The sequence below is a fragment of the Brevundimonas sp. BR2-1 genome (assembly GCF_037626195.1).
In the GTDB taxonomy this organism is placed as follows: Bacteria; Pseudomonadota; Alphaproteobacteria; order Caulobacterales; family Caulobacteraceae; genus Brevundimonas.
Genome location: NZ_JARKMV010000003.1, coordinates 159398 through 214433 on the forward strand (window position 1 = coordinate 159398; position 55036 = coordinate 214433).

Consider the following 55036-nt stretch of genomic DNA (forward strand, 5'->3'; position numbering starts at 1 on the left):
CGGCGAGACGGCGTTGTGGACGTAGGAGGCGACGACGCCCTCATCGACGGACAGACGGGCGGCGCGGCGCAGCTGCATGTTCTCGCCGATGGTGGCGATCATCTGGGTCACTTCGTCCTGGACCGTCTTGCCGTTCTCCAGCTCGGCGCCGTGCAGACCTTCGAGCGTGGCGTGCTCGAGGCCCAGCTGGGCGAATTGCTTGGCGGCGTTCTGGAACAGGTCGTTGCGGGCGACGAAATCGGTCTCGGCGTTGAACTCGATGGCGGCGCCGACTTCACCGGCTCCGACTTCCTTCGAGGCGACGGCGACGAGGCCTTCGGCGGCGACGCGGTCGGCCTTCTTGGCGGCCTTGGACAGGCCCTTGGCGCGCAGCCAGTCGATCGCGGCGTTGATGTCGCCGTCGGTTTCCTGGAGCGCCTTCTTGCAGTCCATCATGCCGACGCCGGACTTGGCGCGCAGTTCCATCACGAGGGCGGCTGTGATCTCGGCCATGGGGTATCTCCTTGGGTATGCGTATGCGGGAACGGCCGGGCTGCTCTAGCCCGGCCGTATGTCAGTTTCGCCGTCGATAGAAAGCGGGGTCGTTTAGACCGCGGCTTCCTCGGTTTCGACGGCGTCGTTGGCTTCCGAGGTCGCGGCCTGGGCGGCTTCGTCGGCGACAGCCGGTTCGGCGGCCGGTTCAGCGGCGGCGATCATTTCCTCGGCGACGGCTTCAGCCTCCGCGGGCGCGACGGGAGCTTCAACGGCCTTGGCGGCCTTCGGAGCCTTGGCTTCGCGCAGCATCGGCTCGTCCGGGTTCACGGCGGCGCCGAGGTCGACGCCGGCCGAAGCCTGACCAGCGGCCAGACCGTCCAGGACGGCGTCGGCGATCAGGTCGCAGTAGGTCTGGATGGCGCGGGCGGCGTCGTCGTTGCCGGGGATCGGATAGGTGATGCCGTCCGGGTCAGAGTTGGTGTCCAGGATGGCGATGATCGGGATGTTCAGCTTGCGGGCTTCAAGGATGGCGATGGCCTCCTTGTTGGTGTCGATCACGAACATGATGTCCGGGATGGAGCCCATGTCCTTGATGCCGCCCAGCGACAGCTCCAGCTTGTCCTTCTCGCGCTGCAGGTTCAGCAGCTCTTTCTTGACACGGCCTTCGCCGCCCGACTCCAGCAGGCCTTCCAGCTCGCGCAGGCGGGCGATCGAGCCCGACACGGTGCGCCAGTTGGTCAGGGTGCCGCCGAGCCAGCGGTTGTTCATATAGTACTGTGCGCAGCGCTTGGCGGCCTCGGCCACCGGATCGGCGGCCTGGCGCTTGGTGCCGACGAACAGGACGCGTCCGCCCTTGGCGGCGACGTCGCGAACGGCAACCAGCGCCTGGTGCAGCAGCGGGATCGACTGCGACAGGTCGATGATGTGGATGTTCGAGCGCGAGCCGAAGATGTAGCGCTCCATCTTCGGGTTCCAGCGGTGCGTCTGGTGACCGAAGTGGGCGCCGGCTTCGAGCAGCGAACGCATGGAGAATTCAGGCAGAGCCATGAGGGGTAGTCCTTTATCCGATTGATCCGCCGCGGGCGCTGTAAAGGCCGGAGCCCTCGGAACGGAGCGACCAGGATTTCTCCCTGACCGCGCCACGCCTGCGTGTGAAGTGGGCGGGCATGTAGGCGGGATGGCCGCAAAAGGCAAGCGCTGTCGGCATCCAGCCACTCGCAACCTTCGCATAACGGCGCTATGGTCCGTATCCGGGAGGGACAGTCACATGAACATCCGCGCCGGAGCCTTCGCCGGAGGCGTCATTCTGGCCGCCGCCATAGCCGGCGTCGCCACCTCGCAGCAACAGCCGCCATCGCCGGTCGCCGCCAGCCAGGTCGACCTGCCCCGCTCGCGCGCCGACAACGCCGCCATCGCCGCAGCGCAGAAGGAGCCGCTGACGGCCCGGCTGCGCGGGGTGCTGAGCCAGGACCCGGCCTCGCAGCGCGTCCTGTCCGTGGCCGATGCATCGCCGGTTCCGGTCCTGGTCCCCGCCGACCCCGCGCTGCTGCGCACGGCCCGCATCTTCACCGGCGACCGTCACTATATGCTGGTGGTCCAGCGCGGCGAGCAGATCATCGAGATCTATGGGGCCACCAAGGCCTTCCAGTCGCCGATCGCGCCGGCTGCACAGCCGGCGCCGATACGGCCTCCGACCGCAGGAACGCTCACCGCCGCCCGGCCGGCCGCCCCGGCCTCGACGATCGCGCGAGCCGGTCCTCGCATCACGGCCGCCCGCGTCCCGCCCGTCGCCGCACGCGCCGCGACCCAGGCCCGCGCCGAAGGCCTGACCAACGTCCGGACCGAGCGCACCGAATACGGTGTGGACGTCACCTTCAGCCGCTTCGGCGCCGCCTATAATGTCAGCTTCATCTGCGGAGGCCCCGCCGCGGCAGGCTGCACCGAGGCGGAAGCCGTCGCTTTCGCCTCGTCCCTGCAACTGATCGGCGGAGGCGCATCGTGAAGCGCCTGACCCTGGCGGCCCTGCTGCTGCTCACCGCCTGTTCTCCCAATGGCTGCGTCCAGGAGCCGGCCGCCCCGCCCGTGAAAGTCGACCCGCCCGCGCCCGCCGCGACGCCGACCGAACCGGCCCCGGCGCCGGGCGAAACCGAGCCGGCTCCAATACCCGAACCCGAGCCGGTCCCCGAGACGCCGCCCGCGCCCGAACCGGTCACCTGGCCGCACGACCCGGGCGGCGCCCTGCCCTCCGGTTCCGGAACGGGAGCGACCGACGCCACCCTGTGGGCCGCCGGCATGCGGTTCCCGATGGAGGCCGGACCGGCCTACGCCAACTCACAGGTCTATGGGTACGGAGGGTTCGCCGCGCCGGGACCGGGGGGCCAGTGTGATCCGCGCAACTACGCCTATCCTTGGCGCGACAATTTCTGCGAGACCCGGTCGTGGACCAACGGCATGTGCCCCGCCGGCCGCGGCCATCAGGGCCAGGATATCCGCCCCGCCACCTGCGTGAAGAAGGTCCACTGGGTCGTGGCGGCCGAAAGCGGGCGGATCACCTCGATCGGCAGCTACACAGTCACCCTGCTGGGCGATTCCGGGCGCATCTACCGCTATCTGCACATGGATATGGCGGGGGTGAACGCCCTGTTCCCGACCATGGCCTCGCGCAATGTCGAGCGGGGCCAGCATATCGGTCAGGTGTCGGCGGACTTCGGCGGCAACGCCACCACCATCCATCTGCATTTCGAGATCAAGGCCCCGGTGGCGATCGCCGGCAATCCGCCCAGCGTCAATTTCGTGCCGACCTACACCAGCCTGGTCGACAGCTACGGCCGGATGCTGAACGGGGCGGCCTGAGGTCAGGTCCCGCGCGGCTTGGCGCGGCTGGTGGCCTCGGCCTTCGTCGGGTCCTCGGGCCAGGGGTGACGCGGATAGCGGCCGCGCATCTCGGCGCGGACGGCGGCCCAGCTGCCGGCCCAGAAGCCGGGCAGATCCTTCGTCACCTGCACCGGCCGCCGCGCGGGCGACAGCAGGGCCAGGGTCAGGGGGACGCGTCCGCCGCCGACGGACGGATGGGTGGTGACGCCGAAAAGTTCCTGCACCCTGATGTCCACGCGCGGGCCGCCATGGGCCGCATAGTCGATCGCCGCCGAGCCCAGCGGCGTCTGAAGCCGCGCCGGGGCCAGTTCATCCAGCGCGCGCTGCCGGTCCCACGGAACCAGCGCCTTCAGGCCGGCCTCGAGCGCGGCGTCGGGGATGGCGTCCAGCGCCTGCACGCTCTCAAGCAGCGGCCACAGCCACGTCTCTCGCGTTTCGGTCAGGCCCGCGTCGGAAACGTCCGGCCAGCCGGCTTCCAGTGCACCCAGAAAAGCCAGCCGGGCCCGCAGGCCGCCGGCGCACTCGCCCCATTTCAGATCGGCCAGCCCGTCGCGCTCGATCTCGGCCTTCAGCGCCGCCGTGATCGCGGCCCGATCCGGGGCGCCGACGACCTTCTCGTCCACGACGATCGCGCCGATGCGGCGGACGCGGCGCAAGGTCATCCGTCCGGACGGTTCGCGGGTGAGTCGGTCCGCGGTTTCGACCCGTCGTTCCAGCGCCGCCGGATCGACCGGAACCGCCAGCCGAATACGATCGCGGGCGTCTCCGCCGCCCAGTTCGGCCACGGCCAGCCAGGGCTCGCGGGCCAACAGATCCGTCGGTTCAACGAACGCGCCCCGCCCCGAGGCCAGCAACACCTCGCCCGGCTTCCCTCGCGCCTTCGCAACCCGTTCCGGGAAGGCTTCGGCCAGCAGGGCGCCGGGGTCGGCCTCGCCGCCCTGCCCGCCTCCCGCGGCGCGCGCCCAGCGGTCGGCCAGTTTTATCGCGTCGCGCGCCCGCCCGGACCGGTCGCGATCCAGGGCGCGCAGCCGCTCGCGCAGGTCGACGTCGGTTCCGCCCAGACCGGGTTCACTGAGCACGGCCGCCATCCGCGCGCCCAGGGCCGCATCGCCGGCGTCGCTGGCGGCGGCGACCATATGCGCCAACCGGGGCGGCAGCGGGATGCGCGTCAGGCGGTTCCCGTGGGCGGTCAGGGCGCCGGCGGCGTCCAGCGCGTCCAGCCGTTGCAGCACCTTGCGCGCCTCGGCGAAGGCGCCGGCCGGCGGCTGGTCCAGCAGGGCCAGTCCTTCCGTCGTCCGTGCGCCCCAGCGCGCCAGATCCAGTGCGAAGGCCGTCAGGTCGGCTTCCAGAATCTCGGGCCGCTGGTGCGGTACAAGGCCGCGCGTCGCCGCCTCGTCCCACAGGCGGTAGCAGACGCCCGGCTCAACCCGCCCGGCGCGTCCCCGACGCTGCTCCGCCGACGACCGGCTGACCCGCACGGTCGCCAGCCGGGTCAGGCCGCTGGACGCCTCGAACCGGGGCACGCGCGACAGGCCGCCGTCGATGACCACGCGCACGCCCTCGATGGTCAGGCTGGTCTCGGCCACCGAGGTGGCCAGCACCACCTTGCGGCGGCCGGGCTCGGCGGGGCGGATCGCCCGGTCCTGCTCCTTCGCATCGAGCGCCCCGTACAGGGGGGCGATATCGACAGACGGATCGCGCCCCGCCTCCCTGAGCCGCTGCGCCGTGCGGTGGATTTCGCCCTGCCCCGGCAGGAAGACCAGAACCGAGCCCGTCTGCTCGCCCAGGGCCAGCCGGACCGCCCGGGCGGCGGCGTCCTCGATCCGTTCGGCGGCGTTGCGGCCCAGGTAGAGGGTCTCGACCGGGAACATCCGGCCCTCGGCCTCGATCACGGGCGCGCCGCCAAGCAGGCCCGACACGCCCGCGATATCCAGCGTCGCCGACATGACCAGCAGCCGCAGATCCTCGCGCAGCAGGACCTGCGTCTCCCGCGCCAGCGCCAGTCCGAGGTCCGCGTCCAGCGACCGTTCGTGAAACTCGTCGAACAGGACGGCTCCGACGCCCTCCAGCCCGGGATCGTCCAGGATCATGCGGGTGAAGACACCCTCGGTGATCACCTCGATCCGGGTGCGCGGCCCGATCCGGCTCTGCAGGCGGGTGCGGTAGCCGACCCTGTCGCCGGCCTGTTCGCCGAGGGACGCGGCCATTCGCTCGGCCGCCGCCCGCGCCGCCAGCCGCCGGGGCTCCAGCACCAGCAGCTTGCCGTCGCCCAGCCACGGTTGATCCAGCAGGGCCAGGGGTACGACCGTGGTCTTGCCCGCGCCCGGAGGCGCCGCCAGCACGGCGACATTGCCCGCCGACAGGGCGGCCTTGAGCGGCTCGAGAACGGCGTGAATGGGCAACATCTGAGCCCGGTCTAGACGCTCTGCACCTGTTCACGAAAGCGTCTCCGGTCATTCATCAATCGGAAACCGCGTTGCCAGCGCGGTCATGCGCCGCTAGCGTCCGCGCCATTGAAGGCGGTCCGGGGAGGATTTGCCGTGTATCAGGGGGCGAGACTCGATGTCCGCAGAAGGCCTTAGGCCCAAGGGGAACCGCCTGTTCCTCAAGAAATCCGTAGCCCAGATTCAGAAGGAAGCGGCCAGGAGCGAACTGAAGCGTTCGCTGGGCCCCATCAATCTGATGAGCCTGGGCATCGGCGCCATCATCGGCGCCGGCATCTTCGTTCTGACCGGTCAGGTCGCCGCCGCCCATGCGGGTCCGGCGATCATGCTCAGTTTCATCGTCGCCGGCATCGCCTGCGGTCTGGCGGGTCTGTGCTACGCCGAACTGGCCTCGACCATGCCGGTGTCCGGCTCGGCCTACACCTATGCCTACGGCACCCTGGGCGAGATCTTCGCCTGGATCATGGGCTGGCTTCTGGTGCTCGAGTACGGCGTCGCCGCCTCGACCGTCGCGGTCGGCTGGTCGGGCTATGTCGTCTCGATCCTGCGTGACTTCGGCGTCGCGGACGGTCTGTTCCCGATGATCCAGTACGCGGGCGGCGAGGGTCCCTCCTGGGCCACGCCGTTGATCCAGGCCGTCACCTCCGACGGCGGCGTCGCCAGCTTCCCGCTGACCGGCACCTTCAACCTGGTGGCCGCCATCGGCATCGCCGCGGTTTGCAGCCTGCTGGTCCTCGGCGTCAGCGAGTCGGCCTCGATCAACAACATCATCGTGATGATCAAGATCGTCGTCCTGCTGACCTTCATCGCGGTGGGCGTCCAGTACATCAACCCCGCCAACTGGGTGCCCTTCATCCCGGAAAACACGACGGGCAAGTTCGGCGAATACGGAGCCACCGGCATCCTGCGCGGCGCCTCGATCATCTTCTTCGCCTACGTCGGCTTCGAGGCGGTCTCGACCGCCGCGGCCGAGGCCAAGAACCCGTCCAAGGACGTCCCCGTCGGCATCCTGGGCGCCCTGATCGTCTGCACCCTGATCTACATGGCCGTCGCGGCGGTCATGACGGGCGTGGTGCCCTACCTCGAGCTGGCCAGCCCGGCGCCGGTGGCCGTCGCCATCGACCGCATGGGTCTGGAATGGGCCGACACGCCGTTCATCACGCCGGACGGCAGCCCGCTGAACCTCATCAGCTTCCTGATCAAGGTCGGCGCCATCACCGGCCTGTCCTCGGTCATGCTGGTGCTGTGCTACGGCCAGACGCGGATCTTCTACACCATGGCCCGCGACGGCCTGCTGCCGCGCGCCTTCGCCGTCATCCATCCCAAGTTCCGCACGCCCTGGATCGGCACCATCCTGCTGGGCATCGTGATCGCCATCGCGGCGTCCTTCCTGCCCATCTCGATCCTCGGCGACCTGGTGTCGCTGGGCACGGCCGTGGCCTTCTCGATCGTGTGCCTGAGCGTGATCTTCCTGCGCATCAAACACCCGGAGATGGAGCGTCCGTTCAAGGTGCCGGGCGGCATCTTCACCGCCGTGCTGGGCATCCTGTCCTGCCTGGCGCTGGCCGGCTTCAACTTCTGGCCGATGATCCAGCACGCCATGGACGGCAATCCGCTGCCGCTGACCATCCTGGCCGGCTATGCGGCGGTCGGCGCGGTGATCTACATCCTCTACGGCTTCTGGCACTCCAAGCTGGCCAAGGGGATCGACATCACCGAGGACTCCAGGCTGGAAAGCGCGACGGACGCCTTCGTCCGCGGCGTGGATCCCAAGCGGGACGAGTGATCCTCGGATCAGTTCGAAAACAGAAGGCCCGGGAGCGATCCCGGGCCTTTTCCTTTTCCGCCGTCTCCCCTAGACGCTGTTCCCCTACCTGAGCGGATGTGGCGGAACTGGTAGACGCACCAGATTTAGGTTCTGGCGCCGCGAGGCGTGGAGGTTCGAGTCCTCTCATCCGCACCATTCCCTTGGGGCCTATGCTCGCGACGCGGTCGCTCGCGGCTTGAGGCCCGGAGGTTCTGGGGCCCGTCTGATGTGCGGGCCTTTTCATTGTCGATAATGTTCTTGCTTTGTTCCGATTGTCCGTTATCCTTCCCTCATGGCTGAAGCGGCGAAAGGACGAGGGGCCCGGTCGAATGCGACGGGCCGGTTCGAGCCGGAAACCGTGCAGGCCTTCGATGACGGCTGGACGACCGACGACGCCGAGGCGGCGCCCCTGCGCACGACCCTGACGCCCGAGCACGCCCGGACGATCATCGCCAGAAACACCAGTCCGGACATCGGTTTCGACCGGTCCATCAACCCCTACAAGGGCTGCGAACATGGCTGTATCTACTGCTACGCCCGTCCGTCCCATGCCTTCATGGGCCTATCCCCGGGCCTGGATTTCGAGAGCCGCCTCTTCTTCAAGCCCGAGGCCGCGCGTCTGCTGGAGCAGGAGCTCTCAAAACCCCGCTACGTCTGCAAGCGCATCCACATAGGCGGCAACACCGACCCCTATCAGCCGGTCGAGCGCGAGCTGAAGTCGACGCGCGCGATCCTGGAGGTGCTGCAGCGCTTCCGGCATCCTTTCAGCATCATCACCAAGTCGGTGCTGATCACGCGCGACGCCGATATTCTCGGGGCGATGGCGGCCGAGGGGCTGGCCTCGGCCTGCGTCTCGATCACCACCCTGGACCGCGGTCTGGCCCGGGCGATGGAGCCGCGGGCCTCGACCCCGGCGAAACGGCTGGAGGCGATCCGCCGGCTGGCCGACGCGGGCGTGCCGGTGACCGTGGGGTTCGCGCCGGTCATTCCCGGTCTCAATGACCATGAGCTGGAATCTGTGCTGGAGGCGGCGGCCGGGGCGGGGGCGGTTTCGGCCATGTACGTCACCCTGCGCCTGCCGCTGGAGATCAAGGATCTGTTCCGCGAATGGCTGGCCGACGCACGGCCCGACCGCGCCGCCCGGGTCATGTCCCTGATCCGCCAGACGCGAGGCGGCCGCGACTACGACCCCGACTGGTCGCAGCGGATGAAAGGAACCGGCCCCGTGGCCGAACTGATCGGAGCCCGTTTCCGCGCCGCCGTGAAACGCTACGGCCTCGACGCGCCCCGGCGGCCGGTGGACGAGACGAAATTCCGCGTGCCTCCCGACATGAAGAAACAACTCGACCTGTTCGACCTCGCGTCCTGAAAACCCGACCGGACAAGGTTTCGCGACGGATCGTGTCATGGCATGCTCGCGGCTGTCCCTGGGCGCCTCCCCCGTCGTCCTGACTCCAGTACCTTTCAAGTTGCGTCTCAATCCGTCGCTTACGTCGCGCATGGACCCTTGAAACAGGAGGCTGACATGGCCCGAACCATCGTGCTGATCCATGGAGCCTGGCTCAATTCCCGCGCCTGGGAGGGGTTCAGGGCGCGGTACGAGGCCCGGGGCTTCAACGTCCTGACCCCCGACTGGCCCTATGACGACCGCCCGCCCGAGCAGCTGCGCGCCTCACCGCATCCGGAACTGGCCCGCACGGGACAGAAGGCGATCGTCGACCATCACGACCGTCTGGTCCGCGCATTGCCGGAACCGCCAATCCTGATCGGCCACTCCTTCGGCGGGGTGATCGTCCAGCATCTGGCCAACCGCGGCCTGGGCGCCGCCGCCGTGGCCATCGACCCGGCCCCCACGCCCGGCGTGCCGCTGGGGCCGCATGCGATCGTGTCCGCCCTGCCCGTGCTCTGGAATCCGTTCACCGGCGGGCGGCTGAAGGTGATGTCGCGCAAGCATTTCGCCACCCGTTTCGCCCAGACGGCGCCGCGCGATCAGGTCGACGCCCTGTACGATCGCTACGTCGTGCCGACCGCGGGCAAGGTCTACTGGGACGGCATACTGAAGCCGGAGCCGATCACCTGGCGCAACCCGAAGCGGCCCCCGCTGCTGCTGATCGGGGGTGGCGTCGATCTGATCGCCGACGCCAGCATGACCCGCGCCATTTACGAAAGGCAGAAGCAGGCGCCCTCGGCGACCGAGCTGAAGATCTATCCGGACCGATCGCACTGGACCGGCATCGACGCCGGCTGGGAAGAGGTCGCCGACTACGCGCTCGACTGGGCCCTCGCCCACGACACGGGAAGGTCCGCCTAGTCGTCGTCGGCGGCTGACGGGTCGATGGCGCTGGTGACCAGATCGCGCCAGGTCGGGTCGGAGGCGTCGACCAGATCGACATCCTCCATCAGGGCCACCGCCCCGCCGCCGTCCGGCAGGATCAGGCCCAGGACCTCCATCTCCTCGCCGTCGGGGCCCAGATGGGTCTCGGCCTGCACCGCCACCGCCGCCTGTTCGCCGTCGTCTTCCCACCAGATCACCGGCTGCGGCAGATCCATGATGATCGGACGCGGATCGTCGGTGTCGCCCAAGGCGAAGACCGCCCGCCGCGCCTGCACGTCCTCCAGCGTCGCCACGGTCCCGGTGAAGGGTTTCAGCCGGGTCCAGTCCTCGGTGTCGAAACCCCCGCCGTCCTCGTCAGACAGGTCATCGGTCATGGTCATCGCCTATCGTCTGAAAACGCCCACCAGTTCGACATGGGCCGACCACAGGAACTGGTCCACCGGGGTGACCCGCTCCAGGCGAAAGCCGGCGTCGATCAGGATGCGCGCGTCGCGCGCGAAGGTCACCGGATTGCACGATACATAGACGACCACGCCGGCCTTCGTCCCCGGCAGCTGTTTCGTCTGTTCGATCGCCCCGGCGCGCGGCGGGTCCATCACGACGGCGTCGCAGCCGCGCAGATCGTAGGGGGCCAAGGGCCGCCGGAACAGGTCGCGCGCCTCGGCGGTGATCTGCTTCAAGCCCTTGGCCGAGCCCATGCCGGCCTTCAGCGCCGCGATGCCCGGCGCCGATCCGTCGGCCGCCAGCACGGGCGCGACCGCCGCCAGCGGGAAGGTGAAGGTTCCGGCGCCGCAGAACAGGTCGGCGATCTTTCTCGCGCCCCGTACGGCCCCGACCGCACGCTCGACCATGGCCGCCTCGGCCTCGGGCACGGCCTGCAGGAAGCCGCCGGCCGGCAGCGGCACGGTCGCGGCGCCGAACATGACCATCGGCTGGCGCTCCATCATCAGGGTCTCGCCGGCGAGACTCAGCCGGGCCAGGTCCGCCGACGCGGCCGCCTGGATCGCGCGCATCTGCGCATCGCCTGACAGCCCGCCCGAACGCCGCTCCACCCCGGTTACGTCGACGTCCAGCCCGGTCAGGGTCCAGGTCGCGTGCAGAGTGGGCGCGGATTTCGGATGCTCCAGAAAGGCCGCGGCGATGCGGGTCAGCGCCGGAAAGGCCGCGACAAGCCGGGGATCAGCCACCGGACAGACGGTCACCTCCACCAGCCGCCAGCTCCTTCGCGCCTTGAAACCGAGCTTGACGCCTCCGTCCTCGCCGCGCCGCGCGTGCAGGGCCAGCCGCCGCCGGGTGCCGGGGGGCACGGCGACGGTCGCCTCGATCTCCGTTTCAATACCCTCGCGGGCCAGCGCCAGACGTACCTGCTCGCGCTTCCAGTCCAGATACGGCCCCGCCGCCCAGTGCTGCAGCGAACAGCCGCCGCAGTCGCCGTAGTGGGGCGAAACCGGCGCCACCCGGTCCGCGCTGGCGGTCAGGATCTCCACCGCCTCCAGACGACCGTCGCGCACCTCGCCGCGCACCGTCTCGCCGGGCAGGGTCAGGGGCGCGAACACGGGGCCATCGGGCGTTTCGGCGATCCCGTCGCCCTGCCCGCCCACGCGCGCGATCGTCAGCGTTTCCGTCATGGAGCGTTCCTAGAGGCTGAAGCCCGCCGGGGAAACCTGAACGAAGATGAACGGCGCGCTCAAAAGCCGTTCAGCTTCACCCGCCTATCTGTGGCGGACAGAAGCCCCCAAGGATCGACGCCCATGTTCGCCCGCCTGCCCCTGAAGACCGCGACAGCCGCCACCGCCCTTGCGGCCGCGGCCGCCTTGCTGGCCCCCGCGTCGGCTTCGGCCCAGGCCTACAGCTATCAAGGCCCGCAAAACTACGGCTCGGGCGCCTATGACCGCGGCTACGACTACGATCAATCGCGCTACGGCTATCAGGACCAGACCTACCGCGGCGACTACGACTATCAGTGCCGCAGCGACCGCAGCACACGTCAGGGCACGGGCCTGGCCGTCGGCGCCACGCTGGGCGCGGTAGCCGGTTCGCAGCTGGCCGCCCGCGGACGCCGGACGGAAGGCAGCATCCTGGGCGGCGTGATCGGCGCCGTGGTCGGCGCCGGCGTGGGCGGCAGCTCGGCCCGCGACTGCGGCGACAGCTACGGGCGGTACGACTACCGGTACGATCAGTCGCGTTACGACCAGTCGCAATACGGCTACCAGTCCTATGACCGGGGCTACGACAATTACGACCGTTCGTATCAATCCGGCTACGGCCAGTCGGGGTACGGCCAGTCCTATGACCCGTACGGCTACGGCCGGTCCGACTCGCGGGACGGTTGCCGCACGGTCGAGGTCCGCAGCCGCGATTACAACGGCCGCTATGTCACCCGCTACGAGCAGTCCTGCCCGAGCCGCTACTGAATCACGGAATTGCGTCGCCGGTTATTTTTCAGCCCCCCTGTCGATCGGCGACGTAACGGAGACCCCCGGTGGAGCAATCCATCGGGGGTTTTTCCTTTTGGGCGCTAACGCGAGCGACGCGGTCGCACGCTGCCTGAGCGCGGGTTGGGCGCTAACGCGAGCGACGCGGTCGCACGCTGCTTGAGCGCGGGTTGGGCGCTAACGCGAGCGACGCGGTCTCACGCTGCTTGAGCGCGGGTTGGGCGCTAACGCGAGCGATGCGGTCGCATGCTGCCTGAGCGCGGGTTGGGCGCTAGCGCCGCTTCGCCCGGAGCAGGAACTCGACATTGCCGTCCCCGCCCGTGATCGGGCTTTCGGCGATCGCCTGTACGGACCAGCCCCGGGCGTCCAGCCATTCGGAGACTCCGGCCAGCGCCGCCTGACGGGCCCCGGGATCCTTGACCACGCCCTTCTTCGACTGGCCCGGACCGGACGCCTCGAACTGGGGCTTGACCAGGGTGACGAGGTCGGCTCCCGGCGCGGCCAGGTCGAGGACGGCAGGCAGCACCTTGGCGAGGCCGATGAAGCTGGCGTCGCACACGATCAGTTCCGGGCGTTGCGGAATCAGCTCGGGCGTCAGGTCGCGGGCGTCAGTCTGCTCCATATTGACGACGCGCGGGTCGGCCGCGACCCGCGCATGCATCTGGCCCGAGCCGACGTCGACGGCGAAGACCCGCGCGGCGCCACGCGCCAGGCAGACCTCGGTGAAGCCGCCGGTCGAGGCGCCGACGTCCAGCACCACCCGCCCCTCGACCGCGATGGGCCAGAGGGTCAGGGCGTGATCCAGCTTCAGCGCGCCGCGCCCGACCCAGCCATGGGCGTCGGCGTAGGTGACGACGGCGCCTGCGGCCACCGCCTGCGATGCGGCCCTTGCGGGTTCCCCGTCCACGGTCACCCCGCCCGCCTCGATCGCCGCCTTCGCCCGCGACCGGCTCTCCGCCAGACCGCGCGCGACCAGCAGCTGGTCGAGCCGCGTTTTCACCCCACCGCGTCCAGCCGGGCCAGCGCAGCCTGCAGTTTCGCCTTGCCGGCCTCGGCCTCGGCGAGTTTCTGGCGCTGTTCGTCGACCACCTCGGGCGCGGCGCGGTCCACGAAATTGGGATTGCCCAGCTTCTTGTTCACATGGCCGATGTCGCTGTCGAAGGCGGCGATTTCCTTGGTCAGTCGGGTGCGTTCGGCCGTGACGTCGATGATTCCGGCCAGCGACAGGGCCGCCGTCGCGCCGCCGGAGACGAAGGTCACCGCGCCGTTCGGCGCCGCATCCACCGTCGTCAGGACGCCGGCCCGACCCAGCGTCAGGATCAGGTCGCGGTGCCGCGCCACCCGCTCCGCCGTCACGACGTCCGGGGCTACGAAGGCCAGCGGCGGCTTGGCTGACGGCGGCACGTTCATCTCGGCCCGCAACTGGCGTATCTCGGTGACCAGGTCGACCAGCCAGCCGATCTCGGCCCCGGCGCCCGAATCGATGAAGGCGTCCGGCAGATCGGGCCAGGCCGCGCCGATCAGCGCGGCCTCGGCGCGGGGCGCGCCCTCGCCGGCCAGCTTGTCCCAGAGCTCCTCGGTGATGAAGGGCATGACGGGATGCATCAGCTTCAGGGTCTGGTCCAGGGTCCAGGCCGTCATGGCGCGGGTTTCAGTCCTTGCGACCTCGTCCGAGCCCATGAACACCGGCTTGGCCAGCTCAAGATACCAGTCGCAGAACACGTTCCAGACGAAGCGGTACAGGGCCGAGGCCGCGTCGTCGAACCGGCCGCCCTCGATGGCTTCGCTGACACCGCGCTCGGCCTTCGTCAGCTCGCCGCGAATCCAGCGGTTGATGGTCTGTTCGACATTCGCCGGATCAAAGCCCTCGACGCGCCGGGCCTCGTTCATCTGGGCGAAGCGCGCGGCGTTCCACAGCTTGGTGCCGAAGTTGCGATACCCTTCAATGCGTTGGCGCGACAACTTGATGTCGCGCGTGCCCGACAGAATGGCCATGGTGAAGCGCAGAGGGTCGGCGCCCAGCTCGTCGATGATGCCGAGGGGATCGATGACATTCCCCTTGGACTTGCTCATCTTCTGGCCCTTCTCGTCGCGGACGAGGCCGTTGATGATGACGCGTCTGAACGGGACCTCGTCCATGAAATGCAGGCCCATCATCATCATCCGGGCGACCCAGAAGAAAATGATGTCCGCCGCCGTGACCAGATCGCTTGTCGGATAGAAGCGGCGCAGGTCCTCCGTGTCGTCCGGCCAGCCCATGGTCGAGAACGGCCACAGGGCCGAGCTGAACCAGGTGTCGAGCACGTCCTCGTCCTGGTTCAGGGGCGTCTCGGCGCCATAGTGGTGGCGCGCGGCGGCGCGGGCGTCGTCCTCGTTCTCCTCGACGAAGATGGTCCCGTCGGGCCCGTACCAGGCCGGAATGCGGTGGCCCCACCAGAGCTGGCGCGAGATGCACCAGGGCTCGATGTTGCGCAGCCACTCGAAATAGATCTTCTCGTAGCTCTTCGGCTCGAAGACCGTGTCGCCCTGCTCCACCGCCCTGATGGCCGGCTGGGCCATGGTGTGGGCGTCGACGTACCACTGGTCCGTCAGCCACGGTTCGATAACCACGCCCGAGCGATCGCCATGCGGGATGACGTGGCGGGTCTTCTCGATCTCCTTCAGCCAGCCCTCGGCCTCGGCGCGGGCGACGATGGCCTTGCGCGCGGCGAAGCGGTCCATGCCCTCGTATTCGGCCGGCACGTCGGGCGCGTCGGCGGCGGTGATCCGGCCGAAGGCGTCCATGACGTTCAGCGCCGCCAGCCCGGCCCGCTTGCCGACCTGGAAGTCGTTGAAGTCGTGCGCCGGGGTGATCTTCACCGCGCCCGAGCCCTTGGCCGGATCGGCGTAGTCGTCGGCGACGATCGGGATGCGGCGGCCGACGATCGGCAGGGTCACGAACTTGCCGACCAGCCCTGCATAGCGCGCGTCGTCCGGATGCACGGCCACGCCGGTGTCGCCCAGCATGGTCTCGGGACGCGTGGTCGCGACCACGATGTAGTCGCGGGTCTCGTACCCGGTCGGCTGCCCGTCGCCGTCGTAAGCGACCGGGTGCTCATAGGTGACGCCGTCGGCCAGCGGATAGGCGAAATGCCAGTAGTGGCCGTCCATCTCGCGCTGCTCGACCTCGAGGTCCGAGATGGCGGTCTGGAAATGCGGGTCCCAGTTCACCAGCCGCTTGTCGCGATAGATCAGCCCGTCCCGATGCAGCTGGACGAAGACCTTGCGCACGGCCGCGTTCAGCCCCTCGTCGAGGGTGAAGCGTTCTCGGCTCCAGTCGCAGGACGCGCCCAGCCGGCGCAGCTGCCGGACGATGGTCCCGCCGCTCTCGGCCTTCCACTCCCAGACCTTGGCCACGAAGGCGTCGCGGCCCATGTCGCGGCGTCCGACATTGCCGGCGGCGGCCAGCTGGCGCTCGACCACCATCTGGGTGGCGATGCCGGCGTGGTCCGTGCCCGGCAGCCACAACACCGCCTTGCCCTTCATCCGGTGATAGCGGGCCAGAATGTCCTGCAGGGTGTTGTTGAGCGCATGGCCGATGTGCAGCGACCCCGTCACGTTCGGCGGCGGAATGACGATCGAATAGGCCTCGGCGGCGCCATCCGTTTTCGGAGCAAACAGGCCGCTCTCCTCCCATCGGGCGTAGATGCGCGGTTCGGCGGCGGTCGGGTCGAAGGTCTTGTCGAGCATGGGGAGGGTCATTCTTTTGCCCTACCGCGACACGCGCCGCGTGTCGCTACATGAGGGCGTCGGACATCAAAGAGAAAGGGCGGCCCCGACTGGAGCCGCCCCGGAATGATCTAGCCTTGATCAGGTCGCAGGTGAAGTCAGCCGGCCGTGCGGGCGATGCGTTCGACTTCCTTGCGTACCTGGGCCTCGACGATGGCCGGCAGATTGGCGTCCAGCCATTCCTTCAGCATCGGGCGCAGCAGGCCCCGGACCATTTCGTCGATGGTCGGGCCCGAGGGGAAGTCGACGTCGGCCGGTTCGGGCTTCTTGAGGGCCGAGGCGAAGCCGGCGAAGGCCGAGGCGGCGCTGGCCGCGGCGCTGTCGCCGACCAGGCTGTCGTAATTCGTCGTCGGCACGGACGGATGCTCCGGCGTGTGCGCCTCGACCGGCTCGGCGGCGAAGACCGACTCGCTGACGGGGGCGCTGGGGAAGGGTTCGGGTTCGGCGGCCGAGACGTCCAGATCCCCGATGCTTTCGGCGGCGGGCGGCTCATAGGCCTCGGTCAGCTCCAGCACGTCCTCTTCGGCGGCCTCGGGCTCCTGCATGGACGGGGTCTCGTCCATCAGGGCGGGTGAAGGCGCTTCAGGTTCGGCGTCCGGCTCGGAAGGCGGCGCAGCGGCGGTCGCCGTCTCGGCCGGGGCGTCGTCCTCGGAAATGATCCGGCGGATCGAGGCCAGGATTTCCTCCATCGTCGGTTCCTGGGCGGCGGTCTGGTCGGTCATGTCGAAACCCCGGGGGCGAATGCAGGCAGGGTCGGCGAACCGTCCCTGTGCGGTTGTCGTCGCATCTCAGCCCGCTGGAATCAACGGGCGTTTTTCGCCTGGCCGGTTAACCGGCCCGACGACAAGTCGCGCGACAGGCGATCAGTCGCGCGGCGCGGTCTGGACGACCTCGGACTTCAGCTGCGTATCGATCGGAGCGTCGGCGGCGTCGTTGGCGGGCATGATTGAAGGCGCGGCGATCCGGTCGATCGACTCGATCAGGCCGTCCCAGGGCAGGCTGCCGCGGTTGCGGACGCGGTTGTAGTTGTCCGCCGGATCATAGGCCTGGATCGAGGCGTCCAGATCCGGGCCTTCCAGCCGGCCCATGGCGGCCAGCAGATTGGCCTGGGCGACGTATTCGTTACGGCGCGCGCTGGCCAGGGTGACCTCGGCGTTGCGCAGCTCCAGCTCCTGGTTCAGCACGTCCAGGGTGGTGCGCAGGCCGACCTGGGCCTCCTGACGCACGCCCTCGGCGGCGACCGTGGCGGCGCGAACCGCCTCCTCGCCCGCCGTCAGCGTCGAACGCGCCGACAGGGACTGGGCGTAGGCCGAGCTGACCGACTGCAGGGTGTTGCGCCGTTCGCCCTCGACATTGATCTGGGCGACATTGGCGCGCTCGCGGGCCTGGGCCACGCGCGAGCTGTTCAGGCCGCCGGTGAACAGCGGCACCGAAACGGTGGCGCCGGCCCGGAAGCTGGTGTTGTCGGTGATATCGCCAAGGCTGCCGAGATCACCGGTCTCGCCGCCATAGGAGGCGGTCAGTCGGGCCGACGGCAGATATTCCGCCTTCGCCGCGGCGACATTGGCTTCGGCGGCCTGCAGGGTGTAGCCGGCGGCGCGGATGCTGGGATTGTCCTGCATCGCGACGTCCAGCGCTGCGTCGAAATCGGCCGGCAGGTTGGGCAGCGCCGGCATCGGGGCCAGATCGCCGGGCGCCTGACCGACGACGGCCGCATAGACGGCGCGCGACACGGACAGCTGGGCCTGGGCGTTGGCGAGGTCGGCCTCGGACTGCGCCAGCCGGGCTTCGGACTGGGCCACGTCGGTGCGGGTGATCTCGCCGACCTCGAACCGGGCCGAGGACTCGTCCAGCTGCCGGCGCAGGACGCCGAGGTTGGACTGGCGGATGCGCAGGATCTCGGCGTCGCGGATGACGTCGGCATAGGCCTGGATCACCGAGGCCAGCACGGTCTGCTCGATCTCGCGCAGGTTCTCGCGACCGGCCAGGATGTTGGCCTCTGCTGCGGTGATGCCGTGGCCGATGCGGCCGCCCGACCAGATGGTCTGGGACAGGCCGACCGACGCCCCTCCGGTATCACTTTCAACGACGCCAAGAGGCGTGTCCGAACGGCTGTAGTTGGCGCTGGCGGTCACATCGAGCTGGGGCCGCAGGCCGGCGCGCGCCTGGACGATCGATTCGTCGAGCGCCCGCTGGCTGGCGCGCTGGGCCAGAAGCGAGGGGTTGGTCTGGTAGGCCAGGGCCAGCGCTTCCCTCAGCGTCTCGGCCCACGCCGGGGCGGCGATGCCGGAGAGGATGGCGATGGCGGCCACCGAGGCGAGCGCGCGCGAACGTTTCAGCATGTTGGTCCTGGCCCCAGGGCGCCGGGGAAGCACGCCCTTTGTATAGATAGGTCTGATGCGGGACGGTTTACCCCCGCGCCAGTTAAGTTTTTTTCACGCGAAGGTTCTGCGGATTCCGTCGCTCTGGCGCTACAGGGCGAAGGCGGGCTCCGGAGCCAGATCCGACAGGACCGGCGGGGTGGAATTGAACAGCTCGCGGCGCGACACGCCCTGCTCGCCGCGGACATACAGCACCGCCTTGCCCACCGGGCCGCCGCGCTCGACGACCGCCATCCGGCCGCCGATCTTGAGCGCGTTCAGCCATGCCTCGGGCCTGCCGGGAACGGCGGCTTCGGAGATGATCAGGTCATAGTCCTGACCCGACGGCGCCGACAGCGGGGCGACGACGGTCTGGACGCCTTCCTCCGCGAGGACCGGGCCGGTCACGCCGAACACCGCCTCATCGGCTTCCTGTGCCGTCACGGCCAGGCCCAGACGCGCCAGCACGGCGCCGGCGTAGGGGGCGGCGATGGCCAGGGCGGTTTCCCCCGCCTTCGCGTCCAGCGCCATCAACAGTTTGGACAGGTCGCGCGCCATCATCAGCCGGCGCCCGCCGGCGATCTCGGGTTCGATCTCGGCATAGGCCGACCAGGCGCGGTCCTGCGGCAGGAACCGTTCGCGCGGCACGGCCAGAAGCGCCGCCTGCAACGACCGGTCGGTGACGTCGTTCACGCGGACCTGGCTGTCGACCATGACCTTGCGGGCGGCGGCGAAATCCATGGGGCGACGATCCTGCGACTGTGGGCGCCCGGCGACACGCCGGGAAATCTGGCGCGCTTATAGGTCTGTGCGTTGCGGGCGACAATCCGATCTGATAGCGAACGCCCCTCGCGATGGCGAGGTCGTCCCCGGATCGTTTCCGGGACGGCCCAGGGCCTGATGGCGGAGTGGTTACGCAGAGGACTGCAAATCCTTGCACCCGAGTTCGATTCTCGGTCAGGCCTCCATCGCGATTTTCTTCAGGACGCTCAGACCGGCGCGGTGATCCACCCGATCACTGTGGCCGCGCTGACGCCGGCCGTGACGATGGCCACCGCCAGCGCGAGACGCGCATTGCGATGGATGAAGACGAAAACGCCGCCAAACATGATGAAACCCTCCCCGGACGCCGCTACAGCGACACAAGCGTGGCCGTTCATCAAGGTGTACAAAGCGTTAATCGCAATTCCGTGATCGTTTCACGCCTGTCGGGTGAAATGATGCAGCGCGATTCCACTGGCGACCGAAACGTTCAGGGAATCGAAGCCGCCGGACATCGGAATTCCCACGGGCCGGCAGCGGGCGATGACGTCCGGCGACAGGCCGGGGCCTTCCGGACCCAGAATCAGCGCCACCCGCCCGCCACCAGGCATGCGGTGCAGCGGCGTCTCGGCGCCGGGCGTCAGGGCGATGACGTTGAAGCCCGCCCGTTCAAGGCCGTCGATCATCGCCGGCGCCTCCAGCCCTCGGGCCATGGGCGTACGCAGCACGGCTCCGACCGAGACGCGAATGGCCTTGCGGTAGAAGGGGTCGCAGCAGGTCTGGTCCAGCAGCACCGCGCCGGCGCCGAAGGCGGCGGCGTTGCGGAACAGGCCGCCCATGTTGTCATGGTTGCCGATCCCGCAGGCCGCGACCACGACGGCTTCGGACCCCAGCGGCGCCAGCAGCGCGTCCAGCGTCGCCGGTTCGGGCTTTCGTCCCAGCGCCAGGATGCCGCGATGCAGATGGAAGCCGGCTATGGCGTCGAGAATCGGCTGGTCGGCGACATAGACCGGCGCGTCATCCGGCGCCCGGCCGACCACCTCGGCCAGGCCTTCGACCCGTTTCCTGTCCAGCAAAAGCGCGACCGGGCGGCACAGCGATTGCGGCGACGTCAGCACGTTCAGCACCACCTCGCCCTCGGCCACGAACAGGCCCTGCCTGCCCGTCAGGTCGCGTTCGCGAATGTCGCGGAAGCCCGCGATGCGCGGATCGTCGGGTTCGTCGATGCGGATCACGGCCAAGATCGGATATTTCCCGTTGCGTCACTCTGACTCGCGCTGCTATAGCGCCCGCCTTCCCGAGAGGAAGTGTTCCGCGGTAGCTCAGTGGTAGAGCAGCCGACTGTTAATCGGCTGGTCGTAGGTTCGAATCCTACCCGCGGAGCCACTCTTTCCCCACCACAGCGTCAGACCGAAAAAAAGCCCGACGCGAGCGCCGGGCTGAAGAAGTTCGGTGATGGTGGGTGTCCTCGAAGAAGGAAGACATCCTTCCGTTGAAGCGAATTGGTTAACCGGACGTAAACCGCTTCAGACAGCGTCGGGCAGCCAGGTCGACTGCCGCGCGCCGCCCGAACCCGTCCAGACCACGCGCCAGCCCTGCCCGGCCCGCTCGACCCGGGGGGTCCCGCCGCCCGCCTCGCCGGGCCAGGCGAAACGCCTCGCGCCCGCCTGGATTTCATCGGGACCGTCGGCGGGTCTCAGCATCAGGCTCCAGCGACCCCCGGCGTCAGGCGCGACCCGGACGGATTCGCCAGCCGCCTGCACCACGACCGGCGTGCCGACCGCGGCCCGTCCCGACGCCAGCCGCATGCGACCGTCGCTGTCGACCGCGCCAAGGGCCGGCGCCTGGTCCAGGCGCCGGGTCGGACCGCCGGTTCTCAGAATGGCGATGGGGCCCCGCCCCCCGGCCACGATCAACAACCGGTCGGGAGACGGCGCGGAGTCCTGACCGATCTGGATCTCGGGCCGCAGCCACAGATGCCCCGCCGGCGCCGCCATGCGAATCTCGAACCGGCCGCGCCCGTCCGCCGCCGCCGCATAGGCCGCGCCCGAATCGCTGCGCAGAACGACGCGGGCGCCCGGTTCGGCCGCGCCGGTAAAGATCAGGCTGGCCGAGGCCCGCTGCACAGCCTGGATCTCGGGGGGACGGTTCCAGCCCGCCGTTGCGCCCTCTACCTCAGCGACGCGCTCCGGCGCCGTGGGAGGGGCGCAGGCGGCGGCCAGCGCGGCCAGGAGCGCCGCCATTCCCACCTTGCCGAACATGGCCCGTTTCATCACGTCGATCCGACCGCTAGGAGTATTCCCCCAGATAGCGCGCCCGGGGGGCCGCTGTCTCCCACCGGTTCCGAGGCCCCATGTCTTCGCCTGTCATCCAGCCCTTCCACGGAAAATCCGTCTGCCTGTTCTGCGGTTCGTCCGATGCGTCCGATCCCGCATACACCGAGGCGGCGCGCGCGTTCGGCGAACAGACCGCCCGGGCCGGCTGGCGGCTGGTCTACGGCGGCGGCGGCGTCGGCCTGATGGGCGCCTCTGCGCGCGGGGCCCATGCGGCCGGAGGACGGGTCCTGGGCGTCATGCCGGGCTTTCTGCGCAGCCGCGAGCGGCTGTTCGACGAGGTCGAGACCATCGTTGTGCCTTCGATGCATGAGCGAAAGACGATCATGTACGACCAGTCGGACGCCTTCGTGGTCGCTCCGGGCGGCGTCGGCACCCTCGAGGAAGTGATCGAGGTGTTGTCGTGGAAGCGGCTGGACCTTCATTCCAAGCCGGTCATCTTCTTGAATCTGAACGGCTTCTGGGAGCCGCTCCTGGCGGTGATGGACCATAGTATCGCGTCCGGCATGACGCCCGAGAGCTTCCGTCAGGCCTGGGTCGTCTGCGACACGGTCGAGGCTGCGATCGAGGCGATGAAGGGCGCGGACGCCATGCCGCACTTGAAACATGATCAGCGGTAAGTAATCACTGGTTAGTCAGCCAGGGTCCGTGCGTCTCTTTTGGAAACGCGCCTTGACAGTTTCATATAAAAACGGACACTGGCGTTGCGGGAACGATGGTCGTTTCCGCCTGTCCGGAGACCTCCCCATGCGTGCTCTGCTTATCGCCGCGGCCCTGTTCGTCGCCGCTCCCGCCGTCGCCCAGGCTCCGGCCTCGAGCGCTGTTCTGGCCGACGCTTCCAAGGCGCCCGCCACCGCCACCATCATTGACGGCGCCTCGTGGCGCTGCACCGGCGGCTCCTGCACCGCCACCGGCGGCGCGAACCAGCCCGCCCCGCGCGCCTGCCGGCGCGTCGTGGCCCGTTTCGGCGCAGTGTCGTCGTTCAGCTACAAGGGCGTCGCCCTGTCGGCAGAGCAGGTCGCCGCCTGCAACGCCTGATCCGACGGATCCCTGAACGAAAAGGCCGCCCTGCGAGGGGCGGCCTTTTTGCTGTGCGGCGTCCTGTTTGAGTGCCTAGGCGGTTTCGCCGTTCAGCCGTTTCACGATCCGCTCGCGGCCGATCATGGGCGCCAGCGTCGCCATGTCCGGGCCGTGCGACTGGCCCGTGATCATCAGGCGCAGCGGCATGAACAGCGTCTTGCCCTTGGCCCCCGTGGCCTCCTTCACCGCCGCTGTCCACACGGGCCACAGGGTCTCGTCGATGATTTCCGGCAGGACCGCCAGCGCGGCCCGGGCGAAAGCCGGGTCCTCGATAGTCGGCGTAACCGGGCCCCGCACCATCTTCGCCATTTCAATGACATCGGCGAACTTCTGAAGGTTGCCCCGCACCCCGTTCCAGAAGGCTTCGCCCAGATCGGCGTCCAGTTCCGCCAGCCTCGGCCGCGCCACGGCGTACGGCATGGCGTGCAGGGCCTGGGCGTTCAGACGATCCAGATCGGCGGTGTCGTACCGCGCCGGCGACCGGCCCATTTTGGAGAAGGCGAAGCTGGCGCCGAGGGCGTCGATGGACTCCCCCACCTCCAGCGGATCGCTGGTGCCGATCCGACCCAGATGGCTGGTGATGGCGATCGGCTCATAGCCCTTGTCGCGCATTTCGGCGATCGACAGCGAGCCCAGACGCTTGGACAGCGCCTGCCCGTCCTCGCCGACCAGCAGGGGCATGTGGGCGAACTCGGGCACGGGCCCGCCCAGCGCCTCGAAGATCTCGATCTGGGCGCCAGTGTTGGTGACATGGTCCTCGCCGCGGATCACATGGGTGATGGCCATGTCGATGTCGTCCACGACCGACGGCAGGGTGTAGAGGAACAGGCCGTCCTCGCGGATCAGCACCGGATCCGACATCGAGGCCGTGTCCACCTCGGCGTGGCCGCGCGACAGGTCTTCCCAGGCGACGCGGCGGCCGTCCAGCTTGAAGCGCCAGTGGGGCTTGCGGCCCTCGGCCTCATAGGCCGCCTTCTCCGCCTCGGTCAGCGCCAGACCGGCGCGGTCGTAGATCGGCGGCAGGCCGCGGGACAGCTGCACCTTGCGCCGGCGGTCCAGTTCCTCGGAGGTGTCGTAGCAGGCATACAGCCGCCCCGCCGCCTTCAGACGCGCCGCGGCCTCCTCATAGCGGTCGAACCGCTTCGACTGGTTGTGGCGTTCGTCCCAGACCAGGCCCAGCCAGGTCAGGTCATCCTCGATGCCCCGTTCAAACTCGGGCGTCGAGCGCGCCAGATCAGTGTCGTCGATCCGCAGAACGAACCTGCCGCCCTGCCCTTTCGCGAACATCCAGTTCACCAGGGCGGTGCGGACATTGCCGACGTGCAGCTTACCCGTCGGCGACGGGGCGAAACGGACCTTGACGGACATTCTTCAGACCTTGGAAACGCGGGGCGCACAGGTCGCCCCCGCGGCCCCTCAAGTCAAGGCTCGCGGGCGATCAGTCGTCGCGGTGGACGCGTTCGCGGCGCTCGTGACGCTCCTGGGCCTCGACGGACAGCGTCGCCGTGGGGCGGGCTTCCAGACGGCCGAGGCTGATCGGCTCGCCGGTCTCCTCGCAATAGCCGTAGGAACCATCCTCGATGCGGCGCAGCGCCTCGTCGATCTTGGAGATCAGCTTGCGCTGGCGATCGCGGGTGCGAAGTTCCAGCGCCCGGTCGGATTCCGACGACGCCCGGTCGACCAGATCCGGATGATTTTCCGTTTCCGCCTTCAGGTTGACGACAGTCCCCTTGGACTCACGAAGGATGTCGTCCTTCCAGTCCATCAGCTTGGCCTTGAAATAGGCCAGCTGCCGCTCGTTCATGAACGGCTCGTCGTCAGTCGGCCTGTACGCGGCCGGCACGACAGGCACGGAGGCCAATGCGGTCATAGTCGCACTCACGCTCTCAACCAGCGCCCCCCTATGGCGCAGCCCTGCCTATAGGGATGCCGGAGAGTCGCGGCAACAACGCTCGCAAGAGCGTGACCCGTACAGCTTACGGTCCTGACGCGAGCGTGACATTTCTTCATCACCCGGCGCTCGGTGACCACGCTTTTGCGAGCGTTTACGGCGACTTATGCTGCAGTGCGGCGTAGCTCGGCCTTCGCCAGCTCGACCGCGGCGCGCAGATCGATCTGGTCCAGGAGGCCGTTCAGGCCTGGATCAGCGTCGACCGGCCGCTCTTCGCGCAAGGTCCGCGACAGGCGATCCAGCGCCCCCTCGCCCGCTTCGCCCTGCAAGAGGGCCAGTTTCAGCTCTTCCAGCCGGTCCAGCAGGCCGCCGCCCCGCCGGATGGCCCGGCGGCGGCGCTCGGTCACGTCCTCGACCCCCTGGAGCGCCATCAGCGCCGAGACGCCGCCCACCCCTGACACGCCTGCCGCAGCCGCCGTGGGCGGGGCGGCGGACCCGGCCGCTGTGGAAGGCACCGAGAAGCCGCCGCTGGCGCGGGTGGGACGGCTGCCTTGCGGGGACGACGGTCCGGTCGGGCCTGTGACCTTCATGCGATGCGACTCCAGCACATGCCGGACCATCGTCGGCGCCGCGTCACCGTTTGGTTAACGCCCCGGCAGATTCTGCCGCTCGCGGTCGCGTTCGCAGATCGCCCCTGACTGTTTTCATTGCGGTTTTCGGTTGGCACGCCGCTCGCATGAGGTGAACCGCAACAGTTCTTTGGATGCCCCGCCTATGCAGAAACTGCTCGCCTCCGTCCTGACAGCCGCCGCGCTGGCCGGATTCGCCGCGCCGGCGTTCGCCCAGTCGCGGATCAAGGACATCGCGGCCATCGAGGGCGTCCGCACCAACCAGCTGGTCGGCTACGGCCTGGTGGTCGGGCTGAACGGCACCGGCGACAGCCTGCGCAACTGCCCCTTCACCCGCCAGTCGCTGGAAGGCATGACCGAGCGGCTGGGCGTCAACATCCGCGGCTCCAACGCCAACTCCAAGAACATGGCCGCCATCATGGTGACGGCCGAACTGCCGCCCTTCGCCACGCCCGGCGCCCGGGTCGACGTCAATGTCGCCAGCATGTGCGACGCCAAGAGCCTGCTGGGCGGCACGCTTCTGGTCACCAGCCTGCAGGGCGCGGACGGTCAGGTCTATGCGGTGGCCCAGGGCTCGATCCAGACCGGCGCCGTCTCGGGCGGCGGGGCCTCGGGCTCCTCGGTCACCCGCGGCGTGCCCACCGCGGGCCGCATCGCCTCGGGAGCGACGGTCGAGCGCGAGACCGGCTTCCAGCTGGCCAATATGAACGAGGTGCGGCTGACGCTGCGCAATCCCGACTTCACCACGGCCCAGCGCGTCGCCGCCGCCATCAACCAGACCTATCCCGGCACGGCCCTGGCCGAGAACGGCACCGTCATCGCCCTGCGCGCGCCCGGCCAGATGGGCATGGCCGGCTTCATTAGCATGGTCGAGAACATGCCGGTCCAGGTCGACGCCCCCGCCAAGGTCATCATCGACGAGGTCAATGGCGTCATCGTCATGGGCGAGGCCGTCCGCGTCTCCACCGTTGCCATCGCCCAGGGAAATCTGACCATCTCGGTGCAGGAGAGCCCGCAGGTCAGCCAGCCCGAGCCCTTCAGCCGCGGCGGCCAGACCGTCGTCGTCCCCCAGTCCACCGTCGCGGTCGAGGAGGAACTGGGCCGCGAGATGCGCATCGTCGGCGGCGGGACCTCCCTGTCCACCCTCGTCAACGGCCTGAACGCCCTCGGCGTCAGCCCGCGCGACATGATCAGCATCCTGCAGGCCATCAAGGCCGCCGGCGCCTTGCAGGCCGACATCGAGGTGATGTGAGCATGAACGAACTGTCCATCGCCGCCGGAGCCGCCGGCCTGCTTCAGCCGGTCGTCGGGGCCGGCGCCCGCGTTGTCACCGACAAGATGCGCGCGACCGCGGAGGCCTTCGAGGCGTCATTCCTGTCGCAGATGATGAAACCCATGTTCGAGGGCCTCTCGACCGACGGCATGTTCGGCGGGGGCGAGGCCGAGGGGACGTGGCGCGGCTTCCTCGTCGACGCCATGGCCAGACAGACCGTCAAGGCCGGCGGCGTCGGCCTGGCCGATCAGGTCGTCGCGCAGATGCTGAAGATGCAGGAAGCCCAGGAACCCGCCGCATGACCGAGTCCGCCATCGTCAACGCCCGCGCCCGCGTCCGTCAGCTGACCGACCTGACCGCCCGCCTGACCGCCCGTCTGGTCGAGGAGTCGAAGGCCTTTGAATCCCGCCGGCCGCACGACGCCGCCGCGACCCTGGCCGAGACCCAGCAACTGGCCAATGTCTATCGCCGCGAGTCCGCCCAGGTGAAGGCCGATCCGGCCGTGTTGTCCGCCGCCCCGGCCGCCGACAGGATGGCGCTGGTCAAGGCGACCGAGGCGTTCGAGGCCGTGCTGTCGCGCCACGCCCGCGCCGTCGAGGCCGCCCGCATCGTCTCCGAAGGACTGGTCAGGACCATCGTCGCCGAAGTCGCCAGCCAGCGCGGATCCCCCTCCGCCTACGGCGCCTCGGGTCACGCCAACGCCGGCGACGGCCGCGCCGTGGCCTTCAATCGCATGGCCTGAGGACGATCGTCCGTCCGACGTCGGCCGAACGTCAGGCCCGAATTGTAAGAGGGTGAAACCGTCAGGCGTGCGGGCCGCGACGCGATCGAGCGTCACGAGTGCGGATGCGGACGGGTTTGGGCCTGGGGGCGAGGGCATGGGCGAGCACGAGCAGCAGGGGAGCGGAAAGGGCGATACCGATTTCCAGCGTGCTGATCATGTTCGTCGGGCCTCCAGTGAACTCACTCGAAGCACGGAAGATGAGGTCGAAGTCGCCTGCGTGCAAGCCATTTCGGCGTTGACGGGCCGACGGGGGCCCGTGCCCGTGGCCGGATGGCGGATCATGCCGTGGTCCCGGACGGCGATTGGCCGCAATGGCGGAGCGGCCGGCGACCGCCTAGGTAGACGTCGTGACCTTGTCTGATGATCCCGAAACCCGCCGCCAGGCCATCGTCCGGCGCATCGAAGCCGAGACCGGCATTGACGCGGCGATGATTTCCCGGCTGGTCGACGCCTTCTACGAACGGGTGCGCCTTGATCCGCTGATCGGGCCGGTGTTCGACCAGCGGATTGCGGACTGGGGCCCGCATCTGGAACAGATGAAGCTGTTCTGGTCATCCGTGGCCCTGATGAGCGGCGCCTATCACGGTCGCCCCATGCCCAAACACCTGCCTCTGCCCGTCGACGCCCGCCATTTCGACCGCTGGCTGGAGCTGTTCGAGGCCACGGCGGCGGACATCTGCCCGCCCGCGGCGGCCGCCCATTTCATCGAGCGCGCCCGCCGCATCGCCGAAAGTCTGGAACTGGGCATCGCCGGCGCCCATGGTGTGATGCTGGGCAAGGGCGAGAGGTATCTTCGGCCGCCGGAGCCCTGGGCGCCGCCAGCCTGACGCCAGCCTGCTGACAGGTTGTGTCAGCAGGCTGGCGCGCGCTCCTCGATGTTCCCACATTGTTCTTGCTGAATTTCGCGAATTGGTCCCCATATAGCGACGTCGCGCCGGACCTTCCGCGGCCCCGCCGCGTTCCCGAATTCCCAAGCCTTCAGGCCTCATGACCGAAAAGCACAACTTCATCCGCGTGCGCGGCGCGCGCGAGCACAATCTCAAGGGCGTCGACCTCGACATCCCGCGCGAGCAGCTGGTGGTCATGACCGGCCTGTCGGGCTCGGGCAAAAGCTCGCTCGCCTTCGACACCATCTACGCCGAGGGCCAGCGCCGCTATGTCGAGAGCCTGAGCGCCTACGCCCGCCAGTTCCTCGAACTGATGGGCAAGCCGGACGTCGACCTGATCGAGGGCCTGTCGCCGGCCATCTCGATCGAGCAGAAGACGACCTCGAAGAATCCGCGCTCGACCGTCGGCACGGTGACCGAGATCCACGACTATATGCGCCTGCTCTGGGCCCGCGTCGGGGTGCCCTATTCGCCCGCCACCGGCCTTCCGATCGAAAGCCAGACCATCTCCATGATGGTCGACAAGCTGACCGCCCTGCCCGACGGGGAGCGGCTGATGCTGCTGGCGCCGGTCGTCCGCGGCCGCAAGGGCGAATACCGCAAGGAGATGGCCGAGTGGCAGCGCGCCGGCTTCCAGCGCGTCAAGATCGACGGCGAGTACTACGCCATCGAGGACGCGCCGACGCTCGACAAGAAGTTCAAGCACGACATCGACATCGTCGTGGACCGGATCGTCACCAAGGAAGGGCTTGAGGGCCGCTATGCCGACAGCCTGCAGACCGCCCTGGGTCTGGCGGACGGCATCGCCGTGGCGGAATGGGCCAATGTCGCCGAGGGCGAGAAGGAGCCGCGCCGGCTGACCTTCTCCGAGAAATTCGCCTGCCCGGTCTCCGGCTTCACCATCAGCGAGATCGAGCCGCGGCTGTTCTCGTTCAACAATCCGTTCGGCGCCTGCCCGGTCTGCGACGGCCTGGGCGTCAAACTGGCCTTCGACGCCGATCTGGTCATCCCCGATCGCGACAAGACCCTGCACAAGGGCGCCGTCGCGCCGTGGTCGCGCGGCCCCTCGCCCCTCTACACCCAGACGCTGCAGTCGCTGAGCCGCCACTACGGCTTCTCGATGGATGTGCCGTGGCGTGACCTGCCCGAGAAGGCGCAGGACGTGATCCTGCGCGGCTCGGGCGGTGACAAGATCAAATTTACCTATGACGACAACGCCCGCAAATATGAGGTCTCCAAGGCCTTCGAAGGGGTGCTGCCCAACCTCGAACGCCGCTGGCGCGAGACCGATTCCTCCTGGGTGCGCGAGGAGCTGGGCCGCTTCCAGTCCGAGACCCCGTGCGAGGTCTGCCACGGCAAACGCCTCAAGCCCGAGGCCCTGGCGGTCAAGGTCGCCGGCACGGACATCGCCGAGGTGTCCTGGCTGTCGATCAAACACGCCCACGAATGGTTCACGGCCCTGAACGACAAGCTCACCGACAAGCAGATGGAGATCGGCCGCCGTGTCCTGAAGGAGATTACCGACCGGCTGCGCTTCCTCAACAACGTCGGCCTCGACTACCTCAGCCTGTCGCGCGCCTCGGGCACCCTGTCCGGGGGCGAGAGCCAGCGCATCCGTCTCGCCTCCCAGATCGGCTCGGGCCTGACCGGCGTGCTCTATGTGCTGGACGAGCCGTCCATCGGCCTGCACCAGCGCGACAACTCCCGCCTGCTGGAAAGCCTGCGCGGCCTGCGCGACCTCGGCAACTCCGTCCTCGTCGTCGAGCATGACGAGGAAGCGATCCTGACCGCCGACTATGTCATCGACATGGGCCCGGCCGCCGGGATCCACGGCGGCGAGGTCTGCGCCCAGGGCACGCCGGCCGAGGTCATGGCCAATCCCAACTCCCTGACCGCCAAATATCTGACCGGCGAGCGCGAGATCGAACTGCCGCCCGAGGGCCGCCGTCCGGTCGACCGCAAGAAGATGCTCCGGATCAGCGGCGCCACCGGCAACAATCTGAAGACCGTCACCGGCGAGATCCCCGCCGGCCTGTTCACCTGCGTCACCGGCGTGTCAGGCGGCGGCAAGTCGACCTTCACCATCGAGACCCTCTACAAGGCCGCCGCCCGCCGGCTGCACAACGCCTCGGACGCCCCCGCCCCCTTCGACCGCATCGAGGGGCTGGAGATGTTCGACAAGGTCATCGACATCGACCAGTCGCCCATCGGCCGGACGCCGCGCTCGAACCCCGCCACCTACACCGGCGCCTTCGGCCCGATCCGCGACTGGTACGCCGGCCTGCCCGAGTCCAAGGCCCGCGGCTACGGCCCCGGCCGGTTCAGCTTCAACGTCAAGGGCGGCCGCTGCGAGGCCTGCCAGGGCGATGGCCTGATCAAGATCGAGATGCATTTCCTGCCCGACGTCTACGTCACCTGCGACGTCTGCAAGGGCAAGCGCTACAATCGCGAGACGCTGGAAATCGTCTTCAAGGGCAAGAGCATATCCGACGTTCTGGACATGACGGTTGAGGAAGCCGCGTCCTTCTTCAAGGCCGTGCCCTCGATCCGCGACAAGATGCTGACCCTCAACCGGGTCGGCCTCGGCTACGTCAAGGTCGGCCAGTCCGCGACCACCCTGTCCGGAGGGGAGGCCCAGCGGGTCAAGCTGTCGAAGGAGCTGTCGAAGCGCGCCACGGGCAAGACCCTCTACATCCTCGACGAGCCCACCACGGGCCTGCATTTCGAGGATACGAGGAAGCTGCTCGAGGTGCTTCAGGAGCTGGTCGAGAACGGCAACACCATCGTGGTGATCGAGCACAATCTCGACGTCATCAAGGTGGCCGACTGGCTGCTCGACTTCGGCCCCGAGGGCGGCGACGGCGGCGGCGAGATCGTCGCGGTCGGCACCCCCGAACAGGTCGCCGCCAATCCGAAGAGCTGGACCGGCAAATACCTCAAGGAGGTCCTCGACCGCCACGAGACACGCCGCAAGGCGCGCGTCGCGGCCCTGTCCGGTCGCGCCGCGGCTCCCGCCGACGACAAGCCGGCGCGGGCGAGGAAGCGGGCCTAGTCGGCCGGCGCGGCGGCGCTGGTGATGTCGCGATAGGCGGCGGCGAACGGCGCGTACAGGATTCCGACCGTCAGGGCGGACACGATCGCCTCGGCCACGGCGTGGGCGATCACCCACGGGTTGGTCACGTCCAGGGCCGCCCGGACGTCTTCCGCGTCCTGACCGCTTCCGAACGACCAGCTTTCCATGCCGGAGGCGAATGCGATCGGCATGGTGACGATGGACGACAGCAGCTGGACCACCATGACCATCACGAAGGCCAGAACCGCCATGCCCAGCAGGGGCCAGAAACGCCCCTTGGTCAGGTTGAAGGAGTCGAAGAAGGCGAAGCGCTTCTCGGCCACGGTGATCGGCACCGCGAGGCTGAGCCGGACGCCCAGCCAGATGAAGAGGCAGATCAGGGCGAGGACGCCGACAACACCCGCGATCGCGGCGGCGCCGCCTCCGCCCGCGGCCTTGGCGCCGCCGATCAGCACGCCCAGCGCCACGAAGGCGACCACGGCGACAAAGGTCATGATCACACCCAGCACGAAGGTCACCACCAGCACCCGCACCTCGTCCATGCCGAGGCGCAGATAGCCGAAACGGTCGCGGGACGGGTTCAGGACCCCGCGGGCCACGGCCGCGCCCAGCATGGCGCCGACGACCAGACTGACCGGCAGCAGCCAGGCGACCTGGGCCATGATCGCGCCGAACCCGCTCATCAGGGCCATGACCTGATCGAGGCTCGGCTGGTCCACGGACTCCATCGCCTCGGCCTGGACGCTCCACGCCTCCAGCGAGCCCACCATCGTCGACAGGGAGAACAGGGCGGTCAGCGTCAGAACGGCGTAGAGCAACGTCCAGGCGACGAGCGCCAGCGGATTGCGCCGGACGAGGCGAAAGCCCTCGAACGCCGCGTCGGTGGCCGAAAACGCCATGATGCTCTCCTGTCTCTGACCTGATCCTGGCTTAGGCGACGGACGCGGGCTCGTCCACGTTCGACGGCGTTCCGCTCTCCGCCAGTTGCTGGCAGGCTGAGGCGTAGGGCGCGATATGCAGCGTCATCAGCAGACCGTAGACCATGGCCACGACGACGGCGCCGACCGCAAACCAGGGCCAGTTGGCCGCGAGCATGACGTCCAGACCCTCGAACGGGTTGGCCCCCGTACGGTCCGACTGAAGGGCGGCCCAGTCGACGCCGCCCGAAATCCCGACCGCGACCGCGATGGCCAGACCGATGCCGACCACCACAACCTCGATCACGACAAGCAGCAGGATGAGCAGCAGCATCATGCCGAACAGACGGCCAGTCTGGCCGCGCCCCAGCCGCCAGCCCTCGGCGAAGGCGAAGGTGCGGTACAGCACGCTGGCGGGCATGATCAGGCTGACCCGCGCCATGGCGACGAAGATCGCCACGACAAAGGCGACGATCAAACCCATTATGACCAGCCAGTTCATTGGCGAGCCCGCGCCCCAGACGGCGAAGCCGATCGCGCCCCCGATGAGCATCATCACGATCATGGCGGCGTACAGGCCGACGATCAGCGCCAGGCCCACGACCGCGACCCTCAGTTCGTCCATGCCGAGACGCAACGAGAAATAGCTGTCTTCCTGCGGCCGCAGGACGGCCCGCATGATCGCCGTATAGACGACCACCATCAGCAGCATCTGGACGATGTTCAACAGCCCGGACAGGGCCTGGAACTGCATCATCTGCCCGAAGGCGGTGTCACGAACGTCCCCGTCGCCGGTCTCGAGCGCCATGGCGGCGAACACGTCGCCCATCATCGGCCAGACAAGCCCGAAGGTCGCCGCCGACGGCGCGACCAGGATCAGGCCCCAGACGAACACCGACAACGGCCGCCGGCGCATCACGCCGAACGCATCGCTGATCGCTGTCCCGATTGAAAATCGCGCCATTTCATCCCCCTGTCCCGGCACGCAGCCTAGCCCACGACGGCCGCCCCCGCTAGAAGCCGCGCATGACGGAAATCCTCAAGCCCATCCACGTCGTCGGCGGCGGCCTCGCCGGCTCGGAAGCCGCCTGGCAGATCGCCAATGCCGGCGTCCCCGTGGTCCTGCACGAGATGCGCGGCGTGCCCGGGGTCAAGACCGACGCCCACCACACCGACGGCCTGGCCGAGCTGGTCTGCTCCAACTCCTTCCGCTCGGACGACTGGGAGTTCAATGCCGTGGGCCTGCTGCACGCCGAGATGCGGGCGCTGGATTCCGTCATCATGGCCTGCGGCGACGCCCATCAGGTTCCCGCGGGCGGCGCCCTGGCCGTCGACCGCGACGGCTTCTCGCAGGCGGTGACGGCGAAGCTCGAAGCCCACCCCCTGATCACCATCGTCCGCGAGGAGATCGCCGGCCTGCCGCCGGAAGACTGGGACAATGTCATCGTCGCCACCGGCCCGCTCACCTCCCCGGCCCTGGCCGCCGCCATCCTCGAGACGACCGGCGAGGAAAGCCTGAGCTTCTTCGACGCCATCGCCCCCATCGTCCATGCCGACTCGATCGACTTCGACATCGCCTGGCGCCAGTCGCGCTACGACAAGGAAGGCCCGGGCGGCGACGCCGCCGCCTACGTCAACTGTCCCATGAACAAGGAACAGTACGAGGCCTTCATCGACGCCCTGCTGGACGGGCCCAAGGCCGAGTTCAAGGATTGGGAGAACGTCCCCTATTTCGACGGCTGCCTGCCGATCGAGGTTATGGCCGAGCGTGGCCGCGAAACCCTGCGCCACGGCCCGATGAAGCCCGTCGGCCTGACCAATCCGCGCGACCCGCAGGTCAAGTCATACGCCATCGTCCAGCTGCGTCAGGACAATGCGCTGGGCACCCTGTTCAACATGGTCGGCTTCCAGACCAAGCTGAAGCACGGGGCCCAGGCGGAGGTGTTCCGCATGATCCCGGGCCTGCAGGACGCCCAGTTCGCCCGTCTCGGCGGCCTGCATCGCAACACCTTCCTGAACAGCCCCAAGCTGCTGGACCGCCAGCTGCGCCTCAAGGCCATGCCGCGCCTGCGTTTCGCGGGCCAGGTCACCGGGGTCGAGGGCTATGTCGAGAGCGCCGCCATGGGGCTGCTGACCGGTCGCCTCGCCGCCGCCGAACGGCTGGCCCAGTCAGGTCGGGGCCGCCCGCTGGAAGCCCCGCCGGTCCACACCGCCATGGGCGCCCTGGTCGAACACATTACCGGCGGCCACCTTGAAGGCCCCGGCGGCATCTCCAAATTCCAGCCGATGAACATCAACTACGGCCTGCTGCCTCCACTGGAAGCGCCGAAGGTCGACGAGGTCGGGGTGAAGATTCCGATGAAGGAACGCGGCCGGGCGAAGAAGCGGCTGATGAGCATCCGGGCGCTGGAAGCGCTCAAGGCATGGCGGGACGCCCAGTGACCGAGAGCGACCTCGACCGCCTGAAGGCCCGACGCGTCACCGCCCTGTACCGGCTCGACCTGATCGCGCGCGGCGCCCAGCTGTCATACGAGGACGGCGCGCCGATCGATATGGTCTCCGAGAAGGACCGTCTGGAGGCCGTCGTCGCCGATCTGGACCGCCGCATCGAAATCCTTGAGCGGCCCCTGAACTGATGGGGCGGAACGGCGGAACCAGCCCTCGCCTGTTCGAATCCGCAAGGGCCGCCATCCGCCGCCGGATCACCGACCTGTTCAACGACGCCTCAAAGGGCGAGCGCCCCATCCTGCGCCGCGCCGACGCCCTGTTCGCCCCGGATTCCGTCGCCTGGCGCGTCAACGGCGATATCGTCACCATGATGATCGGGGGCGTTTCGGGCTTGCTGCTGCAGATGCTGCATCCGGCTGTGCTGGCGGGGGTCTGGGACCATTCGGATTTCCGCAGCGACATGCACGGCCGGTTGAGACGCACGGCCAAATTCATCGCCGTCACCACCTACGACCACGCCGAACACGGCCTCGCCGCGATCGACCGGGCCCGCGGCATCCACGACCGGATCGGCGGCGTCCTGCCCGACGGAACCTCCTATTGCGCCAGCGACCCCGCCCTGCTGGCCTGGGTGCATGTCACGGAGGCGATCAGCTTCCTGAACGCCTGGATACGCTACGCCGAGCCCCAGATGCCCGTCGCCGATCAGGACCGCTATTTCGCGGAGATGGCCGTCGTCGCCGACCGGCTGGGCGCCGCCCCCGTCCCGCGCGATCGCGCCTCGGCCGAGGCTCTGATCCGGTCGATGCGCCCCGCCCTTCGCGCCGACAGCCGCACCCGCGAGGTCGCCCAGCTGGTGTTGAACCAGTCCGTCGGCGCGGCCCTGACCGACGCGGCCTCGGGCGTGGTCATGCAGGCGGGCGTCGATCTGCTTCCGGACTGGGCCCGCGCCATGCACGGTCTGAAGACGCCGCCCGCGCCGCTTGTACGCGCCCGGGCCCATGCCCTGGCCCGGACCCTCGGCTGGGCCTATCAGGGCTCGCCGAACCATGAGGTCTGGGCGGCGGATGTCACGGTCTGGCCGCGCGACTGAGGCCACGGACGGTTATCTGGTGTATCCTGGAGCCATGTTCTTCAGCGCCGTCCCGCTGTCGTCATCGCCCGCACCGGAGGCCGCTCCGGCGCCCACAGACCTGCAGGCGGTCGTCCGGGTCGACCGGCCCCTTGTCTGCGCCATCAACCACGACAAGGATCGGGAACGCGACGGCCGCACCACGGTCGTGGTCATGCAGCCGTTCGCCTATGAGCACGCCCCGAGCGGCCGGACCATCTGGGTGCCGGCCTCCTATGTCACCGACTTCGCCTCCATCCCCCGGGTCGGCCGCTGGCTGATCCCGCCGTTCGGGCGGCACGCCATCGCCGCTGTCGTTCACGACTGGCTCTATTCCGTCGGCGAGCCCGGCAAGCGCGGCGAGGCCGACGACATCTTTCGCGAGGCGCTCGACGAACTGGGCGTCGACATGGCCCGGCGCAATATCATGCACGGGGCGGTGACCGCCTTCGGCGCCGGCGGCTACGACCGCGCCGAGGCGACCTGGCCGACCCAGTTTATGGACTGGCGCACCGGTCGGCATCTGCCCCCGCCGGCTCCGCGCGCGGCCTTCTTCGGCGAGGGCGACCCTGCGGTCATCGAATGGGTGAAATCAGAGTCGGCCGCGAACTGCGGCCCATAGCAGCCGCAGCCGCTTTCCGGTCGGCCCGGCCTGCGGACTGCGCGCCAGGGTCGCCGGCAGAACCGCCGGAAACGCCCCGACGGGAAGCGACCGCGCCGCCCGCGCCGCCTCCGGCAGGGCCGCGCGCGCCTCATCGAACCGCCCCGTCTGCATCAGGCCCCAGACCCTCGCCGCCAGCACGGCGTCGTCCGGATTGTCGGCGCCCAGAAGCCGGGCCGCCACCTGCATGGGCCCGACGTAAAAGGCCTCCAGATCATGCGGCTCGCCATGGACCCGGCCGATATGGGCTTCGATCAGGGCGTCGAACCGCGTGCGGTCCAGCCCGTGACGGGCGACGATGTCGGTCAGCGCCTCAAGCACCGGATGGCCCTTGCGCGGCAAGCCCGCGAACACCCCGTCCATCTGCTCGCGCCACCAGACGTAGCGCATCTCGGCCAGCAGCGGCTGGGTCACGCGCGTCGGAACGGCCAGCAGCTCCGCCTCGAAGGCGTAGAGGGCGATCAGGTCCGCGCGCAGCCGTTCATCGGCCACGAACCGGCTGGACAGCCACCGGTCGGGATCGGCGGCGCGGACCTGTTCGTCGAGACTGTTGGCCGGATCAGCCAAACAGGGTCTGGTACATCGCCATCGACGTCAGCATCGGCAGCGACAGCAGCAGATTGGTCCGGCTGCCCAGCATGGCGATCCGGGCGGATTTCGCCTTCACGTCGTCCTCGGCCGGGACCATGCCCAGGGCGCGCTTCTGGTTCGGCCAGATGATTCCCCAGACGTTGAGGAACATGATGATCGCCAACCAGACGCCGATCCCCATCAGGGTGAAGCCCTTCTGGTCCTCGGTCAGCCCCTGCGCCAGACCGAAGCTCAACACCTCGGCCGCATAGGCGTGGCCGCGCATGAACATGACGGCCAGACCGGCCAGCACCGTCACCAGCGCGGACCAGCGGAACCAGAACAGGGCCTCGGGCGCGATATGCTTCCCGATAGCCGGCTTCAGTTCGGCGGGGATGCTGGGCATCACCCGGATCTGGACGAAGTTGAAATAGTACAGCAGCCCGATCCACAGGATGCCGGCCGCGACGTGCAGCCAGCGGAACGCCGCCTGCCAGAAGGCTTCCCCGAAGCCGCCGGACACCTGCCCGAAGGCGAGGATCATCACGCCCGCAAGCACGAGGCTCAGCAGAATGGTCGTGCGGAAATTCGACAGCAGCTTGCCCATGGTCAGCCCCTCCCAAGGCGCTTCGGCATCGCGGCGGCGTCAGGCCGCGCGATTCGTTGAAACGGCACCATAGCCCCGCCGGCCCCCGGTAAAAACCGAAAGACTGTGGGGGCTTTGGTCCCTAGGGCCGCGAGGCCATCCCCAGCTTGACCGGCTTCAGATCGTCCTTGTCGCGGCTGCCGCGCTTGACGCCCCACAGCAGGATGATCGGCGCGCCGACATAGATCGACGAATAGGTGCCGACGATGATCCCGAACATCAGGGCGATGGAGAAGCCGAACAGGGCCTCGCCGCCGAAGACCGCCAGGGCCGCCAGAACCATTACCGCGGTGATCCCGGTGATGACCGTTCGCGACAGGGTTTCGTTCAGCGACAGGTCGATGACCTCGCGCAGCGGCATGGTCTTGTATTTGCGCAGGTTCTCGCGAAGGCGGTCGAACACCACCACGGTGTCGTTCATCGAATAGCCGATAACCGTCAGGATGGCGGCGACCATGGTCAGGCTGAACTCCAGCTTGAACAGCACGATCAGACCGAAGGTCAGGATCACGTCGTGCAGCAGGCCGGCGATGGCGCCGAAGCCGAACTGCGGTTCGAACCGGAACCAGATGTAGGCGAACATCAGCAGGATCGCGACGCCCAGCGCCATCAGGCCCGACCGGAACAGTTCGCCCGAGACCTTGGAGCCGACGACGCTGACGCCCGAATAGGCGACCTCGCCGACAGCGCCGGTGATGGCGCTCTCGACCTGATTGACCACGGCGGTCTGGTCGCGCCCTTCCGGCACCTGGAAGCGCAGGATGGCCGTCGAGCCGTCCTCGATATTGGTGTCGCGCCGGGCGATGCCCTGGACCTGGACATCGCCCAGATCCAGCCCGTTGGCGGCGCTGCGCACGCGCTCAAGCTCGATGACCTGCCCGGCGGGCTTGGACACTTCCATCGAGGCGCCGCCCCGGAAGTCGATGCCCATGTTCAGGCCGGGATAGAAGCAGGCGATGATCGACGCCACGCACAGCACGACCGACAGCGCGGCCGCGTAACGGGCGTAGCTGACGAATCGGAAATTCGTCTTCTGCGGCAACAGTCGGATCAGGGGCCATCCACGCATCGCCATCACTCCGCGATCGGCAGTTTTTTGGGTTTGGCCACCTTCAGCCAGTAGGCCAGCAGCACCTGGGCCACCAGCACCGACGACAGCACCGAGGTGAACACCCCGATCGACAGCGTCCAGGCGAAGCCCCGCACGGGGCCGGCGCCGAAGATGAACATGATCGCCGCCGCCACCAGGGTGGTGACGTTGGCGTCGATGATGGTGCCCATGGCCTTGTTGAAGCCCGCGTCCATCGAGGCGATCACGCTGCGTCCGGCCCGCGCCTCGTCGCGCATCCGCTCATAGATCAGCACATTGGCGTCCACGGCGACCGCGAAGGTCAGGATCAGACCGGCGATGCCCGGCAGGGTCAGGGTCGCCTGGGTGAAGCTCATGGCCGCGATGATCAGCAGGCCGTTCAGCACCAGGCCGATCACCGAGATGCCGCCGAACAGGAGGCCATAGGCCAGGATCATGAACACCACGATGATGCCGAAGCCGATCGCCGTGGACAGGCCGCCGGCCGAAACGGCGTCCTCGCCCAGTTCGGCGCTGACCGTCCGGCGTTCCTCGACCTTCAGCGGGGCCGGCAGGGCGCCGCCGTTCAGCAGGTTCACCATCTCGGAGGCCTGCTGGATCGTGTAGCTGCCCTCGATGATGCCCGAGCCGCCGGTGATGGCGCTGCGGATGTTCGGGGCCGAGATCACCTTGCCGTCCAGGATGATGGCGAACGGCTTGCCGATATTGGCGGCCGTGGCCTCGCCGAAGCGGCGGGCGCCGGCGCCGTCGAAGCGGAAGCCGATGGCGGTCTGGTTGTTCTGGTCCGCGGTCACCTCGGCCTTGGTCAGGTTCTCGCCCGACACCAGCACCCGGCGCTTGACCAGGAAGAAGGCCTGGCCGGTCTCCGGCGCTCCGGGGATCAGTTCCGAGTCCGGCGGCACGGCGCCGGCCAGGGCTTCCTCGACCGAATTCTCGACGTCGACCATCTGGAAGGTCAGCAGGGCTGTCTGGCCGATGACGCGTTCCAGCTGGGCCGGATCGCTCTCGCCCGGCGCCTGGACCACGATGCGGTCGGCGCCCTGGCGGGTGATCGAGGGTTCGCGCGTGCCCAGGCTGTCGATCCGGCGGCGAACCACCTCAATCGACTGGGTCACGGCGTCCGAGCCCATGGAGTTGAGGGCCGCCTCGGTGAAGGCGTAGCGGATACGGTCGTTACCCAGGCGCTGCACCGACCGGTCGGCCACGCCGCTGGAGCCGGGGCTGATCAGGGCCCGCATCGACTGCAGGGCCAGATCCATCTGCAGCGGGTCGGTCAGGGTGACGACCACGCCGGCGTCTTCGCGCGCAATGCTGTTCACGGCCACCCTGGCCTCGGCCAGAACCGTGCGGGCGTCCTCGCCCAGGTTGGTCAGGCGCTTTTCGCGCATGGCCGGAACGTCGACTTCCAGCAGCAGATACGATCCGCCCTGAAGGTCCAGCCCCAGATTCAGCCCGCTCTTCGGCAGCCAGCCCGGCAGGGCCTCGCGCTGGGCGGGGCTCAGCAGGTTCGGATAGCTGAACAGCAGCCCGAACAGCAGCGACAGGACAAGAAGGATGACCTTCCAGCGCGACAGATGGATCATAGGGGCGTCCCCGACCTTGTCAGAACGGCGTCAGGACTTGGCGATGGTCTTGGTGTCGTTGGCGGCGATCGCCGTGCGGTCGCGCACCTGGGTGATCATCTGCTTGACCACGGCCACGTTCACGCCCTGGGCGATCTCGACCATGGCCTGGTCGTTCTCGACGCGGGTGACCTTGCCGATCATGCCGTTGGACAGGACGACGGTGTCGCCGCGCTTCAGGCCGGCGACCAGCGCCTGATGAGCCTTCATCTGCTTCTGCTGCGGACGGATCAGCATGAAGTAGAACAGGATGATCACGGGGACGAAGAAGATCAGGGTGCCGAACGGCCCCGCCATAAGTTCCTGCACGATGGTCTCCGCGAACGTCTGGGACCGCGCAGCGCGGCCCTTGAAAATGAGGCGCGGAAACTAGGGCGCGCCGTCATACTTTGCAACGCGACGTGTGTCCGCCGCGTCGCTTTGCGTTATCGCGGCAACACGGTCAGCGGATCGACGGCGCTCGGCTGGTCCCCGCGCATGCGCCAGGTCTCGAAATGCACCGAGGGCCGGCCGTCTCCGGCGCTCGTCCCGACGGTGCCGATCTGCTGTCCGGCGCGGATGTCGTCGCCGTCGCGCACCACGGCCGAACCGAGGTGTCCATAGACCGTGCGCCAGCCGTCGCGGTGCACGATCAGCACGGTCAGCCCCTGCCCCGCCAGGTCGTCGCCGACATAGCCGACCCGGCCGGCGGCGGCGGCGCGCACCTCGGTCCCCGCGGCCGCGCCGATGTTGATGCCGTTGTTGCGCTCGCCAACGCCGACGGGCCCGAAGCGCCGCAGGATGTCGCCGCGCACCGGCCAGTCCAGACTGACGGCCGCATTCGCCGTGGTCGGGGCCGCGGGCCCGGCCGCCGGCGGGGGCGGCAGGGCGGCGTTGCCCGAAGGCGGCGGAGGCGGCGGCGGGGGCGGCGTTCCCGCCTCGGGCACATAGACGCCGCTCGGCGAAGGCCCGGTCGCATAGGGATCGCCGCCGATGTCGACGGCCGTGGCCGGCAGGATCAGCCGCTGGCCGGGCGCAATGGCCGCGCGCGGTCCCAGGGCGTTCAGGTCGATCAGATTCTGCACCGGCGTCTGGAAGCGTCGCCCGATGCCCGAGATCGTGTCGCCGGGCTGGATTTCATAAACGGCCCCCGCCTCGACGGCGGTCGCGCCCGAAGCCGGCGGCGGAGGGGCGCTGAAGCCTTCCGAGGCCGGCCCTGCAGCCGGGGTGGTGCCTTCGGAATAGACGCGCGGCGCCGTGTTCACCGGTGTGGACAGGGCCCCGCCCTCGATGGTCTCGACCGGCGCGGTGCGCGGGGGCGGAACTTCGTCTGCGGGATTGGTCGCGCCGCGCACGCCCTCCCCGCTCGGCGCCGGAGCGGTCGACAGCGGCGGAATCGTCGAGGCGCGGGCCGGAGCCGGGGAAGCGGATGTCGAGCCGTCGGCATGAATCGAATAGCGCGGCTCGGTCGGATAGCTGGCGCAGGCGGCCAGCGTCGTCATCGCGCCCAGCACCGCCAGGACCCTGATCCCGAATCGAATGTTCATGCCGTCTCCGCCCCTCGGTCGTCCTGTTCGGTGTGCCTCGCCCGTCGCGCCAAGCCAACCCGTCAAACGGCGCGAAAGTTGGGCGCGAAGGTTAACGCGCTCAAGCAGCAAGCGACCGCGTCGCGAGCGTTAGCGCACCAGAGGCCCCTAACCCTCCTTGGCCGTGCCCTCGACCAGCGGCACGAACCGCACCTCGCTGAGGCTTTCGCGGCGGAACGAGCCGTCGGGCTGGCCGACATAGCGGTGCAGCATCTGCACCGAACTGCGCCCCACCGGACAGACCAGGATCCCGCCCGGCTTCAGCTGGTGCAGCAGTTCGGTCGGCTCGCCCGGGGCCGCGGCCGTGACCATGATCCGGTCGAACGGCGCCTGTTCGGGCCAGCCCAGATTGCCGTCGCCATGCCGGGTGATGACATTGTCGATCTTCAATTCCTTCAGCCGGCTCTCGGCCTCGGTCAGCAGGCTGCGGTACCGCTCGATGGAATAGACGTACCGCGCCAGCCGGCTCAGCACGGCGGCCTGGTAGCCGCTGCCCGTGCCGATCTCCAGCACCCGGTGGCGCGGCTGGACGTCCAGCGCCTGGGTCATCAGGCCGACGATATAGGGCTGGCTGATCGTCTGGGCGCAGTCGATCGGCAGGGCCTGGTCCTCCCACGCCTGATCGAGGAATTTCTCGTGCACGAAAACCGCACGGTCGATCGACTCCATGGCCGCCAGCACGCGCGGGTCCGTGACCCCCTGCTGGCGCAGCCCCAGGATCAGCCGCCCGGCCCTGTCGTCGTTCAGCTTCATCGGTTCGCCTTCAGCGACAACCGTTCCACATATAGCACCAGTTCCGATGGGCATGAGGCCGGGGCGGGCGCGCGGAGATCCGCCGCCGGCACGGCCATCCCGCGAACGGCCACTCTCCGCCCGTCCCAGCCACGCCCCGTCCTGACGACCCCCCCGGTGAGATCGACAGCCAGACAGGTCCCGTCGTCCAGCCGCAGCACGCCCCGCGTCGACCCCTCCAGGTCCGGCAGCTCCAGCCGTCCCCGCACCCGGCAGCGGCCGGGCGCTGCACAGCCGGAATCGATCCAGGGACGATCCGGCCAGCCCGGTTCGGGCGCTCCGACGCACCCGGACAGGACGAGGGCCAGCGCCATTGCGACCAGGACCACCTTCACGGGGCCGCCACCGTTTTCGGCGGGGCGCCGCCCAGCACTCCCCTCAGGTCATGGATGCTCGGCGCATGCGTCAGGTCGATGTGCAGGGGCGTGACCGAGATCTTCCCCTCGTCCATGGCCCGCAGATCCGTGCCCGCGGCATGGTCCTGTTTCGAGCCGCGGAAACTCATCCAGTAATAGTCCCGGCCCCTCAGGTCGGTGCGCTTGACCGCATGCATCTCGCCGATGTCGCGGAAGCCCTGGCGCGTCACCTCGACCTCCTTCACCTCCTCCGGCGCGCGGGCGGGGAAGTTCAGGTTCATCACCACCCCGTCCTGCCAGGGCTGGGCCAGCAGGCGGCTGATGATGGCCGGCGCATAGGCCTCGGCCGTCTCCCAGTGGGCGGTGACCTCGTCGTGGAACCGCTCCAGCGACTGGCTCAGGGCGATGGAGCGGATGCCGAACGCCATCCCCTGCAAGGCCCCCGCCACCGTGCCGGAATACGAACAGTCCTCTCCGACGTTATGGCCCCGGTTCACGCCCGACAGCACCAGATCGGGGCGTTGGGGCATCAGGTCGTTGACGGCCAGAACCACGCAGTCGGTCGGCGTCCCCGTCACCGCGAACCGCTTGTCGCCCATGCGGTTGACCCGCAGCGGCTCGGTCAGGGTGATCCCCCGCCCCTTGCCCGACTGTTCGACCGCGGGCGCACAGACCCAGATGTCGTCGGACAGGGTGCGCGCGATGCGCTCAAGACACTCGAGGCCCTCGGCCTCGACGCCATCGTCATTGGTCAGAAGAATGCGCATGCCGCCCGCGCTCTTGCAGTGCGTCGGGCCGTCGCGCAACCGTCTTGGGTCAGTTGGCGGGCCGGATATCGTCGGCCAGGATCACGAACGCGCCGCCGCAATCGTTGCGGATGTCGGACCGTTCATGCTCGATCCGCCCGTTCATCGCCTCGCTCCAGGCCGCCGTGCGGCCCGTGATCCGGACCTTCTGCCCGCGCAGATCGCCCATCGCCTGTTGCATCTCGTCCCGCGACGCCGCGCCCGAGACGCAGGGCCGCGAGAACGGCTGCAACACCTGATCCTCGTCCCCGTACAGCTGGAACTCGCCATTCGAGAACCGAACCCAGCCGGTGAACGATGTGTCGCCCGCAGCGTAGCTGTAGGTGTTCGACGAGGGCCCGGTCGCGCAGGCGGTCAGGGTCAGGGCGGCGCCCAGGGCAAGGATCGTTCGCATCATCTCAACTCCGATCATCCGACGTGCGTCACCCCGCCCATATAGGGCAGCAGAGCCGCCGGCACCGCGATCCGTCCATCGCCGTCCTGATAATTTTCCATGACAGCCACCAGCGTCCGCCCGACCGCCAGCCCCGAACCGTTCAGGGTGTGAACGAACTCGGTCTTCTTCTCGCCGTCGCGCTTGAACCGCGCATCCATCCGCCGGGCCTGGAAGTCGCCGCAGTTCGAGCAGCTCGAGATTTCCCGATACGTCCCCTGCGACGGCAGCCAGACCTCCAGATCGAAGGTCTTCCGCGCCGAAAAGCCCATGTCGCCCTTGCACAGCAGCATGCGGCGGTACGGCAGCTCCAGCTTCTCCAGCACCGCCTCGGCGCAGCGCACCATCCGCTCGTGCTCTTCTTCCGAGTCTTCAGGACGCGTGATGGAGACCATCTCGACCTTGTGAAACTGGTGCTGCCGGATCAGCCCGCGCGTATCCCGCCCCGCCGACCCCGCCTCGGCCCGGAAACAGGGCGTCAGGGCGGTCAGCCGCATGGGCTCGGCCAGCTCGCTCTCGGGCAGGATCTGCTCGCGGACGAGATTGGTCAGGGAGACTTCTGCGGTGGGGATGAGGTAGCGGCTTTCCGCAAACATGCCCGTTTCCGCCAGCGCGGCCATGTTCTGACGGGTTGCCTCGCGCAGCTCCCTGGAAAGGTGCTCCCGAGCGCCCTCGAAGGCCTGCTTTCGCTGATCGGCGGGAAGGCTTTCCACATCGGCCGCCACGCGCCACAGGTTGACGATCGCGTCATTGCGGGCGGATTCCGACAATCTGTCGGCTTCCCTGCTCAGCCCCTCCCAGTCGTAGTTCTGGGTGCTGAACAGATCTTCCTTGAATTTCGGCAGTTGCCCGGTCCCGAACATCGCCTCGTCGCGCACCAGATACGGCGGACTGACCTCCAGATAGCCGTGCTCGTTCGTCTGCACGTCCAGCATGAACTGGCCGATGGCCCGTTCGAGCCGCGCCAGCCCGCCCTTCAGCACCGCGAACCGCGAGCCCGACATCCTCGCCGCCGCCTCAAAGTCCAGCAGACCCATGGCCTCGCCCAGATCGGCGTGATCCTTCGCCGGCCCGCCCCCCTCCGATTCAGATGGGCGCGGTTTGCCCCACGGCTGGCCGACCAGCACGTTTCCGGCCTCGTCCTCGCCGTCCGGCACGTCGTCGGCCGCCAGGTTCTTCTGCGCCGCCAGCAGGTCGCGCAGCTCCTTCGCAACCCGCGTCGCCTCCTCGCCCGCCGCCGCGATCTCGCCTTTCAGGCTCTCGACCTCGGCCTTCAGCCGCCCGGCCTCGGCCATGTCCTTCTTCGCCATGGCGGCGCCGATCAGCTTCGAGCTCTCGTTGCGCCTCGCCAGCGCAGTCTGCTCCGCTGTCTGCGCCGTGCGCAGGGCCGTATCCAGCGCCAGAATCCGCTCGACCAGCGCCTCCGCGTCATCGACGCCGCGCGACGACCAGCCGGTCACGAAGGCGGCGGGGTTCTCACGGATGGCGCGGATGTCGTGCATGGTCGGTCTCTTGGGGAGGAAGCGATGCTCTAACCGACTCCCTCCGCCAATGGGAGAGGGCTTGAATGCGAGACGACCGCCCCGTCTCCTCCCTGTCAGCGGGCCGATGGGGAAAACCGCCCCTCATCCTGTCGTCATCCCGGGGGCGCGCAGCGACCCCGGGACCCAGCGGCGCGCGACAGCGCGAAGCTGTCGGGAGCGCGGCAGCCTCGGACATCGCCTTCGGCGCCGCTGGGTCCCGGCCTTCGCCGGGATGACGACGAAAGAGTGCGAGCGAAAAACGTCCAGCCAGACGACTTCGTGCACACAACCTGTTGATTTGCCACGCAGTCACACAAAAGCAGTGTCATTTCGCAGCCCTGGTTCCGCCCCGTGCGACACTCCCCCGTCCCGTCGCGGGGGAGGCGCAGAGGCCTTGCGTTCTTTGGCGGCGGGATGTGGAGAAGCGGGGCCCGGTTCCGGCCTGCCATCGAAAGGCAGGCGCACGCCCGGGGCCGGATCGGTCGCACAGTCGCCGGTCAGGTGTCAGGGACGAGGGGGATACTCGTCCGGTCCGGGGCCCGTGTCGCAAGCACGGCCCGCCCGCCGGAGGCGCTGCGGTAAGGCGATAAGACCGCCACCGGACGCAAGCTTCCGCCCAAATCTCCGCGCGGAGCGTCTGTCTGCGTCGAAACGGTAACCCAAAACGAACTCCGGGCGCAGGCCCGGCGCTCCGCACGCCTCCCGCACTTTCCGGCGTCCCCGCCGGAAAGCGATGGCGCTCGTCCGGTCTTTGAAAACTAGATCAGCCCGCTCAGCGGCGAACTGGCGCTCGCATACATCCGCCGCGGCATCCGCCCCGCCAGATACCCCTGCCTTCCCGCGATCACCGCATGCTTCATCGCCGAGGCCATCAGGATCGGATCGCTCGCCCCGGCGATGGCCGTGTTCATCAGCACCGCGTCGCAGCCCAGCTCCATGGCCAGCACCGCGTCCGACGGCGTGCCCACGCCCGCGTCGACCAGAACGGGCACCTTCGCCTGCTCGACGATCAGCCGGATGTTGACGCGGTTCTGGATGCCCAGTCCCGAGCCGATCGGCGCCGCCGCCGGCATGATGGCCGCGGCCCCCGCCTCCTCCAGCCGCTTCGCCATCACCACGTCGTCGGTGCAGTAGACCATGACCTGGAAGCCGTCCCTGATCAGCAGGTCCAGCGCCCGCAGAGTCTCGATCATGTCAGGATACAGGTGCGCCGTGTCCGACAGCACCTCCAGCTTGACCAGGTCCCAGCCGCCGGCCTCCCGCGCCAGCCGCAGCGTCCGCACCGCGTCCTCGCCGGTGAAACAGCCCGCGGTGTTGGGCAGGAAGGTGAACCGGTCCGGCTTCACATAGTCGACCAGCATCGGCTGCGACGGATCGCTGAGGTTCACCCGCCGGACCGCCACGGTCACGATCTCGGCCCCCGCGGCCACGGCCGCGTCGGCGTTCTCCTGATAGGTCCTGTACTTGCCGGTGCCGACGATCAGCCGGCTGTTGAAGGTCCGGCCGGCGACGGTCCAGGTGTCCGGGGATGCGGTGCTTGCGGTCATGGGCGGGGGTTTAGCCCGTCCGCCGCGCGAGTCGAAGTCCCCGTGACCTATTGCCCCGCCGCCTGCCGCCCGTCCCGCGCCGCGACCAGGGCCGAGACGTTGATGTCGGACCCGACCACGCAGGTGTCGGCGCTCAGCGGACATATGCCCAGCGTCCGTTCGATCTCGCGCAGCCGCACGACCTCGGGGTTGGACCGGATCGATTCGGCCAGCAGCCGGTTGGCCTCGGCCTGGCCCCGCGCCTGGGCGATCCGCGCCTCGGCGTTGGCCCGCTCCAGATTGACCCGCTCCAGGGCGGCGCGGGTGTTCTGCTCGGCCGTGGTACGCGACTGGATCGCCGCCAGCACGGTCTCCGGATAACGGATCGATCCGACCCACTCCATGCGGATGATCTCCAGCCCCTGCGGCGTCCACTCGCGCTGCAGGGCCTGCATGGCCCGCTGCAGCACGATCTGGCGTCCGGGGCCGATCAGCTGGCCGGGGCAGTCGTCGGCGTCGGGCGTGCCGGGCGTGGCCGCCACGGCGCCCGGCGCGATCGGCTGGACGTTCGGCGTCGCCGACTGCTGGGCGTTGCAGGCCACCGGCAGCTTCTCGGTCTCGCGCGCGATCGCGGCGCGCACCGAGGTCCGCAGCGGCCCGTCGATGAAGGCGTCGAACTCCTGCCGCCATGTCGCATACAGGTCCGCCGCCTTGTCCTCGCGAATGCGGAAGGTCAGGGCGACGTCCGCCGTCATGGGCAGGCCCAGCACGTCCGAGAAGGTGATCTCCTCGTTCTCGCGCCCGTCGCTATTGGCCTCGCGGGTGTAGCTGTAGGTCCGCTGCAGCGTCTGATAGGTGCGGATTTTCTCGCCGATGCCTTCCCAGTGGAAACCGGGCCCCAGTTCGCTGCGCTGGACGCCGGGATTGGGACCGAACTTGGTGGTCTTGATCCCCATATAGCCGCTCTCGACGGTCACGCTGCACGAGGTCACCGCCACCGTGGAGATGACGATCAGCAGGCCGATCAGCAGGACGAGGCTGAGGGTGCGCCCCACCGACCCCCCTCCGCCTCCCGGCAGTTTGACGCCCGACAGCCCGGATCCGAAATGCGACACGCCCTGTCCCCCTCAACGCTTCAATGACTTGACGGCCCAGGCCCAGAGCCGCCACGCGGCCCAGACCAGAACCAGAATGCCGGCGATCCCCAGCACCGAAGCGGTGATCAGGCTGCCAGCGAAATGGGCCTCCAGCACCGCCGGCACCGCGTACCGGATCAGGAATATGAAGGCGATCACCAGCCCGGCGATCCCGGCGGCGACGCCCAGAGCGGTCTTGATCTCTCTGTCCATGGCTCCCCCTCAGGTTCCATCAGAGCGCACGGGAAGGTTTCGTGCAAAGGCTTTTGGACGATTCCCGCTCGACGCAGGCGTGACCGCGACTGTAGGACGGGATTTGCAGGACCGAGGGGCCGTCGCGGATGCTGTCACGGATATTTGGGGACCGGCGCCACGCATGGGCCTTCTGGCTCGGCTGCCTGACCGTGACCGCGGGCGTCGTCCTGCATCTGCCAATGTACTGGATGGGCCGCCACATGGGCTTCCATCTCGCCGGCATGCCGATGGACGCCGGCATGTGGTGGGGCATGGCCCTGATCGTGATCGGCATAGGCCTGACTGCGTTCGGCCTGCTGCCCGCCCGCCTGGCGGACACGACTGATGAGGTGATCATCCTCGCGCCGCCGGAGGATGCGCCGCTGACCCGGGCCCACTGGCTGATGTGCGGCCTGCTGGCCGTGGCCCTGATCGTCGACATCATGAAGCCCGCCAGTCTCGGCTTCGTCGTCCCGGGCATGCGTGAGGAATACGGGTTGACCACGGCCGCCGTCGCCATCCTGCCCTTCGCCGCCCTCAGCGGCACTGTGCTGGGGTCCTTCATCTGGGGCTGGCTGGCCGACCTTTACGGGCGCAGGGCCTCGATCCTGCTCTCCTCCGTGATGTTCGTCGGCACCTCGATCTGCGGCGCCATGCCGGACTTCTGGTGGAACGTCGGCATGTGCTTCCTGATGGGCGCGGCGGCAGGCGGAATGCTCCCCGTGGCCTACGCCCTGCTGGCCGAGATCATGCCTACCCGCCACCGCGGCTGGGCGCTGGTTCTGGTCGGCGGCATCGGCGCGGTGGGCGGCTATTTCGCCGCCAGCGCCCTGTCGGCCTGGCTCCAGCCCGACTGGAGCTGGCGCATCATGTGGTTCCTCAACCTGCCCACGGGCCTGATCCTGATCGCCCTCAGTCCCCTGCTGCCCGAATCCGCCCGCTTCCTCCAGCACATCGGCCGGGGCGAAGAGGCGCGCACCGTGCTGGCGCGTTTCGGGTCCGGCGTCCAGACCGTTGCGGCGACCGTCGTGAGGGAGAGCCATTCCCACCTGCCCCCTGTCGACCGCCGTCACCTGGCCGTCACAGTCGCCCTGACCCTGGCGGCCCTCTCCTGGGGCCTGGTGAATTTCGGCGTCCTCCTGTGGCTGCCCGGCGCCCTTGTGGCGGAGGGACGCAGCGTCGAGGCCGCCTCGACCCTGATCGCCAAATCCACCCTGATCGCCGCGCCGACGGTGCTGATCTCGGTCTGGCTCTACAGCGCATGGAGCACGCGGGGTTCCCTGGCCCTCATGCTGGGCGTCAGCGCCATGGGTCTGTTCGGCTTCCTGCTGCGCAGCATGGGCGTCGAGGCCTTGGCTGATCCCATCGCGCCTCTGGCTCTGTTGATCGTCGGCTCCAGCGGCGTCATCTCGATCATCCTGCCCTACACGGCCGAGAACTATCCGCTGCGCATCCGCGGCCGCGCCACCGGGTGGATCGCCGGCTGCAGCAAGCTGGGAGGACTGGCCGCCCAGGGTCTGAGCGTTCTGGGCGCGGCCCCCGCCCTCGGTGTGGCCGCGGCCTTCGTCGGCGGTCTGGCCGTGGTCGCCTTGGGCATGATCGCGGTGCTGGGCCGCGAGACCCGGGGCCGGGACCTGCGGGACCTTGAGGTCGAGCCCTGACCTCAGCCCCCGCCCACGAACTGGACAAGTTCGATCCGATCGCCCTCGATCAGGACCGTCGCCGCATGCAGCGACCGGGGCACGATCTCGAGATTGCGCTCGACCGCGACCTTGCGGACGTCCAGCCCCAGTTCCTCGACCAGGGCCAGAATGGTGGTCGCCGCGACCGCCCGGAGTTCTCCGTTGACCTGAACGCGCATGCCGTTACGTCACTCTCCTGAGCGCTGCGGTTTGATAACCGCCACGCCTCAGCTAAAAGGCCGGTCCGATTCCGGTCGGACCCGCAGTTCCACGAGCTCATGCCCGAACCAACCGTCCTCTACGTCCTGAACGGCCCGAACCTCAACCTGCTTGGGGCGCGCGAGCCGGAGATCTATGGGCGCGAGACCCTGGCCGACGTTCATGCGTTGTGCGAACAGGCCGCCGACGGCGCGACCGTGGTGTTCCGCCAGACCAATCACGAGGGCGAACTGATCGATTGGGTCCAGGAGGCCCGCGCAGAGGCCTCGGCCCTGATCCTCAACGCCGCCGGCTACACCCACACCTCCGTGGCCCTGCTGGACGCCCTGAAGACGCTGACGATCCCGATCGTCGAGGTCCATCTCTCCAATCCGGCGGCGCGCGAACGCTTCCGCCATCGCTCCTATGTCTCGCCGGTCGCGGCGGGCGTGGTTTCGGGCTTCGGCTCATTCAGCTACGAACTGGCCGTCAAGGCTGCGCTCAAGCTGGTGCAGGAACGCGCCGGCCATGCCGACCGTTCGGTTCAAGACGACAAGAAGAGGCTCTAACACCCATGGCCGATCCCAAGACCCCCGCGCCCAAGCTCAAGAACGAGTCAGAGATCGACACCACGCTGGTGCGCCAGCTGGCGGACATCCTGAACGACACCTCTCTGACAGAGATCGAGGTCGAGCGCGGCGAGCTGCGCATCCGGGTGGCGCGGGAAGTCGTCGCCGCGCCCGTCATGCAGTATTCGGCCGCTCCGGCCCCGCAGGCCCATGCGCCCGCCCCCGCCGCCGCGGCTCCGGCCTCCATGCCCTCGGACCCGGCCACGATCGTCGCGCGCTCGGGCGAGGAGGTGAAGTCGCCGATGGTCGGCACAGCCTATCTGCAGGCCTCGCCCGAAGCCCCGCCGTTCTGTCAGCCGGGCGACAAGGTCAAGAAGGGCCAGACCCTGCTGATCGTCGAGGCCATGAAGACCATGAATCCGATCCAGGCCCCCCGCGACGGCGTCGTGAAGGAAATCCTGGTCGGCGACGCCCAGCCGGTCGAGTTCGGCGAGCCCCTCGTCCTGCTCGAGGCGTAAGCCCCCGTCATGACAATGTTCACCAAGGTCCTCATCGCCAACCGCGGCGAAATCGCCCTGCGGATTCACCGCGCGTGCAAGGAGATGGGCATCTCCACCGTCGCCGTGCACTCCGAAGCCGATCGCGGCGCCATGTGGGTGCGGCTGGCCGACGAAAGCGTCTGCATCGGCCCGGCTCCGGCCGCCAAATCCTACCTGAACATCCCGTCGATCATCGCCGCGGCCGAGATCACCGGAGCCCAGGCGATCCACCCCGGCTACGGCTTCCTGTCCGAGAACGCGCGCTTCGCCGAGATCGTCGAGGCCCACGGCATGACCTTTATCGGGCCCAAGCCCGAGCACATCCGCATCATGGGCGACAAGATCACCGCCAAACAGACGGTGCTGGACGCGGGAATCCCCTGTGTGCCGGGCTCGGCGGGCGAGGTGGAAACCATCGAGGCGGCGATCGAGGCGTCGAAATCGATCGGCTTCCCCCTCATCGTGAAAGCCGCCGCCGGCGGCGGCGGACGCGGCATGAAGGTGGCGCTGACCGCCGATGATCTGGTCGAAGCCGTCCAGACCGCCCAGTCGGAAGCCGCCGCGGCCTTCGGCAACGGCGCTGTCTACATGGAACGTTACCTCCAGAAGCCTCGCCACATCGAGCTTCAGGTCATCGCCGACAGCCACGGCAACGTCGTGCACCTGGGCGAACGAGACTGCTCGCTGCAGCGCCGCCACCAGAAGGTCATGGAAGAAGCCCCCTCGCCCGCCCTGTCGGCCGCCGAACGTGTGGCCATCGGCGAGACGGTGAACAAGGCGATCGCCGCCATCGGCTATCTCGGCGTCGGCACTATCGAATTCCTCTGGGAAGACGGCGAGTTCTTCTTCATCGAGATGAACACCCGGCTGCAAGTCGAGCATCCGGTTACGGAAATGATCACCGGCGTCGATCTGGTGCGCGAACAGATTCGCATCGCCGCCGGTCTGCCGCTGTCCTTCACCCAGGCCGAGGTGAAGTTCACCGGCCACTCGATCGAGTGCCGGATCAACGCCGAGAACGCCGAGACATTCACCCCGTCGCCCGGGACCATCACCGACTTCCACGCCCCCGGCGGCCTGGGCGTCCGGCTGGATAGCGCCATCTACGCCGGCTATTCGATCCCGCCCTATTACGACAGCCTGATCGGCAAGCTCATCGTCCACGGCCGCGACCGCGAGGAGTGCATCGCCCGCCTCAAGCGCAGCCTGAACGAGATGGTCGTCGGCGGTATCGACACCACCATTCCCCTGTTCCAGAAGCTGTTGCAGGAGCCCGACATCCTGTCCGGCGACTACGACATCCACTGGCTGGAAAACTGGGCCAAACGCCAGAAGGGCGACGCCTGACGGCGTGATGGACGAAGCGGGTTTCAGCGCCAGCGGCCCGTTCGGCGGTTTCGGCCCTGACGAACTGCTGCGGTGCTACGCGAACGGCGTCTTCCCCATGGGCGAGGGCCGGGACGACCCGCGCATCTTCCTGGTCGAGCCCGAACAGCGGGGCGTCATCCCCCTGGACGGGTTCCACATTCCCACCCGGCTGAAGCGTACAGTCAGGGCCGACCCGTTCGAGATCCGGGTCGACACCGCTTTCGACGCCATGCTTGACGCCTGCGCCGCGCCCGGTCCGGGACGCGAAGACAGCTGGATCAACGGCCCGATCCGCCGTCTGTACATCGAGCTGAACGCCCGGGGCCGGGCCCACTCCATCGAATGCTGGCATGACGAACGGCTGGTGGGCGGCCTGTACGGCGTGACCTTGGGCGGAGCCTTCTTCGGCGAGAGCATGTTCAGCCGCGAAAGAGACGCGTCAAAGGTGGCGCTGGTCCATCTGGTCGGCCGGCTGAGGCGAGGGGGATGGCGTTTGCTGGACGCCCAGTTCCTGACGGAGCACCTCACCCAGTTCGGGGCGATTGAGACACCGCAGGCCGCCTATCTGCAGATTCTGAGGGCCGCCCGCGCCGTGCAGCCCGATACGCGGTCGCTGTTCAAGCCGATGACGGGCGCGGAAGCAGTCTTCTACGCCTTGCAGCCCACGACCCAGGCGTCATAGACCGGGTGCTGCAGGCCGCTGACGGCGGGGGCCGAGGCGAACATCCAGCCGCGGAAGATTTGCCGCGGCTCGCTGACCTGGATCACGCCGCGCGGCTGTAGCGAGACTTCCAGATAGGCAACGGCGTCGGACACCTGCTCGTCCGGCGCGGACACCTCGCAGGCGCGGGCGGTGAAGATCAGCGTCTTCTGAAAGCGGACCGGACGGCCGCCCACCTCGACTTCAAAACGCATCGACTCGGCGGTGATCTTGTCGATGGCTTCGACGATGGCGACGCGACGGCGTTGACGGCGGGCCGGTTCGGCCGGCGTCTCGACGCGCTTGGTCACAGGCTCCTCGGCCTTTTCTTCCTCAGCCTCTTCCTCGTCGAGACTGTCCTGGGCGATGACGATGGCCGGGGCCGGCGGGGTCACCGCGACGGGCGATGCCGGGGCGGGCGTGCCTTGCGGCGCAGGCTCGACCGGGGCCGGCGGCGTCGGCTGGGTGTTCAGGGCCGCCGTCGGATCCTGAACCGGCACGGCGTCCTGGGGCAGATCATTCAGGGCTGAAGCGACGACAGCGCCTGACGCCGTCAGCGCCAGAACCGCTATACCGGCCAGAATGAAGCCGCGAACCGTCATTCCGGACGCCAGGCTTCGTAATCGCCCGTCGCGGCGGGACGCTTGCCCTCCGACGCGAGCGAACCCTGCGGGCGCCAGGCCATCGGCGTGCCGGTCAGGTTGGGAAGGTGATCCTCCTCCCACTTGCGGCGCGGCAACGGGTGTTCGGTCGGCAATTCGTCGAAGGTGTAGTGCAGCCAGCCGTGCCAGTCCGGCGGGACCTTGGAGGCGTCGGCGTAGCCGTTGTAGGTGACCCAGCGGCGGCGACGGCCGTCATAGCTGCTCTTGTCACGCGACAGGTAGTAGCGGTTGCCGAACTCATCGGTCCCCACGTGCTCGCCGCGCTTGGCGATGGTGAAGAAGGTGCCGATGGTGGCGCCGCTGGTCCAGCCGAAGATTCTGCCTAGCACGTCGGGAAATCCACTCACGATCCGTCGACCGGCGGGGGCCGGCGACGCAGGCGCCAGCATAGAAACCGGCGGGCCTTCCGTCCAGCGTCGTGGCGCGCCCTTTGACCTCAACATCTTGGGGGTAACCACCCTCTGACACGCCAGATTTATTGCAGACGGGCGCATAAGGCCGCTAGGCTGGCCCAAAGGCCACGCCGAGACCGCCGCATGCGCTTTCCCTTCGCTTCACACGCCGCCGCCCTGCCGCGTCCCGCGCGCCAGATCGAGCGGTGCGGACGGGTCGTCTCCGTGCGCGCTCCCGAAGGCTGGACCGACGCGCAGATCGAAGCCTGGCTCGACTGGGC

58 protein-coding genes and 3 tRNA genes (2 of these 61 cut by a window edge) are annotated in these 55036 nt (G+C 68.6%); 26 read left to right on the forward strand and 35 right to left on the reverse strand.

Annotated features, from left to right (window positions below; genetic code table 11):
* Together tsf and rpsB are read right to left on the reverse strand one after the other, a co-directional pair.
* Positions 1–492: the 5' portion of a translation elongation factor Ts gene (gene tsf / locus BrevBR_RS13705; protein WP_332640503.1), read on the reverse strand. 450 nt of this gene lie to the left of the window's left edge; only the first 492 of its 942 coding nucleotides appear in the window; it begins with the start codon at positions 490–492; its stop codon lies beyond the left edge, outside the window.
* 93 nt (positions 493–585) lie between these two features.
* On the reverse strand, positions 586–1521 hold the full coding sequence (gene rpsB / locus BrevBR_RS13710) for a 30S ribosomal protein S2 (RefSeq protein ID WP_340001319.1): 936 nt from the start codon (positions 1519–1521) through the stop codon (positions 586–588).
* Positions 1522–1741: 220 nt separating this feature from the next.
* On the opposite strand from rpsB, the gene BrevBR_RS13715 reads away from it, so the two are divergent.
* Both BrevBR_RS13715 and BrevBR_RS13720 read left to right on the forward strand, forming a co-directional pair.
* The gene (locus BrevBR_RS13715; protein ID WP_340001320.1) at positions 1742–2476 is read left to right on the forward strand and encodes a hypothetical protein; all 735 of its coding nucleotides are present in this window, start codon (positions 1742–1744) and stop codon (positions 2474–2476) included.
* Positions 2473–3327: a M23 family metallopeptidase gene (locus BrevBR_RS13720; RefSeq protein ID WP_340001321.1), complete on the forward strand. Its 855-nt coding sequence runs from the start codon at positions 2473–2475 to the stop codon at positions 3325–3327. The genes BrevBR_RS13715 and BrevBR_RS13720 overlap by 4 nt, the downstream gene beginning before the upstream one ends.
* 2 nt (positions 3328–3329) lie before the next feature.
* On the opposite strand, the gene hrpB is transcribed toward BrevBR_RS13720, so the two are convergent.
* Complete coding sequence (gene hrpB, locus BrevBR_RS13725; RefSeq protein WP_340001322.1) at positions 3330–5753, reverse strand: ATP-dependent helicase HrpB; 2424 nt, start codon at positions 5751–5753, stop codon at positions 3330–3332.
* Positions 5754–5910: 157 nt separating this feature from the next.
* Between hrpB and BrevBR_RS13730 the strand changes: the two genes are divergently transcribed.
* From BrevBR_RS13730 to BrevBR_RS13745, 4 genes are all read left to right on the forward strand, one after another.
* A complete protein-coding gene (locus tag BrevBR_RS13730) occupies positions 5911–7578 on the forward strand; it encodes an amino acid permease (RefSeq protein WP_332640508.1) in 1668 nt (555 codons plus the stop codon).
* A gap of 92 nt (positions 7579–7670) precedes the next feature.
* Positions 7671–7755: transfer RNA gene (locus tag BrevBR_RS13735), tRNA-Leu, on the forward strand.
* Positions 7756–7891: 136 nt separating this feature from the next.
* Positions 7892–8968 (forward strand): PA0069 family radical SAM protein, encoded by a 1077-nt coding sequence (locus BrevBR_RS13740; protein ID WP_340001323.1) that lies wholly within the window; start codon positions 7892–7894, stop codon positions 8966–8968.
* Positions 8969–9124: 156 nt separating this feature from the next.
* Positions 9125–9910, forward strand: coding sequence for an alpha/beta hydrolase (locus BrevBR_RS13745; RefSeq protein ID WP_332640510.1), 786 nt, complete (start codon positions 9125–9127; stop codon positions 9908–9910).
* On the opposite strand, the gene BrevBR_RS13750 is transcribed toward BrevBR_RS13745, so the two are convergent.
* Positions 9907–10308 carry a hypothetical protein gene (locus BrevBR_RS13750; RefSeq protein ID WP_340001324.1) on the reverse strand — a complete coding sequence of 134 codons (402 nt, stop codon included), beginning with the start codon at positions 10306–10308 and terminating at the stop codon, positions 9907–9909. The two genes, BrevBR_RS13745 and BrevBR_RS13750, sit on opposite strands and share 4 nt — an antisense overlap.
* Positions 10309–10317: 9 nt before the next feature.
* A complete protein-coding gene (locus BrevBR_RS13755) occupies positions 10318–11562 on the reverse strand; it encodes a class I SAM-dependent RNA methyltransferase (RefSeq protein WP_340001326.1) in 1245 nt (414 codons plus the stop codon).
* Positions 11563–11685: 123 nt separating this feature from the next.
* Here BrevBR_RS13755 and BrevBR_RS13760 point away from each other — a divergent pair, with 123 nt between their 5' ends.
* Positions 11686–12348 (forward strand): hypothetical protein, encoded by a 663-nt coding sequence (locus BrevBR_RS13760; protein ID WP_332640513.1) that lies wholly within the window; start codon positions 11686–11688, stop codon positions 12346–12348.
* A gap of 292 nt (positions 12349–12640) precedes the next feature.
* Here BrevBR_RS13760 and BrevBR_RS13765 read toward each other — a convergent pair whose 3' ends face one another.
* From BrevBR_RS13765 to BrevBR_RS13785, 5 genes are all read right to left on the reverse strand, one after another.
* Positions 12641–13369, reverse strand: coding sequence for a TlyA family RNA methyltransferase (locus BrevBR_RS13765; protein WP_340001327.1), 729 nt, complete (start codon positions 13367–13369; stop codon positions 12641–12643).
* Positions 13366–16098: a valine--tRNA ligase gene (locus tag BrevBR_RS13770; protein ID WP_340001461.1), complete on the reverse strand. Its 2733-nt coding sequence runs from the start codon at positions 16096–16098 to the stop codon at positions 13366–13368. The genes BrevBR_RS13765 and BrevBR_RS13770 overlap by 4 nt, the downstream gene beginning before the upstream one ends.
* A gap of 137 nt (positions 16099–16235) precedes the next feature.
* Positions 16236–16859 (reverse strand): DUF2497 domain-containing protein, encoded by a 624-nt coding sequence (locus BrevBR_RS13775; RefSeq protein WP_340001328.1) that lies wholly within the window; start codon positions 16857–16859, stop codon positions 16236–16238.
* A gap of 141 nt (positions 16860–17000) precedes the next feature.
* Complete coding sequence (locus BrevBR_RS13780) at positions 17001–18479, reverse strand: TolC family outer membrane protein (protein ID WP_340001329.1); 1479 nt, start codon at positions 18477–18479, stop codon at positions 17001–17003.
* Positions 18480–18608: 129 nt separating this feature from the next.
* The gene (locus tag BrevBR_RS13785; RefSeq protein ID WP_332640517.1) at positions 18609–19238 is read right to left on the reverse strand and encodes a protein-L-isoaspartate O-methyltransferase family protein; all 630 of its coding nucleotides are present in this window, start codon (positions 19236–19238) and stop codon (positions 18609–18611) included.
* A gap of 153 nt (positions 19239–19391) precedes the next feature.
* On the opposite strand from BrevBR_RS13785, the gene BrevBR_RS13790 reads away from it, so the two are divergent.
* Positions 19392–19465 (forward strand) — tRNA-Cys (locus BrevBR_RS13790).
* 231 nt (positions 19466–19696) lie between these two features.
* On the opposite strand, the gene BrevBR_RS13795 is transcribed toward BrevBR_RS13790, so the two are convergent.
* Positions 19697–20500 carry a TrmH family RNA methyltransferase gene (locus BrevBR_RS13795; RefSeq protein WP_340001330.1) on the reverse strand — a complete coding sequence of 268 codons (804 nt, stop codon included), beginning with the start codon at positions 20498–20500 and terminating at the stop codon, positions 19697–19699.
* Between the two features lie 70 nt (positions 20501–20570).
* Between BrevBR_RS13795 and BrevBR_RS13800 the strand changes: the two genes are divergently transcribed.
* A tRNA-Asn gene (locus tag BrevBR_RS13800) sits at positions 20571–20645 on the forward strand.
* A 140-nt stretch (positions 20646–20785) separates the two neighbouring features.
* On the opposite strand, the gene BrevBR_RS13805 is transcribed toward BrevBR_RS13800, so the two are convergent.
* Positions 20786–21532 carry a hypothetical protein gene (locus tag BrevBR_RS13805; RefSeq protein ID WP_332640519.1) on the reverse strand — a complete coding sequence of 249 codons (747 nt, stop codon included), beginning with the start codon at positions 21530–21532 and terminating at the stop codon, positions 20786–20788.
* Positions 21533–21612: 80 nt separating this feature from the next.
* Here BrevBR_RS13805 and BrevBR_RS13810 point away from each other — a divergent pair, with 80 nt between their 5' ends.
* Positions 21613–22212, forward strand: a complete 600-nt coding sequence (locus tag BrevBR_RS13810; protein ID WP_332640520.1) for an LOG family protein — start codon at positions 21613–21615, stop codon at positions 22210–22212.
* 127 nt (positions 22213–22339) lie between these two features.
* On the forward strand, positions 22340–22630 hold the full coding sequence (locus BrevBR_RS13815) for a CC_3452 family protein (RefSeq protein ID WP_332640521.1): 291 nt from the start codon (positions 22340–22342) through the stop codon (positions 22628–22630).
* A 75-nt stretch (positions 22631–22705) separates the two neighbouring features.
* On the opposite strand, the gene gltX is transcribed toward BrevBR_RS13815, so the two are convergent.
* From gltX to BrevBR_RS13830, 3 genes are all read right to left on the reverse strand, one after another.
* Complete coding sequence (gene gltX, locus BrevBR_RS13820) at positions 22706–24040, reverse strand: glutamate--tRNA ligase (RefSeq protein WP_340001331.1); 1335 nt, start codon at positions 24038–24040, stop codon at positions 22706–22708.
* A 70-nt stretch (positions 24041–24110) separates the two neighbouring features.
* Entirely contained in the window at positions 24111–24542 is a 432-nt protein-coding gene (gene dksA / locus BrevBR_RS13825) for an RNA polymerase-binding protein DksA (protein ID WP_332640523.1), read from the reverse strand.
* A 185-nt stretch (positions 24543–24727) separates the two neighbouring features.
* A complete protein-coding gene (locus tag BrevBR_RS13830; RefSeq protein WP_340001332.1) occupies positions 24728–25153 on the reverse strand; it encodes a flagellar assembly protein FliX in 426 nt (141 codons plus the stop codon).
* 184 nt (positions 25154–25337) lie between these two features.
* Between BrevBR_RS13830 and BrevBR_RS13835 the strand changes: the two genes are divergently transcribed.
* From BrevBR_RS13835 to BrevBR_RS13845, 3 genes are read left to right on the forward strand one after another with little or no spacing between them, the layout of a single operon-like run.
* Positions 25338–26444 carry a flagellar basal body P-ring protein FlgI gene (locus tag BrevBR_RS13835; RefSeq protein ID WP_340001333.1) on the forward strand — a complete coding sequence of 369 codons (1107 nt, stop codon included), beginning with the start codon at positions 25338–25340 and terminating at the stop codon, positions 26442–26444.
* Positions 26445–26446: 2 nt separating this feature from the next.
* Positions 26447–26767 carry a rod-binding protein gene (locus BrevBR_RS13840; protein WP_340001334.1) on the forward strand — a complete coding sequence of 107 codons (321 nt, stop codon included), beginning with the start codon at positions 26447–26449 and terminating at the stop codon, positions 26765–26767.
* Positions 26764–27207, forward strand: coding sequence for a flagellar basal-body protein FlbY (locus BrevBR_RS13845; protein ID WP_340001335.1), 444 nt, complete (start codon positions 26764–26766; stop codon positions 27205–27207). Before BrevBR_RS13840 ends, BrevBR_RS13845 begins: the two co-directional genes overlap by 4 nt.
* 61 nt (positions 27208–27268) lie before the next feature.
* Here BrevBR_RS13845 and BrevBR_RS13850 read toward each other — a convergent pair whose 3' ends face one another.
* Complete coding sequence (locus tag BrevBR_RS13850) at positions 27269–27406, reverse strand: hypothetical protein (protein WP_340001336.1); 138 nt, start codon at positions 27404–27406, stop codon at positions 27269–27271.
* Between the two features lie 190 nt (positions 27407–27596).
* On the opposite strand from BrevBR_RS13850, the gene BrevBR_RS13855 reads away from it, so the two are divergent.
* Entirely contained in the window at positions 27597–28076 is a 480-nt protein-coding gene (locus BrevBR_RS13855; protein WP_340001337.1) for a group III truncated hemoglobin, read from the forward strand.
* Positions 28077–28236: 160 nt separating this feature from the next.
* Entirely contained in the window at positions 28237–31188 is a 2952-nt protein-coding gene (uvrA, locus tag BrevBR_RS13860) for an excinuclease ABC subunit UvrA (protein WP_340001338.1), read from the forward strand.
* Here the strand turns inward: uvrA and BrevBR_RS13865 are convergent.
* Both BrevBR_RS13865 and BrevBR_RS13870 read right to left on the reverse strand, forming a co-directional pair.
* Complete coding sequence (locus BrevBR_RS13865; RefSeq protein ID WP_340001339.1) at positions 31185–32108, reverse strand: hypothetical protein; 924 nt, start codon at positions 32106–32108, stop codon at positions 31185–31187. The genes uvrA and BrevBR_RS13865 overlap by 4 nt on opposite strands.
* A 31-nt stretch (positions 32109–32139) precedes the next feature.
* A complete protein-coding gene (locus BrevBR_RS13870; protein ID WP_340001340.1) occupies positions 32140–33090 on the reverse strand; it encodes a hypothetical protein in 951 nt (316 codons plus the stop codon).
* Between the two features lie 62 nt (positions 33091–33152).
* Between BrevBR_RS13870 and trmFO the strand changes: the two genes are divergently transcribed.
* Genes trmFO through BrevBR_RS13890 form a run of 4 tightly spaced genes read left to right on the forward strand, consistent with a single transcriptional unit; the run spans position 33153 to position 36307 of the window.
* Positions 33153–34568, forward strand: a complete 1416-nt coding sequence (gene trmFO, locus BrevBR_RS13875) for a methylenetetrahydrofolate--tRNA-(uracil(54)-C(5))-methyltransferase (FADH(2)-oxidizing) TrmFO (protein ID WP_340001341.1) — start codon at positions 33153–33155, stop codon at positions 34566–34568.
* Positions 34550–34762, forward strand: coding sequence for a hypothetical protein (locus BrevBR_RS13880; protein WP_340001342.1), 213 nt, complete (start codon positions 34550–34552; stop codon positions 34760–34762). Before trmFO ends, BrevBR_RS13880 begins: the two co-directional genes overlap by 19 nt.
* Positions 34762–35667 carry an oxygenase MpaB family protein gene (locus BrevBR_RS13885; RefSeq protein ID WP_340001343.1) on the forward strand — a complete coding sequence of 302 codons (906 nt, stop codon included), beginning with the start codon at positions 34762–34764 and terminating at the stop codon, positions 35665–35667. Before BrevBR_RS13880 ends, BrevBR_RS13885 begins: the two co-directional genes overlap by 1 nt.
* Positions 35668–35701: 34 nt before the next feature.
* The gene (locus BrevBR_RS13890) at positions 35702–36307 is read left to right on the forward strand and encodes a DUF1353 domain-containing protein (protein ID WP_332640537.1); all 606 of its coding nucleotides are present in this window, start codon (positions 35702–35704) and stop codon (positions 36305–36307) included.
* Here BrevBR_RS13890 and BrevBR_RS13895 read toward each other — a convergent pair.
* From BrevBR_RS13895 to BrevBR_RS13960, 14 genes are all read right to left on the reverse strand, one after another.
* Positions 36278–36913: a squalene/phytoene synthase family protein gene (locus BrevBR_RS13895; RefSeq protein ID WP_340001344.1), complete on the reverse strand. Its 636-nt coding sequence runs from the start codon at positions 36911–36913 to the stop codon at positions 36278–36280. The two genes, BrevBR_RS13890 and BrevBR_RS13895, sit on opposite strands and share 30 nt — an antisense overlap.
* Complete coding sequence (locus tag BrevBR_RS13900) at positions 36906–37523, reverse strand: hypothetical protein (RefSeq protein ID WP_340001346.1); 618 nt, start codon at positions 37521–37523, stop codon at positions 36906–36908. The genes BrevBR_RS13895 and BrevBR_RS13900 overlap by 8 nt, the downstream gene beginning before the upstream one ends.
* A 121-nt stretch (positions 37524–37644) precedes the next feature.
* A complete protein-coding gene (gene secF, locus BrevBR_RS13905) occupies positions 37645–38637 on the reverse strand; it encodes a protein translocase subunit SecF (RefSeq protein WP_332640540.1) in 993 nt (330 codons plus the stop codon).
* On the reverse strand, positions 38637–40235 hold the full coding sequence (gene secD / locus BrevBR_RS13910) for a protein translocase subunit SecD (RefSeq protein WP_332640541.1): 1599 nt from the start codon (positions 40233–40235) through the stop codon (positions 38637–38639). The genes secF and secD overlap by 1 nt, the downstream gene beginning before the upstream one ends.
* A 30-nt stretch (positions 40236–40265) precedes the next feature.
* Positions 40266–40571, reverse strand: coding sequence for a preprotein translocase subunit YajC (yajC, locus tag BrevBR_RS13915; protein ID WP_056621355.1), 306 nt, complete (start codon positions 40569–40571; stop codon positions 40266–40268).
* 128 nt (positions 40572–40699) lie between these two features.
* A complete protein-coding gene (locus BrevBR_RS13920) occupies positions 40700–41800 on the reverse strand; it encodes a peptidoglycan DD-metalloendopeptidase family protein (RefSeq protein WP_340001347.1) in 1101 nt (366 codons plus the stop codon).
* 147 nt (positions 41801–41947) lie between these two features.
* On the reverse strand, positions 41948–42592 hold the full coding sequence (locus tag BrevBR_RS13925; RefSeq protein ID WP_332676867.1) for a protein-L-isoaspartate(D-aspartate) O-methyltransferase: 645 nt from the start codon (positions 42590–42592) through the stop codon (positions 41948–41950).
* A complete protein-coding gene (locus tag BrevBR_RS13930; protein WP_340001348.1) occupies positions 42589–42966 on the reverse strand; it encodes a hypothetical protein in 378 nt (125 codons plus the stop codon). The genes BrevBR_RS13925 and BrevBR_RS13930 overlap by 4 nt, the downstream gene beginning before the upstream one ends.
* Positions 42963–43754, reverse strand: coding sequence for a 5'/3'-nucleotidase SurE (gene surE / locus BrevBR_RS13935; RefSeq protein ID WP_340001349.1), 792 nt, complete (start codon positions 43752–43754; stop codon positions 42963–42965). Before surE ends, BrevBR_RS13930 begins: the two co-directional genes overlap by 4 nt.
* 49 nt (positions 43755–43803) lie before the next feature.
* A complete protein-coding gene (locus BrevBR_RS13940) occupies positions 43804–44187 on the reverse strand; it encodes a hypothetical protein (protein ID WP_332640547.1) in 384 nt (127 codons plus the stop codon).
* Positions 44188–44201: 14 nt separating this feature from the next.
* The gene (gene serS, locus BrevBR_RS13945; RefSeq protein ID WP_340001351.1) at positions 44202–45728 is read right to left on the reverse strand and encodes a serine--tRNA ligase; all 1527 of its coding nucleotides are present in this window, start codon (positions 45726–45728) and stop codon (positions 44202–44204) included.
* A 779-nt stretch (positions 45729–46507) separates the two neighbouring features.
* Positions 46508–47296, reverse strand: a complete 789-nt coding sequence (locus tag BrevBR_RS13950; protein WP_340001352.1) for a thiazole synthase — start codon at positions 47294–47296, stop codon at positions 46508–46510.
* A gap of 47 nt (positions 47297–47343) precedes the next feature.
* Positions 47344–48330, reverse strand: coding sequence for an SPFH domain-containing protein (locus BrevBR_RS13955; protein ID WP_340001353.1), 987 nt, complete (start codon positions 48328–48330; stop codon positions 47344–47346).
* 72 nt (positions 48331–48402) lie between these two features.
* Complete coding sequence (locus BrevBR_RS13960; RefSeq protein WP_332639793.1) at positions 48403–48624, reverse strand: hypothetical protein; 222 nt, start codon at positions 48622–48624, stop codon at positions 48403–48405.
* Between the two features lie 128 nt (positions 48625–48752).
* Here BrevBR_RS13960 and BrevBR_RS13965 point away from each other — a divergent pair, with 128 nt between their 5' ends.
* A complete protein-coding gene (locus BrevBR_RS13965) occupies positions 48753–50306 on the forward strand; it encodes an MFS transporter (RefSeq protein WP_340001355.1) in 1554 nt (517 codons plus the stop codon).
* A gap of 2 nt (positions 50307–50308) precedes the next feature.
* Here the strand turns inward: BrevBR_RS13965 and thiS are convergent, their stop codons facing one another.
* Complete coding sequence (thiS, locus tag BrevBR_RS13970; RefSeq protein WP_340001356.1) at positions 50309–50506, reverse strand: sulfur carrier protein ThiS; 198 nt, start codon at positions 50504–50506, stop codon at positions 50309–50311.
* A gap of 99 nt (positions 50507–50605) precedes the next feature.
* On the opposite strand from thiS, the gene aroQ reads away from it, so the two are divergent.
* Genes aroQ through aat form a run of 4 tightly spaced genes read left to right on the forward strand, consistent with a single transcriptional unit; the run spans position 50606 to position 53683 of the window.
* Positions 50606–51094, forward strand: a complete 489-nt coding sequence (aroQ, locus tag BrevBR_RS13975; RefSeq protein WP_332639798.1) for a type II 3-dehydroquinate dehydratase — start codon at positions 50606–50608, stop codon at positions 51092–51094.
* 5 nt (positions 51095–51099) lie between these two features.
* Complete coding sequence (accB, locus tag BrevBR_RS13980; protein WP_332639799.1) at positions 51100–51612, forward strand: acetyl-CoA carboxylase biotin carboxyl carrier protein; 513 nt, start codon at positions 51100–51102, stop codon at positions 51610–51612.
* A gap of 15 nt (positions 51613–51627) precedes the next feature.
* Positions 51628–52980 (forward strand): acetyl-CoA carboxylase biotin carboxylase subunit, encoded by a 1353-nt coding sequence (accC, locus tag BrevBR_RS13985; RefSeq protein WP_340001462.1) that lies wholly within the window; start codon positions 51628–51630, stop codon positions 52978–52980.
* A gap of 7 nt (positions 52981–52987) precedes the next feature.
* Positions 52988–53683, forward strand: a complete 696-nt coding sequence (gene aat, locus BrevBR_RS13990) for a leucyl/phenylalanyl-tRNA--protein transferase (protein ID WP_340001357.1) — start codon at positions 52988–52990, stop codon at positions 53681–53683.
* On the opposite strand, the gene BrevBR_RS13995 is transcribed toward aat, so the two are convergent.
* Together BrevBR_RS13995 and BrevBR_RS14000 are read right to left on the reverse strand one after the other, a co-directional pair.
* The gene (locus BrevBR_RS13995; RefSeq protein ID WP_340001358.1) at positions 53650–54303 is read right to left on the reverse strand and encodes a DUF2155 domain-containing protein; all 654 of its coding nucleotides are present in this window, start codon (positions 54301–54303) and stop codon (positions 53650–53652) included. The two genes, aat and BrevBR_RS13995, sit on opposite strands and share 34 nt — an antisense overlap.
* Entirely contained in the window at positions 54300–54692 is a 393-nt protein-coding gene (locus tag BrevBR_RS14000; protein WP_332639802.1) for an NADH:ubiquinone oxidoreductase subunit NDUFA12, read from the reverse strand. Before BrevBR_RS14000 ends, BrevBR_RS13995 begins: the two co-directional genes overlap by 4 nt.
* A 207-nt stretch (positions 54693–54899) precedes the next feature.
* On the opposite strand from BrevBR_RS14000, the gene BrevBR_RS14005 reads away from it, so the two are divergent.
* Positions 54900–55036 carry the 5' portion of a TSCPD domain-containing protein gene (locus BrevBR_RS14005; RefSeq protein WP_340001359.1) on the forward strand. 2266 nt of this gene lie beyond the right edge of the window, so 137 of the gene's 2403 nt are visible here — the first part of the coding sequence; it begins with the start codon at positions 54900–54902; its stop codon lies beyond the right edge, outside the window.

Coding starts and splice junctions, on each gene's coding strand:
- uvrA (WP_340001338.1), top strand. CDS start 28,237: ATGACCGAAAAGCACAACTTCATCCGCGTGCGCGGCGCGCGCGAGCAC.
- serS (WP_340001351.1), bottom strand. CDS start 45,728: ATGCACGACATCCGCGCCATCCGTGAGAACCCCGCCGCCTTCGTGACC.
- BrevBR_RS13950 (WP_340001352.1), bottom strand. CDS start 47,296: ATGACCGCAAGCACCGCATCCCCGGACACCTGGACCGTCGCCGGCCGG.
- BrevBR_RS13850 (WP_340001336.1), bottom strand. CDS start 27,406: ATGATCAGCACGCTGGAAATCGGTATCGCCCTTTCCGCTCCCCTGCTG.
- BrevBR_RS13780 (WP_340001329.1), bottom strand. CDS start 18,479: ATGCTGAAACGTTCGCGCGCGCTCGCCTCGGTGGCCGCCATCGCCATC.
- BrevBR_RS13920 (WP_340001347.1), bottom strand. CDS start 41,800: ATGAACATTCGATTCGGGATCAGGGTCCTGGCGGTGCTGGGCGCGATG.
- BrevBR_RS13750 (WP_340001324.1), bottom strand. CDS start 10,308: ATGACCGATGACCTGTCTGACGAGGACGGCGGGGGTTTCGACACCGAG.
- trmFO (WP_340001341.1), top strand. CDS start 33,153: ATGACGGAAATCCTCAAGCCCATCCACGTCGTCGGCGGCGGCCTCGCC.
- secD (WP_332640541.1), bottom strand. CDS start 40,235: ATGATCCATCTGTCGCGCTGGAAGGTCATCCTTCTTGTCCTGTCGCTG.
- rpsB (WP_340001319.1), bottom strand. CDS start 1,521: ATGGCTCTGCCTGAATTCTCCATGCGTTCGCTGCTCGAAGCCGGCGCC.
- thiS (WP_340001356.1), bottom strand. CDS start 50,506: ATGCGCGTTCAGGTCAACGGAGAACTCCGGGCGGTCGCGGCGACCACC.
- BrevBR_RS13785 (WP_332640517.1), bottom strand. CDS start 19,238: ATGGATTTCGCCGCCGCCCGCAAGGTCATGGTCGACAGCCAGGTCCGC.
- yajC (WP_056621355.1), bottom strand. CDS start 40,571: ATGGCGGGGCCGTTCGGCACCCTGATCTTCTTCGTCCCCGTGATCATC.
- BrevBR_RS13830 (WP_340001332.1), bottom strand. CDS start 25,153: ATGAAGGTCACAGGCCCGACCGGACCGTCGTCCCCGCAAGGCAGCCGT.
- BrevBR_RS13805 (WP_332640519.1), bottom strand. CDS start 21,532: ATGAAACGGGCCATGTTCGGCAAGGTGGGAATGGCGGCGCTCCTGGCC.
- BrevBR_RS13880 (WP_340001342.1), top strand. CDS start 34,550: ATGGCGGGACGCCCAGTGACCGAGAGCGACCTCGACCGCCTGAAGGCC.
- BrevBR_RS13870 (WP_340001340.1), bottom strand. CDS start 33,090: ATGGCGCGATTTTCAATCGGGACAGCGATCAGCGATGCGTTCGGCGTG.
- aat (WP_340001357.1), top strand. CDS start 52,988: ATGGACGAAGCGGGTTTCAGCGCCAGCGGCCCGTTCGGCGGTTTCGGC.
- BrevBR_RS13775 (WP_340001328.1), bottom strand. CDS start 16,859: ATGACCGACCAGACCGCCGCCCAGGAACCGACGATGGAGGAAATCCTG.
- BrevBR_RS13770 (WP_340001461.1), bottom strand. CDS start 16,098: ATGCTCGACAAGACCTTCGACCCGACCGCCGCCGAACCGCGCATCTAC.
- BrevBR_RS13965 (WP_340001355.1), top strand. CDS start 48,753: ATGCTGTCACGGATATTTGGGGACCGGCGCCACGCATGGGCCTTCTGG.
- BrevBR_RS13925 (WP_332676867.1), bottom strand. CDS start 42,592: ATGAAGCTGAACGACGACAGGGCCGGGCGGCTGATCCTGGGGCTGCGC.
- BrevBR_RS13960 (WP_332639793.1), bottom strand. CDS start 48,624: ATGGACAGAGAGATCAAGACCGCTCTGGGCGTCGCCGCCGGGATCGCC.
- hrpB (WP_340001322.1), bottom strand. CDS start 5,753: ATGTTGCCCATTCACGCCGTTCTCGAGCCGCTCAAGGCCGCCCTGTCG.
- BrevBR_RS13715 (WP_340001320.1), top strand. CDS start 1,742: ATGAACATCCGCGCCGGAGCCTTCGCCGGAGGCGTCATTCTGGCCGCC.
- BrevBR_RS13840 (WP_340001334.1), top strand. CDS start 26,447: ATGAACGAACTGTCCATCGCCGCCGGAGCCGCCGGCCTGCTTCAGCCG.
- aroQ (WP_332639798.1), top strand. CDS start 50,606: ATGCCCGAACCAACCGTCCTCTACGTCCTGAACGGCCCGAACCTCAAC.
- gltX (WP_340001331.1), bottom strand. CDS start 24,040: ATGTCCGTCAAGGTCCGTTTCGCCCCGTCGCCGACGGGTAAGCTGCAC.
- BrevBR_RS13835 (WP_340001333.1), top strand. CDS start 25,338: ATGCAGAAACTGCTCGCCTCCGTCCTGACAGCCGCCGCGCTGGCCGGA.
- accC (WP_340001462.1), top strand. CDS start 51,628: ATGTTCACCAAGGTCCTCATCGCCAACCGCGGCGAAATCGCCCTGCGG.
- BrevBR_RS13845 (WP_340001335.1), top strand. CDS start 26,764: ATGACCGAGTCCGCCATCGTCAACGCCCGCGCCCGCGTCCGTCAGCTG.
- BrevBR_RS13730 (WP_332640508.1), top strand. CDS start 5,911: ATGTCCGCAGAAGGCCTTAGGCCCAAGGGGAACCGCCTGTTCCTCAAG.
- surE (WP_340001349.1), bottom strand. CDS start 43,754: ATGCGCATTCTTCTGACCAATGACGATGGCGTCGAGGCCGAGGGCCTC.
- secF (WP_332640540.1), bottom strand. CDS start 38,637: ATGGCGATGCGTGGATGGCCCCTGATCCGACTGTTGCCGCAGAAGACG.
- dksA (WP_332640523.1), bottom strand. CDS start 24,542: ATGACCGCATTGGCCTCCGTGCCTGTCGTGCCGGCCGCGTACAGGCCG.
- BrevBR_RS13940 (WP_332640547.1), bottom strand. CDS start 44,187: ATGCGAACGATCCTTGCCCTGGGCGCCGCCCTGACCCTGACCGCCTGC.
- BrevBR_RS13755 (WP_340001326.1), bottom strand. CDS start 11,562: ATGACGGAAACGCTGACGATCGCGCGCGTGGGCGGGCAGGGCGACGGG.
- BrevBR_RS13885 (WP_340001343.1), top strand. CDS start 34,762: ATGGGGCGGAACGGCGGAACCAGCCCTCGCCTGTTCGAATCCGCAAGG.
- BrevBR_RS13815 (WP_332640521.1), top strand. CDS start 22,340: ATGCGTGCTCTGCTTATCGCCGCGGCCCTGTTCGTCGCCGCTCCCGCC.
- BrevBR_RS13740 (WP_340001323.1), top strand. CDS start 7,892: ATGGCTGAAGCGGCGAAAGGACGAGGGGCCCGGTCGAATGCGACGGGC.
- BrevBR_RS13745 (WP_332640510.1), top strand. CDS start 9,125: ATGGCCCGAACCATCGTGCTGATCCATGGAGCCTGGCTCAATTCCCGC.
- BrevBR_RS13810 (WP_332640520.1), top strand. CDS start 21,613: ATGTCTTCGCCTGTCATCCAGCCCTTCCACGGAAAATCCGTCTGCCTG.
- BrevBR_RS13865 (WP_340001339.1), bottom strand. CDS start 32,108: ATGGCGTTTTCGGCCACCGACGCGGCGTTCGAGGGCTTTCGCCTCGTC.
- accB (WP_332639799.1), top strand. CDS start 51,100: ATGGCCGATCCCAAGACCCCCGCGCCCAAGCTCAAGAACGAGTCAGAG.
- BrevBR_RS13995 (WP_340001358.1), bottom strand. CDS start 54,303: ATGACGGTTCGCGGCTTCATTCTGGCCGGTATAGCGGTTCTGGCGCTG.
- BrevBR_RS13890 (WP_332640537.1), top strand. CDS start 35,702: ATGTTCTTCAGCGCCGTCCCGCTGTCGTCATCGCCCGCACCGGAGGCC.
- BrevBR_RS13760 (WP_332640513.1), top strand. CDS start 11,686: ATGTTCGCCCGCCTGCCCCTGAAGACCGCGACAGCCGCCACCGCCCTT.
- BrevBR_RS13900 (WP_340001346.1), bottom strand. CDS start 37,523: ATGGGCAAGCTGCTGTCGAATTTCCGCACGACCATTCTGCTGAGCCTC.